Raw genomic sequence first — 49,812 nt, 5'->3', positions numbered from 1 at the left:
ACCGAGGCGCGCATTCTACGCTTTCCTCATTTGCTGTCAAGCGTTTATTTTGAAGTTTTTTGCGAGAAACTCGTTTAGCTTCAAACACTTGACTCAACAGGGTGGCTGGCTTTGCTTCGCTACCGCGTTGGAGTGGTGCGCATTATAGGGCGGCGTTTCAGGAGGTCAACCTTTAATTTCAATAATTTAGGTTTTTTTGAAAAAGACCGCGTCAGGGCCGCCAGGTGCTCGATCTCACAGGCGCCAGAAAACTCATGGCCGGCACCTTGCCCCACACCCTCATAATTGCGCACTATATTGCTCACCCCACCCCGCTCAAGGATCGCTGCACAGAAATGAACACCCAGCCCCGCAGCCTGGCCGCTACCCTCTTCCCGATCGGCCTGCTGCTCATCGCCATGGCATCGATACAGTCCGGTGCCTCCCTGGCCAAAAGCATGTTCCCCCTCATCGGCGCCCAAGGCACCACCACCCTGCGCCTGATCTTCGCCAGCATCATCATGCTGCTGATCCTGCGCCCGTGGCGTGTGCGCATGACCCGCAACACCCTGCGCAACGTCATCATCTACGGCATGGCGCTGGGCGGCATGAACTTCCTCTTCTATATGGCCCTGCAAACGGTACCGATCGGCATCGCCGTGGCACTGGAGTTCACCGGCCCGCTGGCCGTGGCGATCTTCTCCTCGCGCCGGCCGATCGACTTCCTGTGGATTGCGCTGGCCATCGTCGGCCTGCTGCTGTTGCTGCCGGCCGGCCATGGCGGGCAGGCCCTCGACCCGGTCGGCGCAGCCTATGCCCTGGGCGCGGGCGTGTGCTGGGCACTGTACATCCTGTTCGGGCAGCGGGCCGGGGCCGAGCATGGTATCCAGAGTGCCGCACTGGGCGTTGTGGTCGCCGCGCTGTTCGTTGCCCCCATCGGTATCGCCCACGCCGGCAGCGCATTGCTCACTCCCGCCGTGATCCCCATGGCCCTGGGCGTCGCGGTGCTGTCCACCGCCCTGCCCTACAGCCTGGAAATGGTTGCCCTCACGCGCATCCCGGCACGCACCTTCGGCACCCTCATGAGCATCGAACCAGCCTTCGGCGCACTGTCCGGCCTGCTGTTCCTGGGCGAGGTCCTGACGATTACCCAGTGGCTGGCCATCCTGGCGATCATTACCGCGTCGGTTGGCACCACCCTGTCCATGCGCAAGGAACCCAGCCCGGCCGTCGCGGCAGACTGATATGAGAAATATTTTCATTTGAGACAGGATTAATGATTGTAGCGACCCGTCTCGCTCATTAAGCTGTCACAGAATCATCATCTTTACGCTATCTACTGGACCGAACACGGACGCTGGGGAAATTTCAGGAAGAACCGAAGCGATAACGACAGGGCCTGGCAGCTGATCCGCCCTGCATTTAAGGACAGGAATGAAACGTATTTTGCTCATCCTGGCCATCTTGGCTATTGCTGGATGTGCCGCCACGGCCAAGACTGAGGTCAAAAGGGGCAAGAAGGGCCTGCATATCAATTGCTCCGGCCTGTCTTCCTCGTGGGACAACTGCTACAGCAAGGCCGCAAGCTCCTGCAGCACGCGCGGCTACCGGGTCATTGCACGCTCGGGCGATAGCGATGAAGAACCCGGTGATTACTTGTTCGGCATCAACCCGGCGGGTTACACCAGCCGCAGCATGATCGTCATCTGCAAGTAGAAAAAAAGGGCAGCTCGCAAGCTGCCCTTTTCATTTGCCGCCTTACAAGGGCACGGTACGCGCCTCCAGCCAGGCCAGCGCGTCCCCCTTGAGCAACGGCGCCAGGCGCTCGCGTACCCTGGCGTGATAGCCGTTCAACCAGTCCAGCTCTTCCCTGGCCAGCAGTTCGGGCACCAGGCAGCGGGTATCGATCGGGCACAGCGTCAGGGTCTCGAAGTTCAGGAAGTCGCCGAAGGCGCTCTTGCCGGCCTCGCGGTTAACCACCAGGTTCTCGATGCGCACACCCCACTGCCCTGGGCGGTACGTGCCCGGCTCGATCGAGCTGATCATGCCCACCTGCATCGCCGTCTGCGGCGTGGGCGCCGCTTGGTAGGCAATGACCTGCGGCCCCTCGTGCACATTCATGAAGTAACCCACCCCATGCCCGGTGCCGTGGCCGTAATCCACCTGGTCAGCCCAGATCGGTGCCCGGGCAATGGCATCGAGCAACGGCGACAGCACGCCACGCGGGAAGGTGGCCCGCGACAAGGCGATCATGCCTTTGAGCACGCGCGTGCAATCCTGCTTCTGTGCAAGGCTCGGGTTGCCCACCGGCACCATGCGGGTGATGTCGGTGGTGCCGCCAAGGTACTGCCCACCCGAATCGATCAGCAACAGACCATCGCCCTCGATGACCGCATGCGACTGCTCGGTGGCACGGTAATGCGGCATCGCGCCATTGCCATTGAAGGCGGCAATGGTCGAGAAGCTCAACGACACGAAGCCTGGGCGGCGGGCACGCGCGGCACTCAACTGCTCGTCGACCGTCAGTTCGGTAACCCGCTCCCGACCGAGGTTGGCCTCGAGCCAGGCGAAGAACTCGCACAAGGCCGCGCCGTCCTGCTCCATCACCTGGCGGATGTGCACCAGATCGTCATCACCTTTGCACGACTTGCTCAGGGTGCTGGGGTTGAGCCCCTCGACCAGTTCCACCCCGGCCGGCAGGTTATCCAGCAGGCCGCAGGTTACCCGGGCCGGGTCGACCAGCAATCGGCTGCCGGCCGGCATGGCGGCAAGGGCCTTGCCTGCTTCGGCGTAGTCGCGCGCCTCGATACCATCGGCCGCCAGCACCTGGCGTAGATGTTCGTCGAGCTTGTCCTGGCCGACGAACAGGATGGCCTGCTGCTGGCTGATCAAGGCAAAGGCGACGAACACCGGGTTATAGGACACATCGCTACCGCGCAGGTTGAACAGCCAGGCAATGTCATCCAGGGTAGCGATGAAATGCCAGTCGGCCCCCTTGGCCTGCACGCTCTGGCGCAACTGCGCCAGCTTCTCCGCACGGCTTACCGTGGCGTGCGGTGGCAAATGCTGGTAGACCGGGTTGCCTGGCAGCGCCGGGCGCCCTTCCCATACCTGGCCCAGCAGGTCCTTGTCAGTCACCAGTCGCGCCCCGCGCGCCTTCAGCCGTTCGCCAAGCTGGCGCGCCGAAGCCAGGGCCATGACCGCACCGTCTACCGCCACGCTGCCATTGGTCTCGACGTGATCGCCCAGCCATTCCAGCGCACCAGGCTTGCCCGGCAACAGCTTCATCAGCTCGATGCCGCTGCCAGCCAGCTCGTGTTCCGCCTGTTCCCAGTAGCGGCTATCGACCCACAGCCCGGCAAAGTCAGCCGTGACCACCAGCGTGCCGACCGAGCCGTGGAAACCCGACAGCCACTGGCGCCCTTGCCAGTAACCGGGCAGGTATTCGGAAAGATGGGGGTCGGCCGAGGGTACCAGCAAGGCATCGATGCCCTCTGCGGCCATGGCCTGGCGAACCTGCGCCAGGCGCTGCGGCACGCTTTGCCCAAAGGTGGTCTGAACGTTCATGCGCTCTCCTGCGGCTACATCACGGTTTATCCAGTGTGCCGATAATGGAACAGCCGCCGAAGCCCTGCAATCGTGGCGACCGACACACGGCATGCATTGCCCGTCACGCCCTGCGCATACCGGACATTTCCTACAGACGGGCCAGGACCACCGATCAAGTTCCGCTGAACTTCCTCAAAGCACCGGCTTCACACTCAGTACATTCATTGCACACAGGCAAATGACCATGCCCAATGCCTGCGCCCCTAAAAGCGGCGTGGTGCTGCTCGACACCCGCGCGCACACCCCCGACCACGAGCATGCCGTGCATCTGAAGCTTGCCGATGGCCTGGCCCTCCTGCTGGGCTGCCCGCACGTGCAACCCGGCCAGCCACCAAGCGCCACCGATGGCTACTACTACCTGCCCACCGAAACCCTGGTCGATCCCAAGCGCCATGCCGCCCTGGGCATCTGCAGCGAGCAGGACCTGTTCGGTGGCCTGGTCGCACACCCCTACATGGCGACCAAGGCGATCTCTCACCCGTTGCCGGCCGGGGCCAGTTTCCCGCCGGGCTGGACCGATGCCTTCGCCCGCCAAGCCAGCGACGCCCTGCTGCGCGGCTACACCGTGTTCAGCAAGGCTGATGCGCGCACCGCCGCACAGCTGTTGTTGGCGGACGGCCCGTTGCGAATCAAGCCGGTACTGGCCTGCGCAGGCCGTGGGCAACAGGTCATCACCACGGCCGATGAGCTGGAACCGCTGCTGGCCGGCATGGATGACCAGGACCTTGCGCTATGGGGGCTGGTGCTCGAGGAGGACCTGAGCGAAGTGCAAACCTTCAGCGTCGGGCAGGTACGCGTCGCCGGCCTGACCTGCAGCTATCACGGTACCCAGCAACTGACCCGCGACCATCAGGGCACAGAAGTGTATGGCGGCTCCGACCTGGTAGTGGTGCGCGGTGACTATCAGGCACTGCTGCAACTGCCGCTGGACGAGCCGCTGCGCCTGGCCATCAACCAGGCGATGGCGTACGAGCAGGCCGCCGAGCAGCACTTCCCCGGCTTCATCGCCTCACGGCGCAACTACGACATCGCACGCGGCGTCAACCCCCTGGGCCACCTGCGCAGCGGCGTACTCGAGCAATCCTGGCGCCTGGGCGGAGCCAGCAGTGCCGAGCTGCTGGCCTTGCAGGCGTTCGCTGACGACCCGGCATTGCAACGGGTGCGTGCCTCTACCCATGAAGTGTTCGGCACCCCCGAACTGCCCACTGACGCCACCCTCTTTTACCAAGGAAACGACAGTGAACTCGGACAACTCAGCAAATTCGCGCGGATTCGTGAACATGACCATTCAGAGTGAAACCGTTGAACTGCAGGTCGAGGATGACAGCATCGTCGGCACCCTGGTCAGCCCCGGCAGCAAGATGCCCGGCATCCTCTTCGTCCACGGGTGGGGTGGCAGCCAGCAACGCGACCTGGCCCGCGCCCGGCATATCACCGGGCTGGGCTGCGTGTGCATGACCTTCGACCTGCGCGGCCACGAAAAAACCGAAAGCCAACGGCTGACGGTCACCCGCGAACAGAACCTGACCGACCTGCTGGTGGCCTACGACCGGCTGGTAAGCCACCCGGCCGTCGACACCAGTGCCATCGCCATCATCGGCAGCAGCTACGGCGGCTACCTGGCCACCCTGCTGACCCGTGAGCGGCCGGTCAAATGGCTGGCCCTGCGGGTACCCGCGATGTACTGGGACGACGAATGGAACCTCCCCAAGCAAACCCTCGACCGGCAACGGTTGAACGCCTACCGTCAGCGCCCGCTCGGCCCGGCGGACAACCGCGCACTGGCAGCCTGTGCCGAGTTCGGTGGCGATGTACTGCTGGTGGAGTCCGAGCAGGACGACTATGTGCCGCACAGCACCTTGATGAGCTACCGCTCGGCATTCGTCAGCGCCCATTCGCTCACCCACCGCATCGTCGACGGTGCCGACCACGCGTTGTCCAGCGAAGAGAGCCAGAAAGCCTACAGTTCGATCCTGGCGGCATGGATCAGTGAAATGGTCGTTGGCGCCCGCCTGGACCGCTACCCGCACTACGCGCCCTGGTATGCCTGAGGCTCGCCCACCTGGCAATGCAGGCCGCCATCGGCGCCGCGCACCAGGCTACGCAGGGTCTGGTAGGCAGCAAAGTTGACCCCACGCGCCTGATGCTGGCCAAGCAGTTCGAGGAAAGGTTCCCCGACGAAATAAACGGCCGCCGCTGCCCACGCCTGGCGGGACTGCCATTGCAGGTACTGCAGCACCCGGCTGCCATCGTCGCTGGCCTGGATGCTGACACCCTGCAGCCCTTCGCAACGCGCGGCCAGCGCTTCGCTGCGCGCCACCAGCGCCTGGGCCAACGCCTGCTGGAACCTGCCGGGTACTTCGTATTCGATCATCTGGGTAAACCACAGGGCATGGGATGTTGCCGTCATGAACGGTCTCCTGGTGACGGACGCCTACAGCGCGATGCCGAGCAGGGTAAAACCTCAAGTTATGTCAAGGTCAAGCGGTTTTCCGCACCGGGAACGCACCCGCGCCCTAACCCGATACCGCGAAGCGCCGCCGGTAATCACTCGGGGTCAGGCCGGTGATGCGCTGAAACACCTTGCGAAACGCTCCCGGGTCCTGGTAACCGACGCCCCAGGCGATCTGCTCGACATTGCGCCGGGTGAACTCCAGCAAGCGGCACGCCCGCCCCACCCTCACCTGCTGGCAGTACTCGGTTGGCCGTAGCCCCGTGGCAGCACGAAAACGCCGCAGGAAGGTGCGTTCCTCCAGCCCCGCGCACGCAGCCATGCTGGCCAGGTCGGCATCCTGCCCACCGTTGCCCTGCAACCAGTGCTGCACTTTCAGCACCGCCTCATCGCCATGGTCCAGGCGTGGATTGAACACTGCACCAGGCAGCGGCGCCGCGACCGGATCGACCGCCAGGTAGCGGGCAGTTTCCCGCGCCACCGTCGCGCCCATGAAGCGCTCCAGCAAGCGCAAGCCCAGGTCGGTCCAGGCCATCAGCCCAGCCGAGGTGACGATGTCGCCATCGTCCAGCAACGGTTGCTGGGCCTCGACCCGCACCTTGGGAAAACGCTGGGCAAGCGAATGCACGTAGTTCCAGTGAGTGCAGGCCGGGCGCCCGTCGAGCAGGCCACTGGCGGCGATGAAGAACACCCCGATGCACACCGATGCCAGCACCGTGCCGTGCCCGTGCAACTGGCATAACGACGCACGATGGCGCTCAAGCAGCTCACCGTGAGGCGCCGACTCCAGGCTCGGCGGAATGATCAGCACCCGCAGATCGGCCGCGGCGGCAGGTGGGCTCTCAGGGGCAGGCTGCAACTGCCCCGCCTCGTCTGCCTGCCAGAAGCTGATACGCACCGATGGCAACTCGACGGCCCCCAGTTCGGCGACCACCCGATTGGCCACCAGGAACAGGTCGGCCAGCCCATGCACGGCAGCACGTTGCGCGCCGGGGTACAGCAGCAGGCCGATGTCCAGGCTGGCGGGGTTGTCAGTTTTTGCCTGCATAGTGTCGTTCGCGCCAATCCTCAGGTCAGTGCACACAGCCTATAACTAACGTCATCCAACGACTACTGCCACAGGAGGCAGCATGAGCAAGCAGGCGCTGATCATCATCGACATCCAGAACGACTACTTCCCGGGCGGCAAATGGACCCTCGATGGTGCCGACCAGGCAGCCGACAATGCTGCCCGCCTGTTGGCGGCGGCGCGTCAACGGGGCGACCTGGTGGTGCATGTGCGGCATGAGTTCGACAGCGCCGATGCGCCGTTCTTCGCGCCAGGCTCGCAGGGTGCGGCGATCCATGCCAAGGTCGAGCCTCAGGCCGGTGAACCGGTGGTGCTCAAGCACAAGGTCAACGCCTTCCTCGGTACCGACCTTGAGCACACGCTGGACCGGCATGGCGTCGAGGCCCTGACCATCGTCGGCAGCATGAGCCACATGTGCGTCGACGCCGCCACCCGGGCCGCGGCCGACCTGGGTTACGACGTGACCGTGGCGCACGACGCCTGTGCCACGCTGCCACTGGAGTTCGATGGCAAGCAGGTGCCGGCGGCGCAGGTGCATGATTCGGTGATGGCGGCGTTGGCGTTTGCCTATGCCAAGGTGGTCAGGACCGATGAGTTGCTGAATAGCTGATCAGGCTTGCTCAGCACCTGTGGGAGCGGGCGTGCCCGCGAATCAGGCGACGCGGAGGATGGCACCGGCTCCGCCGGTGTTCGCGGGCATGCCCGCTCCCACAGGTGGTGCAGCCCTGCGCGCTCTTAGATCACCACATTGCGCACAAACCGCACCGCAACCGCCCCATCGTTGCGATAGGCATACCGGCAATTGCTGGGAAACACATGGAACTGCCCGACCTGCAGGCGATGCTCGGCCCCTTCGATAATCAGCGTCAGTTGCCCTTGCGCCACATAGATCTGCTCGCTCCAGCCCTCGGCATCAGCCTCGCTGGAATAGCACTCGCCCGGTGCCAGGTTCCATTCCCACAGCTCCACCTCGCGCCGCGCCACACTGCTGCCCAGCAGCACCGCCCGGCTCTGCGGGTGCTCCCCGGCCCAGGCCAACTCTTCGATGCGCCCGGGATCACGCTGGTCAGGTGCCTGGATCAGGGTACTGAAAGCCACGCCCAAGGCTTCGGCAATCAGGTCGAGGGTAGTCAGGCTGACATTCTTTTCGCCCGCCTCGATCGCCACCAGCATGCGCCGACTGACACCGGAGCGTTCCGCCAGCGCCGTCTGGCTCATGCCCGCGGCATTGCGCAGGCTGCGTACATTGAGGCTGACATGTTGCAGCACCGATGCCCGGTGCGAGGAATCTTTGTGCACTATATTGCTCACTGGTCGGTATTGCGCAGTATACTGCCCACTTTGCGGCGATTGTGCGCCGCCCCCTCCGAGTGCGCAAGACCATGAGCCAGCCCAACAGCAAACCGACCCCTGCCATTGCCTTTCGCCTGAGCAAGGCCGAACTGGTGCTGGTGTTCATCACCATGCTGTGGGGCGGCACCTTCCTGCTGGTGCACAACGTGATGACCGTCAGCGGCCCGATGTTCTTCGTCGGCCTGCGCTTCGCTGCAGCCGCGCTGTTCGTCGGGGTGGTCTCGGCGCGGGCGCTGCCGGGGCTGACCTTCACCGAACTGAAGGCCGGCATGCTGATCGGGGTGTCGATCATGCTCGGCTACGGCCTGCAGACCATGGGCCTTCAAACCATCAGCAGCAGCCAGTCGGCGTTCATCACCGCGCTGTACGTGCCGTTCGTGCCGCTGCTGCAATGGCTGGTGCTGGGCCGGCGCCCCGGCCTGATGCCCAGCATCGGTATCGGCCTGGCGTTCATCGGCCTGATGCTGCTGGCCGGCCCGGAGGGTGGCAGCCTGCACTTCAGCGAAGGCGAGCTGGTAACCCTGGTCAGCGCCGTGGCCATTGCCGGCGAAATCATCCTGATCAGCCGCTACGCGGGCCAGGTCGATGTGCGCCGGGTCACCGTGGTGCAGCTGGCGACCGCCTCGCTGCTGGCGTTCCTGATGATCGTGCCGACCCAGGAGCGCATACCCGACTTTTCCTGGCTGCTGCTGGCCAGTGCCGTGGGGCTGGGCGCCATGAGCGCGGTGATCCAGGTGGCAATGAACTGGGCGCAGAAGTCGGTCTCGCCCACCCGCGCCACCCTCATCTATGCCGGCGAACCGGTATGGGCCGGGATCGTCGGGCGCATCGCCGGTGAGCGCCTGCCGGGCGTGGCACTGCTCGGCGGCCTGCTGATCGTGATCGCGGTGGTGGTCAGCGAACTCAAGGTGCGCCGCCCGCGCGAGGTGGCCGAAGCACGGGACGTGCAGGATGAAGGCGAACGCCAGGCTGGCCTGTAAAGCCGCCAACTGCGGCTATGCTTTGTAAGAATCTGTTATAAAAAAACAGCTTGTCACAGCCTGTTTGTAGGATTCTGCGACAGCTTGCGTGTTGGTGATCAACCCCTCGGCACGTATGATTCTTTGCAAACTTCTCCAGAATAGAACGCTATGTCATTGATAGTGCTATTGCTTCTGCCGTTCGTGGGCAGTTGCCTGGCAGCCGTGCTGCCGCACAACGCACGTAACGCGGAGTCCATTCTCGCCGGGCTCGTGGCCCTGGTCGGCACTGTCCAGGTAGCACTGCTGTACCCTCAGGTTGCCCACGGTGGCGTGATTCGCGAAGAATTCCTCTGGCTGCCCAGCCTGGGGTTGAACCTGGTGCTGCGCATGGACGGCTTCGCCTGGCTGTTCTCGCTGCTGGTGCTGGGCATCGGTACGCTGGTGTCGCTGTATGCCCGCTACTACATGTCGCCACAAGACCCGGTGCCGCGCTTCTTCGCCTTCTTCCTCGCCTTCATGGGCGCCATGCTCGGCCTGGTGATCTCCGGCAACCTGATCCAGCTGGTGTTCTTCTGGGAACTCACCAGCCTGTTCTCGTTCCTGCTGATCGGTTACTGGCACCACCGTGCCGACGCCCGCCGCGGCGCCTACATGGCGCTGATGGTCACGGGCGCGGGCGGCTTGTGCCTGCTGGTGGGTGCCCTGCTGCTCGGCCATGTGGTCGGCAGCTACGACCTGGACAAGGTCCTGGCTGCCGGCAACACCATCCGCCAGCATGCGCTGTACCCGGTGCTGCTGCCACTGATCCTCATCGGCGCCCTGAGCAAGAGCGCACAATTCCCCTTCCAGTTCTGGCTGCCCCATGCCATGGCAGCGCCCACCCCGGTATCGGCTTACCTGCACTCGGCGACCATGGTCAAGGCCGGGGTGTTCCTGCTGGCGCGCCTGTGGCCGGTGCTGTCGGGCAGCGAGGAGTGGTTCTGGATCGTCGGCGGTGCCGGCGCCCTCACCCTGCTGCTCGGCGCCTTCGCCGCCATGTTCCAGAACGACCTCAAGGGCCTGCTGGCGTACTCGACCATCAGCCACCTGGGCCTGATTACCCTGCTGCTGGGCCTGAACAGCCCGCTGGCCGCGGTCGCGGCGGTGTTCCACATTCTCAACCACGCCACCTTCAAGGCCTCGTTGTTCATGGCCGCTGGCATCATCGACCACGAAAGCGGTACCCGTGACATCCGCCGCCTCAGCGGGCTGATACGCCTGGTGCCATACACCGCCACCCTGGCCATGGTGGCCAGCGCCTCGATGGCCGGCGTGCCGTTGATGAACGGTTTCCTGTCCAAGGAAATGTTCTTCGCCGAAACGGTGTTCATCAGCTCCACTGCCTGGGTCGAGGCCACGCTGCCGGTGATCGCCACCCTGGCCGGCACCTTCAGCGTGGCCTATGCCCTGCGTTTCACCGTCGATGTGTTCTTCGGCCCCACGGCGCAGGACCTCCCGCACACCCCGCACGAGCCGCCACGCTGGATGCGTGCGCCGGTCGAACTGCTGGTGCTCACCTGCCTGGTGGTGGGCATTTTCCCTGCCCAGTCGGTCGGCCCGCTGCTGGCCGCCGCCGCCCTGCCGGTGGTGAGCGGCACCCTGCCGGAATACAGCCTGGCTATCTGGCATGGCTGGAACGCGCCACTGATCATGAGCCTGGTGGCCATGAGCGGCGGTATCGTGCTGTACCTGCTGCTGCGCAAGCAGCTGCGCCTGGGCCGCTTCCCCTACCCGCCGGTGATCGAGCGTTTCAACGGCAAGCGCCTGTTCGAACACGGCCAGGTGCAACTGATGCTGCTGGCGCGGCGCATCGAGCGCCTGCTCACCAGCCGCCGCCTGCAGTCGCAGCTGTTCATGCTGGTGCTCGCCGCCTTCCTCGCCGGCCTCACCCCCATGCTCTACAGCGGCCTGAGCTGGGGCGACCGGCCGAAGATTCCAGGCTCGGGCGTGTTCGTCGCGCTGTGGCTGATCGCGATTGCCTGTGCCATCGGCGCCGCCTACCAGGCCAAGTATCACCGTTTGGCGGCGTTGATCATGGTCAGCGTCTGCGGCCTGATGACCTGCATCACCTTCGTCTGGTTCTCCGCGCCCGACCTGGCCCTGACCCAGCTGGTGGTGGAAGTGGTCACCACCGTACTGATCCTGCTCGGCCTGCGCTGGCTGCCGCGGCGGATCGAAGGCGTATCGCCGCTGCCGGGCAGCCTGGAGCGTGCGCGCATGCGTCGCCTGCGCGACCTGCTGCTGGCGGTGCTGGTAGGTGGCGGCATGGCCGTGCTGTCCTACGCCATGCTCACCCGGCCGACGCCGAACGACATTTCCTCGTTCTACCTGAGCCGGGCCCTGCCCCAGGGCGGTGGCACCAACGTGGTCAATGTCATGCTGGTCGACTTCCGTGGTTTCGATACCCTCGGTGAAATCACCGTGCTGGTGGCCGTGGCGCTGACCGTGTTCGCCCTGCTGCGGCGCTTCCGCCCGCCGAAGGAAAGCATGCAACTGCCGGCGCAGCAGCGCCAGCTGGCACCCGACGTGGTCACCGACCTGATCAACCCTCGGCATGCCACCGACACCGCCCTGGGCTTCATGATGGTGCCTGCGGTGCTGGTGCGCCTGCTGCTGCCGATCGCCCTGCTGGTGTCGATGTATCTGTTCATGCGTGGCCACAACCAGCCCGGTGGCGGCTTTGTCGCCGGCCTGGTGATGTCGGTGGCGTTTATCCTGCAGTACATGGTGGCCGGCACCCAGTGGGTCGAGGCGCAGATGAGCCTGCGCCCGCTGCGCTGGATGGGCACCGGGCTGCTGTGCGCAACCCTGACCGGCGCGGGCGCCATGCTGCTGGGCTACCCGTTCCTCACCACCCATACCGCCCACCTGCACCTGCTGTTGCTCGGCGATGTGCACGTGGCCAGCGCGCTGTTCTTCGATGTCGGCGTGTTTACCGTGGTGGTCGGCTCGACCCTGCTGATCCTCACTGCCCTGGCGCACCAGTCGGTGCGCGCCTACCGCCCGGGCAACCCGGCGAAAACCAGCCAAGCAGGAGCCGCCTGATGGAAGAAGTGATTGCAGTTGCCATCGGCGTTCTGGCCGCCTCGGGGGTGTGGCTGATCCTGCGTCCGCGAACCTATCAGGTGATCATGGGCCTGTGCCTGCTGTCGTACGGGGTCAACCTGTTCATCTTCAGCATGGGCAGCCTGTTCATCGGCAAGGAACCGATCATCAAGGACGGCGTGCCCCAGGACCTGCTGCACTACACCGACCCGCTGCCGCAGGCCCTGGTGCTCACCGCCATCGTCATCAGCTTCGCCATGACCGCGCTGTTCCTGGTGGTGTTGCTGGCCTCGCGCGGCCTGACCGGTACCGACCACGTGGATGGCCGGGAGCGTGACGAATGAGTGGCATGAGCCAATTGATCATCGCGCCCATCCTGCTGCCCCTGGTGACCGCGGCAGTGATGTTGCTGCTGGGCGAGAAACACCGGCAGATAAAAGCCCGGCTGAACCTGCTGTCGACCTTCGCCGGCCTGGCCATCGCGGTTAGCCTGCTGCTGTGGGTGCGCACCCAGGGCCAGGCGGAATCGATCGGTGTCTACCTGCCAGGCAACTGGCCGGCGCCGTTCGGCATCGTGCTGGTGGTCGACCACCTTTCGGCCCTGCTGCTGACCCTCACCGGCATCATCGGCTTCAGTGCCCTGCTGTTTGCCCGCGCCCGCTGGGACGGTGCCGGGGCCAGCTTCCACGCACTGTTCCAGATCCAGCTGATGGGCCTGTACGGCGCCTTCCTCACCGCCGACCTGTTCAACCTGTTCGTGTTCTTCGAGGTGCTGCTGGCCGCTTCCTATGGCCTGCTGCTGCATGGCTCGGGCCGCGCCCGGGTGCGTGCCGGCCTGCACTACATTGCCATCAACCTGTTCGCCTCGTCGCTGTTCCTGATCGGCGCGGCGATGCTGTATGGCGTGACCGGCACCCTGAACATGGCCGACCTGGCCCTGAAGATTCCGCTGGTGCCGGAGGCCGACCGTGGCCTGCTGCACGCCGGCGCGGCGATCCTGGCCATGGCCTTCCTGGTCAAGGCCGGCATCTGGCCGCTGAACTTCTGGCTGGTGCCGGCCTATGCCTCCGCCAGCGCGCCGGTGGCTGCGCTGTTCGCCATCATGACCAAGGTCGGCCTGTATGCCGTGCTGCGCCTGTGGACACTGCTGTTCTCCGGGCAGGCCGGGGCCTCGGCGCACTTTGGTGGTGAATGGCTGGTGTACGGTGGCCTGGTCACCCTGGCGGTGGCGGCGGTTTCGATCCTGGCCGCGCAGCGCCTGGAGCGCATGGCCGCCCTCAGCATCCTGGTTTCGGCCGGCACCCTGCTCGGCGCCGTCGGTTTTGCGCAATCGGCGCTGACCGGCGCAGCATTGTTCTACCTGGTCAACTCGACCCTGGCACTGTGCGCACTGTTCCTGCTCGCCGAACTGGTCGAGCGTTCGCGCTCGGCCAACGAAGCACCGCTGGACGACGAAGAAGACGCCATGCCGCCACCGCTGGAATCACTGCACCCGCCCAAGGGCATCAACCTCGACGATGAGCAGAAGGTGGTGATCGGCCAGATCATCCCGTGGACCATGGCCTTCCTCGGCCTCAGCTTCATCGCCTGCGCCCTGCTGATCATCGGCATGCCGCCGCTGTCGGGCTTTGTCGGCAAGCTCAACTTGATCAGCGCGCTGTTCAACCCACTGGGGCTGGGCGTACCTGCCGAGCGGCCGCTGGGCACGGCGGGCTGGGGCCTGGTGGCGTTGCTGATCCTGTCTGGCATGGCCTCGCTGATCGCCTTCGGCCGCGTCGGCATCCAGCGTTTCTGGAAGCCTGAGGAACGCCCGTCGCCGGTGCTGCGCCGTTATGAATGCCTGCCCATCGTCATCCTGCTCGGCCTGTGCATCATCCTCAGCTTCAAGGCCGAACCGCTGCTGCGCTACACCCAGGACACCGCCGCCAGCCTGCAGGCCCCCGACGCCTATATCGAAGCCGTGATGGCCGCCCGGCCGATTCCTGGCCCCACCTCGCTCGACGTACAGGTGCAGCCATGAATCGACTGTTCCCCGCACCGCTGTTATCGGTTTCGCTGTTCGGCCTGTGGCTGTTGCTGAACCTGTCGGTCAGCCCCGGCAACCTGCTGCTGGCTGCCGCGCTTGGCGTGCTGGCGCCGCTGCTGATGGCACCGCTGCGCCCGCAGCATGCCCATGTGCGACGGCCGCTGGCCATCGCACGGCTGATTGGCCGGGTCGGCATCGATGTGATCATGTCCAACCTGCTGGTTGCCCGTGGCGTGCTGCGCGCCGGCAAGCAGCCGCCGCGCTCGGCGTTCGTGCACATCCCGCTGGCCCTGCGCGACCCGCATGGCCTGGCGGCGCTGTCGATGATTACCACGGTGGTGCCCGGCACGGTCTGGTCCGAGCTGGCGCTGGACCGCAGCGTGTTGCTGCTGCATGTGTTCGATCTGGACGATGAGGCGGCCTTCATCCAGCACTTCAAGGACACCTACGAACGCCCGCTGATGGAGATTTTCCAATGACAGGCCTGCTCGCCAACGCTGTCCTCGCCAGCCTGTTCATCTTCGCCCTGGCCATGGCCCTGGCGCTTATCCGGCTGTTCCGCGGCCCGTCCGCCCAGGACCGGGTGCTGGCGCTGGACTACCTGTACATCCTGGCCATGCTGACCATGCTGGTACTGGGAATCCGTTATGCCAGTGACACCTACTTCGAAGGTGCCCTGCTGATTGCGCTGTTCGGTTTCGTTGGCTCGTTTGCCCTGGCCAAGTTCCTGCTGCGCGGTGAGGTGATCGAATGACTGAAACCCTGCAACTCCCCTTCTGGCTGGAGCTGGTCACTGCCGCGCTGCTGCTGACCGGCAGCCTGTTCGCCCTGATCGGTGCCGTGGGCCTGTTGCGGCTGAAGGACTACTTCCAGCGCATGCACCCGCCGGCTCTGGCCTCGACCATTGGTGCCTGGTGCGTGGCACTGGCCTCGATCATCTACTTTTCCTGGCTCAAGGAAGCCCCGGTACTGCACGCTTGGCTGATTCCGATCCTGCTGTCGATCACCGTACCGGTGACCACACTGTTGCTGGCCCGGGCGGCGCTGTTCCGCAAGCGCATGGCGAAAGAGCCGGTCCCTGAAGAAGTCAGCAGCGGCCGCGATCGAGGCAACTGAAAGGTTGCCGCCTCACCCTTGGGCCAGGCGCTGCAGCTCGCGCCGGACCATGGCCGCATAAGGCGGCGGGCCGAGGCGATACAATTCCCCTGCCACCCAGTTCAACCAGGCGCCCTGCAACTCTTCGCGCCTGGCTAGCAAACGCTCGGCCTCGGCCACGGCATCCGCCTGATGCTGCCGATGGAACTCGGCACGCGTGGCGGGCGCGTCGTCACTGTGGGTCATTCACTGGCCTTGAAGGTGGTCAGCTCACCTTTGCGCCATTTGGCAACCTTGCCGGTCACCGCCTTGAGCAACTTGCCCAGGCCTTCCTGTACCTGTTGCTGAGCGGCGAACACCAGCATCACACCGTGGCCTTCACGGAACACGATGCCCTCGCCTTCGGGCACCGAGACGAAGGCATAGTCGCCCACGCCATACACGTTCAGCTTGATTTCGCGAAAGCGCATTTCCAGTTTGCCGCCTTCGCGGCTGGGCAGTACGGCGGCGCGAAAGTGGTCGCCCACCTTCAGTTCCAACCGCTGCTTGTCATCGACGACCAATGCGCTTTCGGTGTCGATTTCGGCCATGTACAGGCCTTCGGGACTCTGTTCGGTGACATAGACAAAGCGGCCCTGGAACAGCTGGGCCAATTTACCGCGCAAGTCGCCCAGGGCGAACAACGCATGGGTATCAAGAGTGCTGACTGCCAATGAAGTAATCCTCAACCGGTTACAACCCGCCCTCACCCAAGCTCGGTGAGGCACGGCCATTTCTTATCGATAGGCGAAAAGAGTAATGAAGCGATATGCGAAATGTCTGTGCACGCTGGCGATGCAGCGTGCAGGAATCTTTACTCTGGCTTGCCAGATCTGGCCTCAAATACAGGCTTTCGGCATATTCCCGATTCGGGAAGCGTAATATCTGACAGCAAAACCGCCAGAAAAGATGCGGCAGGCGATGCCAGAGCGCACGTGAGAACGGGCCCTGCAATCCATCAGCGCATTACTGGGGGAAGAATATGCACGAAAACACCGAAATTCGTCGAGAGGCAAAGTACATTTCTTACAGAGGAACGCCCTGAACGACACCCTGTTCGCTCGTCGGCAGCACTCACTGCACTCAAGCCGCCAGGCCCTTCTTCAACTGCTGCTGCCAGGCCGCCTGGCACTCCAGCGCTTCTTCACGGGTGGCGAATGGGGTACCACGGCGTTCGCCATTGACCAGCACCACCCAGCAGATGCGTTTACCCAGCGCACGCAGTATGGCGGGCACACCCGAACCAATCATCACGGCTACATCGACCCGGCTATTCATCATTCCCTCCGGAATTTAATTAGCACCCTAACGATGAAGCCATGATACGCCTGCGTACGGCGCGGAAACAGCGCATCCCGGTACAGCAGTGTTACGTGCGGGGCAACAAAACCGCGGCCGGCAAGAAACGCAAAAAGCCCCAGGGATCGCTCCGTGGGGCTTGGCACACCGCGCGGAGTTACACCTGGCGCTGGTGGCGGTCGAGCTGCTCGTGGCGCTCCTGGGCTTCGATGCAGTACTTGGTGGTCGGGCTGATCAGCAGACGCTTCAGGCCGATTGGTTCACCGCTGTCATCGCACCAGCCGAAGCTTTCGTCGGCAATACGGTCCAGGGCCATTTCCAGCTGCGGCAGCAGGCGCTGGTCGCGGTCGATGGCGTTCACCAGCCAGCTACGCTCTTCTTCGACCGAAGCCACGTCGGCAGGATCCGACGGGGTGTCCAGGCCTTCGATGGTGGCACGGCTCAGCTCGATGCGTTCATGGGTTTCGACTTTCATCGCCTGCAGCAGGCCAGCGAAGAAAGCCAGCTGGTCAGCGTTCATGTAGTCATCGGCCGACATGGCCAGCAACTGTTCCTTGGTCATCGATTTCTCTATGAAAAAATGTGCATTTGGGCGATTCAGGTGCCGCCGACGCCTTGACATCGGCAGCGGAATTCTTCAAGCGCCAACCGGCACTCTTTTACAGGGGGCGGCAGTCTAAGGCGCCGCGTCGCGTGGAGCAACTGCAATTGGGTGCGAATTTGCTTCCATTGCTCGGAATCCGCTGGTCGGTGCATGGATGGCTGGCCCTGGGAGAGGGGCCTGTGGGGCATGGGGGGATTGAGTAGGAGTCACCAATTGCTCGCCACAACATGTTCAGCGCCTGTGAGATCGAGCGCCGCCCGCGCGGCGCTTCGCAGCGCAAGGCTGCTCCTACATTTATTTCGGGCCAATTATTCCTGAGGCGAACGCGCGCGCCCCCTTGGTGTCCACCTCGATATCGTGTCGGACAAACAAGGCGGTCGCGCGCATTGGTACAGGCGTTACTGGCCCGAAACAGATGTAGGAGCAGCCTTGCGCTGCGAAGCGCCGCGTGGGCGGCGCTCGATCTCACAGGCGCCGGACCTCTCAAGGCATGCACCCAGAGGCCCAGCGCAAATCCACAACCAGAATCAACGATCCTTGAACTGCGCCTCGCGCTTGGCAATGAACGCAGCCATTCCCTCTTTCTGGTCTTCGGTAGCAAACGCCGCATGGAACACCCGCCGCTCGAAGCGCACACCCTCGCTTAGGGTGACTTCGAACGCACGGTTGACGCTCTCCTTGACCATCATGCTCACCGGAATCGACTTGCTGGCAATGGTCGCAGCCACCTTCAGCGCCTCTTCCACCAGTTCCGCCTGCGGCACGATACGCGCCACCAGGCCAGCACGCTCAGCTTCCTCAGCCCCCATCAGACGACCAGTCAGGCACAGTTCCATGGCCTTGGCCTTGCCCACCGCACGGGTCAGGCGCTGGGTGCCGCCCATGCCCGGCAGCACGCCAAGGTTGATTTCCGGCTGGCCGAACCTGGCATTGTCCGCCGCCAGGATGAAGTCACACATCATCGCCAGCTCGCAGCCGCCGCCCAGGGCAAAACCGGACACCGCGGCAATGATCGGCTTGCGCCGGTTGGCAATGCGGTCGGAATCGCTGAACAGGTCGTCAACGTAGATTTGCGGGTATTGCAGCTCGGCCATTTCCTTGATGTCGGCACCAGCGGCAAAGGCCTTGGCGGAACCGGTCAGCACCACGCAGCCGATGTTCGGATCGCGCTCGAGCTGGTCCAGGGCCTGGTTGATCTCGCCGACGATCTGCGCGTTCAGCGCGTTCAGCGCCTGCGGGCGGTTGAGGGTAATCAGGCCGACCTTGCCGTGGATGTCCAACAGGATGGTTTCGAATGCCATGCAGTCTGCTCCTTCAAAGATTGCGCGCAATGACCATGCGCTGAATGTCGCTGGTGCCTTCGTAGATCTGGCAAACCCGAACGTCGCGGTAGATCCGCTCCAGCGGGAAGTCACTCAGATAGCCATAACCGCCCAGGGTCTGCAAGGCATCCGAACAGACCTTTTCGGCCATTTCCGAGGCAAACAGCTTGGCCATCGACGCTTCCACCAGCGCCGGGCGCCCGGCATCGCGCAGCGCGGCGGCGTGCAGCACCATCTGCCGGGCCACGGCAATCTTCGTCGCCATGTCGGCCAGGCGGAAGGCCACCGCCTGGTGCTCGATCAGCGCCTTGCCGAAGCTCTGCCGCTCGTTGGCGTAGTCGCGCGCCACTTCGAACGCCGCGCGGGCCATGCCCACCGCCTGCGAGGCGATGCCGATGCGGCCGCCTTCGAGGTTGGCCAGGGCGATTTTGTAGCCCTCACCTTCGGCGCCCAGGCGGTTGGCTACCGGCACACGCACATTATCGAAAACGATCTGGCAGGTATCGGAGGCGTGCTGGCCGAGCTTGTCCTCGACCCGCGCCACATGGTAGCCCGGCGAATCGGTGGGCACGATGAAGGCACTGATGCCGCGCTTGCCGGCGTCCGGGTCGGTCACGGCAAACACGATCACCACCCCGGCGTTCTGCCCGGAGGTGATGAACTGCTTGCTGCCATTGAGCACGTAGTGATCGCCGTCCAGACGTGCACGGGTCTTTAGGCTGCTGGCGTCGGAGCCTGCCTGCGGTTCGGTCAGGGCGAAGGCGCCGAGCATCGCACCGCTGGCCAACGGGGTGAGGAACTGCTCCTTCTGCTGCTCGCTGCCAAAACGCAGGATCGGCACACAGCCCACCGAGTTGTGCACGCTCATGATGGTCGAGCAGGCGCCGTCACCGGCGGCGATTTCCTCCAGGGCCATGGCATAGGCCACGTAGCCGGTGTCGCTGCCGCCCCACTGCTCCGGCACCAGCATGCCGAACAGGCCCAGCTCGGCCATCTCCTCGATGGCCTCCTTGGGGAAGCGGTGTTCCTTGTCCCATTGCTCGGCAAACGGTTTCAGGCGCTCCTGGGCAAAGGCGCGTACCGCGTCGGCGATCTGTTGTTGCTCGTCAGTTACCAGCATGGTTCACCTCAGTACAGGCATTCGACAGCCATGGCCGTGGCCTCGCCACCGCCGATGCAGATGGCCGCCACACCACGGCGCAGGTTGTTCTGGCGCAGGGCCGACAGCAGGGTCACCAGGATGCGCGCGCCGGAAGCGCCGATCGGGTGGCCGAGGGCACAGGCGCCGCCATGGATATTGACCTTGTCGTGCGGCAGGTCGAGGTGCTTCATCGCCGCCAGGGTGACCACGGCGAAGGCCTCGTTGATCTCGAACAGGTCGACCTCGGCCAGGTTCCAGCCGGTGCGTTTCATCAGCTTGTCGATGGCACCGATCGGCGCGGTCGGGAACAGTGCCGGGGTGTCGGCAAAGGCGGCGTGGCCGTGGATCACCGCCAGCGGCTTGAGGCCGCGCTTGTCGGCTTCGGAGCGGCGCATCAACACCAGCGCCGCAGCGCCGTCGGAAATCGAGCTGGAGTTGGCGGCGGTCACCGTGCCGCCTTCGCGGAAGGCCGGCTTGAGCTGCGGGATCTTGTCCAGGCGGGCCTTGGGCGGTTGTTCGTCGTCCTTGATGACGCGCTTCTCCTTGCCCTCGGTGACCTCGACCGGCACGATCTCGGCAGCAAAGCGACCGCTCTTGATAGCGTCCTGGGCGCGGGTCAGCGAGGCGATGGCGAACTGGTCCTGGGCTTCGCGGCTGAAGGCATTGGCCTGGGCGCAGTCTTCGGCAAAGGTGCCCATCAGACGGCCCTTGTCGTAGGCGTCTTCCAGGCCGTCCATGAACATGTGGTCGATGATCCTGCCGTGGCCCATGCGGTAGCCGCCCCGGGCTTTGTCCAGCAGGTACGGTGCGTTGGTCATGCTTTCCATGCCACCGGCCACCACCACATCGGCGGTGCCGGCCAGCAGCAGGTCATGGGCCATGATCGCCGCCTGCATGCCCGAACCGCACATCTTGTTCAGGGTGGTGCAGGTGGTGTGCTTGTCCAGCCCGGCGCCCAGCGCGGCCTGGCGCGCCGGTGCCTGGCCCTGGCCAGCCGGCAGCACGCAGCCGAACAGCACCTGCTCGACACTGGCAGCATCGATGCCGGCGCGCTCCACGGCACCACGGATGGCGGCGCTGCCCAGCTGCGGCGCGGTCAGGCTCTTGAGGTCGCCCTGCAGGCCGCCCATGGGCGTGCGCACGGCGCTGACGATAACGATCGGGTCATTGGCGAGGGTCATGTTCGCTCTCCTTACTTGGCAGCCATGCGCAGTGCACCGTCGAGGCGGATCACCTCGCCGTTGAGCATGCTGTTCTCGATGATGTGGCGGGCCAGCGCGGCGTACTCCTGCGGGCGCCCCAGGCGCGGTGGGAATGGCACGCCGGCGGCCAGCGAGGCGCGTACTTCCTCGGTCATGCCGGCCATCATCGGCGTTTCGAAGATGCCCGGGGCGATGGTCATCACACGGATGCCGAAGCGCGCCAGTTCGCGGGCAGTCGGCAGGGTCAGGCTGGCGATGGCGCCCTTGGAAGCTGCGTAGGCAGCCTGGCCGATCTGGCCGTCATAGGCAGCGATGGAGGCGGTGTTGATGATCACCCCGCGCTCCCCCCCCTCATCGGCAGCCCCTTCGGCCATGGCCGCGGCGGCCAGGCGCAGCAGGTTGAAGCTGCCGATCAGGTTGACGTTGATGACCTTGGCAAAGCTGGCAAGGCCATGCGGGCCCTGCTTGCCCAGCACTTTCTCGGCACCGACGATGCCGGCGCAGTTGACCAGCCCGTGCAGGCTGCCAAAGGCGCTGACGGCCGCATCGACCGCCGCCTGGGCGGCCTGCTCGTCGCTGATGTCGGCCACCGCGAAACGGGCGTTTTCGCCCAGTTCGCGGGCCTTGGCTTCGACGGCCTGGGCATTGAGGTCGACCAGCATGACCTTGGCGCCGGCCTCGACCAGCATCTGCGCGGTGGCAGCACCCAGCCCGGAGGCAGCGCCGCTGACGATGAAGTGTTTGTTGGCTATTTGCATGATCGGTTCCTTTCAGGCGCTGGCAGGGGTGGCCTGTTGCGCTTGTTGTTTGGCGACTTCCTGGTTGCGCAGGATGAAGCGTTGCAGCTTGCCGCTCGGGGTCTTGGGCAGCTCGCTGACGAATTCGATTTCCCTTGGGTAGGCATGGGCGTACAGGCGCTGACGCACGTGCTGGCGCAAAGCTTCTTCAAGCTCGGCGCTGCCCTGGTAACCGCTGGCCAATACCACGAAGGCCTTGATCAGCTCGGTGCGCTCCGGGTCCGGTTTGCCGATCACCGCCGCTTCGATCACCGCCGGGTGCTCGATCAGTGCGCTTTCCACGTCGAACGGGCCGACCCGGTAGCCGGAGGTGGTGATCACATCGTCGCTGCGGCCGACGAAGCTGATGCTGCCGTCCTGGTTCAGCTCGACGGTGTCGCCGCTGAGGTAGTACTTGCCGACGAAGGCTTTGGTCGGCAGGCCGTGGTAGCCCGCGAACCAGCACAGCGGCGACTGCTCGCGGTCGACCGCGAGGATGCCCGGCTGGCCGGCGGGCAGTTCGTTGCCCTGCTCGTCCAGCACCACAATGCGGTGGCCGGGGATGGCAAAGCCGGCCGAGCCGAGGTGTACCGGGTGCTGCAGGCCATGGTGGTTGCACAGCACCATGCCCAGCTCGGTCTGCCCGTAGTGGTCGTGGATGGTCACGCCCAGTTCGTCGGCGAACCAGCGGATCACTTCCGGGTTGAGCGGTTCGCCGGCACTGCTGACCACCCGCAGGCGGCCCTTGATCGGTGCCGAGAAGTCATCCCCGGCGGCAATCAGCAGGCGGTACGCGGTGGGCGAGCCGGCCAGGTTGGTGATGCCCAGCTTGTCGATCACCCGTGCGCAACTTTCAACACTGAACGGGCCATCGTAGAAGGTGGTGGCATGGCCCAGTGACAGCGGGCCGGTGACCGCGTAATACAGGCCATAGGCCCAGCCCGGGTCGGCCAGGTTCCAGAAGTTGTCCTCGGGGCGCAGGTCGATGGCATCGCGCATGTAGCCCTGGAACGCGACGATGGCACGCAGCGGCACTTCCAGCGGTTTGGCCGGGCCGGTGGTGCCGGAGGTGAACATCAGCAGGAACGGGTCGTTGCCCGAGCGCATGACCGGCTCGCATTCGTCTGCGGCATTGTCCAGGCACTGCTGGAAGTCCAGCTCGCCACTGCGGGCATTGACGGTGATGATGGTCGGGCAGGCGTGCACATCGTCCAGCTTGGCGCGGTTGTGGCTGTCGGTGACGACCACGCGGGCGTGGGACTGCTCCAGGCGATGTTCGATGGCCTTGGGGCCGAACGCGGTGAACAGTGGCTGGTACACCGCCCCGAGGCGCCAGGTGGCGAGGATGGTGACCAGCAGTTCGGGGGTGCGCGGCATCAGCCCGGCGACCCGATCACCCGCACCCACGCCTTGCGCTTGGAGCACATTGGCGAAACGGGCAGCCAGTGTTTGCAACTGATCGAAGCTCAACCGCGCACTCTTGCCCTCGCGGTCTTCCCAGACCAGTGCGGTCTTGCCCTCACCGGCATGGCGGTCGCAACATTCGACACAGGCATTGAGGGCTTCGAGGTTGCCATGCAGCGCCGCAGCAGCAGCCTGGCCATGGTCGAACGCACGAGCGGCCTCGGTGTAATCGCGCATCGTCGGACTCCTGGTTTCTTGTTTTTGGAGTTGAACCATCGGTCCGACGATGTTCGCGCCGCGCTGGCGTCGCGGCAATGGCCTAAGTTGTCAAACTGGATGACCGGTTTGGCCGGTGGCCATCAGCCCGGTGCGCGCTCCAGGCTGATCACGTAGTGCTCGGTCAGTTGCAGTTGCAACTCCAGCCGATCGGCCTGCAGCTGCGCATCCAGAGCCTGTTCCTGGTTCAGATACTGTGCTTCACCCAGTTCATCGCGCCTTACCGCCAGTGCCGCCCGCTGCTCCGCAGCGAGTTGCTCAAGGTCATTGAACGGCCGGGCGAAGCGCTGTTGCAAAAAGCGCTGCCAGAATGCGCGCGTGCACAGGTTTGCGACTACATCAACGAGAACGTTCGCCCTTTCCACGGCCGCCTCTGCCGCCTGCAGCCGATGCTCGCTCAACCCTACGGCGGCGGCCCTGAGGCGCATTCTGGCAGGCTGGAACGGCAAACTGAGCCTGGTGCGCAAGCGCACCCTGTAGCGCATTGCCAACGTCGCCAGTACTGCCGGTTCGGCGAAGCCTTCAAGATTTTGCCGCTCGGCCTCGACATACTCGTCAAGGCGGTCCAGACGGTGCAAGGCGCGCCCCAACGCCAGCGACTTCGGACCATGGATCTGAACACCATCGCCTGCCGCGTCGCGCTCGGCATGCAGACGCAGCAGTCGGCTGAACAGTTCGATGGCACCGTTGTCATCCATTACCACATCGTCGGCCGCCAGTTGCACCTGGCGAGCGAATTCGGCGTCTGTCTCCATCATCGACAGGCACTTCCAGCACATGCGCAACAGATAGGCCCTGGGCCAGCTGAAGTCCGCCAGGCCTTGCAGAAGCTCCAGCAGATCGAACAGGCGGGCATTTTCGTCCCGGGTGCTCAGCCGGTCCCAAAGCTCGCCACGCCCTTGGCTGGCGGAGTCGGAACCGACCCACCAGGCGCGGCCGATCTCTTCCTCTGGGTCCTCCAGCAGCGGCTCCAAGGCATAGAGCTTGCCGTAATCGGCCATGCTCAGGCGGTTGCCATCGACCAGGATGCGCTGGCGAAACTCCAGCGGCATGGCCAGCACGCCGTCAGGCACACCCCGCAGGAAATTGTCACGCAGGTCGGCTCGTTGCAGGAAGCCACACAGCTCGAGCCCTCTGGGCCACTCGCTGAGCCCGCAGCGGCGCAAATTCAGCTCGATCAGATGAGGCAGGTGATGGAAGCGCATTTCGTACACCCCCAGCGGGCTGTTGTAGCTCAGGTCGAGGTGGCTGAGCAGCGGCAACCCGTTCAGTGCTTCGATGGCATGGGCATCCAGGCGAATGCGGTTATGCCCCAGGCGCAACCGGCGCAGGTTGGTCAGGTAGCCAAGCCCGCGCGGGCAGCGCAACAGCTGGTTGTGGCTCAGGTCCAGCTCCTGCAGGTAGGTGAATGCCCGCAGAAACTCCTCGTTCACCACCCCGATGGACGTCTCGCTCAGTACCAGGGTGGTGACGTGATAGAAATCGATAGGCGCGGGCATGACCGGCAACGAATCCGTTGGCAGATCATTCAGCACCAGGCGCAGCCCCTGGCGCCTGCCGTCACGGTCGACCACCACATCGTCACCAAGCGCCTGCCAGGCACGCCGTAATCGGTCGGCGAACAGCTGGCGTCGCGCCCGCAAAGTGTCACTCAGCGCAGCCGACACCCAACCATTGAGCGCGCGGTCCAACTGCTCAAAATCGTCCTGCAGCGCCAGGAGCGCATCGGCGACCGACACATTCTGCAGCAGCCAGCGGTCAACTTGCGTTTCCAGCGAATCGCCCAGCCCCGGGAAGAACTGCCTCAGGCCGGCCCGCAGCTGCTCCCTGGGTGTGGTGGGCGGTGATGCGCGCCCACTGAGCAGGTAGCCGACACGGCCATCGGCGAGGCGCTGCCCGGGGTTGAACCAGCGCTCTGTCGGTGCCCAGCCCAGCATGCGGGCGATTTCCTCATGGGTGCCCAGGTGCGCCATGAGCTTCTCGCGCAGGCGCTCGGCATTGGCGTTCTCGGCCAGGCCCAGACGGCCCAGCAGGCTGCGCGATTCGAGCGCGGCCAGCACGGCCTGGAAGATGCACGAGGAAGCAGGCGGCTGCATCGCGAGTTTTCGGCCCTGCCCGTCATACAAGGCAAAGACCCCTTGCTCACGCACCAGCACCCGCTGCTCGGCCGCATCGCCAACCGAACCGATGCGTTTCAACGCCACGGCATCCGCAGCAGCATTGCTCAACGCCAGGCTGAACGCATCAATGGCCTCGACATTCAGCAATGCCAGCACCAACATGCCCGTTTCGTCGCTATATGCACTCGGCAGATAAAACCCTGCCAGCGCCCTGCTCACCTTCGCCTGCGAGCACAACGACCTGGCCTGGGTGGCCAGGCTTTGCGGCAACTTTCCACCACTGACGAACAGCTGGCGAGCCTCGTGACTTGCTCGGTCAGCCAGATCGCGCGCATAGGGCTCAGGCAGCCCCAGCGCCATCAGAGGCTTGAGCAAAGGCTCCGCCGATTCGGGCAGGCGTGTCAGCCGTGCGAACAGCAGGTCGCTCGACCTTGGCCGGTCCGCCAGCACTGCGGCACGCCCTTTTACGCCGCCCGGTCGGGACTCGCACCAGGCCAGCAGCTGCAAGTCCTGATCGGAGACAGTGTCGCGTTCCAGGTTGCGGAAGAACGTGTCGATCCGGGCATCGGCATCGAATGCCCTGAGGGTTTCCCGCAAGGTGGCAGGCGTTCGCCGGTTTTCCACCAGCAGGCCGCGCAGTTCGTCCTCATCGATGCCGGCCATGCGCAAGATCCGCTGCGCCTGCTGGTTATCGAAAGGTTGATCGCGCGGCCAAAGGGTATCGAGCATTTTCGCAGGGTCGCGCCAACACTGCGGCTCATCATGCATCAGGCGCCAGCTGCGTTCGCCATTGTGCAGCACGACCGGGCCGTACGCCTCTTCGCGACCGGGGTGGCGCAGACGCCAGGGGCCATCGGGGTCAGGCCGATGAACTTCGTAGAAGACCCCGTCGGCCTTCATCCAGCGGCGCTCGCCATCGGCATAGGCCCCGTCCGCACCCAAGGTGATCGTTTCAGGGGTCGAGGCAAAGGCTGCCAGATCTCGGGACCACAAACGCCCCGCCCCATTGGCGAGCCTTACCGGCTCCAGCGCCGCGACAAACGCGCTGCGCACGAAGGTGACGCCCACCACAGTCGCGGCGGTGCCCGCCAGTATCTCGGCAACCCCCAGCATGTGCTCCAGCGCCTCGTGCTGATGGCCTCGCAACCAGTCCTGCGTGCCCTCGAAAACCTCCGAGAGGGTCTGGGCCACCAGTTGCCCGAGCAGCAAGCCGCCCACCACCGGAATGAACAGCCCAGCGAGGTTGAGCACATCGAGACCGGCGGCCTTCCACGCCTCATGCCGCTCACGCGATGCGGCTTCATCGGCATCGGCAGTTGCCACCAGCAACAGGCGGCCATCCTGCTTCACCCGGTTGGTCTGCTGTGCAGTCAGCGCCTGGAAAATGTCATGCTGTGGCACGCTGCCATCGAGTTCCAGGTCCGGCTGATCATCCTTCAGGCGGGCCTGCAGCTTGTGCATGAACCCGGCACGCTGATCCAGGCCGATCAACTGGCTGAACGCCTGGCGATAGGGTTCATGGCGCAGCTCGGCCACCAGCGCGCTGTTGATCGAGGCATGGCTGTCGAAGTGTCGCAACGCCTGTACCGGGTCGCTGGGCAGGTAGAGCACGCCGCCCTGCGTTTGCCCATGCGTGTCGCGAAGTTGAATCCACACACCATCCGCCACTGGGCAACCGAGGGCTTCGAGCAGGCCCGGGTGGCCCGTGAGGCTGGCGGATCGCCGATCCGCGGGTTTATCCACCAGGGCTTGCAATGCCTCCTTGACCGGCTCGGTGATCTCGCCTTTCAGCGCGGCAACCTCCACGGCCAGACGCAGCCCGGAGCGCTTGTCTTCACACAAGATGCGCTGTGCCGCGGCATCGAATGTGCGGTCCAGCTCCTGCTGGTACAGGCGCCCGGCATCGAGCTTGCGGCACGCCTCGACCAGTTCATCGGTGCCTCGCGAAAGTACCCGTTCCTGCCCCGGCGCGACCAACCCGGTTCCCAGGTAGAAATCGTTGCTGGCGGCAAAGTTGCGCATCAGGCGGAGCAAGCCGTTTTCACGCCGTTGCCCGTAAGTGGGAAATTGCGGCTCTGCGCCGGGCGTGGACGAGAAACGATGGGAAACCTCCAGCCACTCCAACTGCCAGAACGCTACGTCGCCCGGCAGCGGCTCGCGCAACAAACTGGCGAATTGCCGTTCGGCGAACTGCTGCGGTGACGGCAGCGCCAGGGTGATCCCGCGCAACCGGGCCTGGGTGGCATGATGGGCTTCCAGGCTTTCGCGCAAGGTGCGTATCTGGCTTTGCGTGGCCTGTTTGAGCCAGGCAGGCAACCGGTCACCGATGAAACCGTCGTGCAAGTGGCTGGAAGACGCAGAGGCGGGCTGTGGTGCGTGTGGTTCGCGGGTCATGGCAGGTCCCTGGATGGCTGTCGAAAGCCACGCATGGTGTGCAACCTGCCAGCGCTTGCGCAGAGGGAACCCCTGCGGTAGAAGCAGGGCGGCACACTGCGTGCCGCCCTTGAAGCGCCGTCACTTTGCCTCTGGCACCATGAACGCTTCGTGCGTAAGGCGCTGGGCAAGTCTGGCCAGGGCCTGCTCGCGTTCATCGCGCAGGGCGTCGCCCAGTTTCCGGTACTCGTCACTGGTCAAGGCCTCCCTTTGCTCGTACAGAGTTTCCATCCGCAGGGAGAATTGCGCTTCCAGGGTTTCGAAGTCGTCCGGATGCTCTGCTCGCAGTACCGGCAACCAGAAATCACGCTCGCTGATGAACACGATCCGTTGCTCACCCGCCTCCACCTCCAGCACTTCCTTGAAGGCCTCCTCCAGTTGCAGCGGCGACACGTTGGCCAGCCTGCCAAACTGCATATGACGAGGTTGGCCCAACAGGTCCAGGCGCTGGGCCAAGCCGCTGAGGTAGGCAAGATTGACCTCCACCTCCTCTTCATCATGATTTCCCCGGCTCCAGCGTCCATCCTGGTAGCGGGCGTCCATTTCGCGCCGGGCGATTTTCTCTACCCAGTGCACGCGAAACAGCCGCTTGGCCAACTGCAGGCGTGCCGAGCGGGTCGAGATCGGGTCACCGCCGCGGGTGGCCTGCTCGACATGCATGCGCACCTCGAGGCGGCTGAACACGATGGCAACGCTGTCCACACAGGTGATGGGCTCCGCTGCCAGGTCAAACAGCGCCATGCGCGTGGCGGTATCGGCATGGGCGACATCCAGCATTGCCCATACCCTGAATCCGAGTTCGGCCGGCGCCTTGCTGAATTCGGCCGTGCTCGTCAGTTGTCTAAGCAGCTCGAAGAAAGCCAGGCTGCCGGGCTCGGCATTCAGCGCATCCCATTTTCCTTGCTGCTCCTGCCGCGCTGCTGGGTCCAAGGTCTGCAACCATTGTTCCCGGGCCGGGGCGTTCCGTTGCGGGCGGGGCGTGTCCAGCAGGCGTTCGACGGAATAAAGGCGATCAAGATCCTGCACTGACAGCGCATTGCCCTCCAGGTGCATGGCACGGCGCAACTGCAACGGGGCCTGAAACAAGGCTGCCGGCAACTCGGCTATCTGGTTGTTGCGAAGGTCGGCGAAGACCAACAGGCCACACCACTCCAGGCCCCGGGGCAGCGCCGTCATCTGCACCCGGTTCAAACGCAGGATCCGCAGGCTGGGCAACCGCTCGAACTGTAGCCTGATGTCGCCGAGCGGGTTGTCACTCAGGTCCAGCGAACGCAAGAGCGCCAGGCCGGTCAGCACATTGGCCTGCGGCTCCGAGACACGAATACGGTTGCGCGGCATCAGCAACTGGCGCAAGGCGGTCAACCGCTCCAGCCCCGCAGGTAGCGCGCGCAGGGCATTGTCACTCATGTCCAGGCACAGCAGATCGGGGAAGCAGGCGAGGAACCCCGACGGGATGGCATCCAGACCGAGCGCCGACAGGGTCAATTCCGAAACGTGCGAGAAGTCCGTCCCGACCGGCAACACGGGCAGGCTGCCCACCGGTACGCCGACGATGCTCAGGCTGAGCATTGCATCGTTGCCGATAGCCCCGGCGGCGCGGTCGCTGCGCATCTGCCAGGCACGCCGCAACGAATCTGCGACGCGTCGGCGTGCACGGCTGGCGCTGCCCGCTACCTCTTCAACCCAGGCCAGCAAGCTGTCATCCAGGCGGCGGTATTCCTGCTCGACGCGCAGCAGGTTCTCGAACAGGCCCCCGCGCATGTCCAACAGGCTCTGGACATAGCGATCGACGCCGGCATCCCCGATACCGGGATACAACGCGCGCACCCGCTGCCGCACCACGCGCTCCGGCGAGCCGATGCACGACTGGCAGCCGCCTAATGGATAGCCCGCTCGGCCATCGGCCAAACGCTGCATGGGCGATGCCATGGGCCTTGCCTCCCGCCAACCGAGCAGGCGCAGCAGGGCCTGCCGGTCACCGGGTAGCCAGGCCTGCATCTGCTCGCGGATTCTGGTCGGCGCATCGGCGCCACTCCAACCCTGTCGCACCCGGTATTCCACGGGCAGGCAAGCGGCCAGCACCTCGAACAGCCCCTCGGGGGCGGCGACCTCGCGCTCATCCGGCAAGCCTCTGTCGTTGTAGAGCTGGAAGTGCCCCTCCCGCCTGACCAGCACCACGGCCTGCTCAAGGTCGGTCTCGGCGAACAGCCGCTCCATCGCTGCCCCGGCATACGGGTCACGGCGCAATACCAGGTTGAACCCGGCAGCGCCGGGGCCATGCCGACGCAGCAGGGCAAAGACCAGCGCCACCACTTCCGGCCGATAACTGCCCTGCAGGTACAACGCTTCGCGCATGCGGGTCAGGCGCGCCAGCTGCAGGGCCACCCGCGCCTGTTCAGCCAACGCCAGCGGCAGGCGAGACTCTGCCTGCATGCGCAAGCGCACAGCCTCGGTGGCCTGCTCGAGCACATCGAGGGCATAGGCGTCTGGCAGCGTCGGGAAGTCGCGCTGGATCAAGCCCAGCAGCGGGTCGTCGGCCAGATAAAGCCTGGAGAAATGCTCGAGCATCGCCTCACGCAACTCGCTTGCCGCGTCACGGATCGACAGCACCTGTTCTTCGACGGTTTCACCCTGCAGTTGCAAACGTTCGATGCACCATTGCCACAGCTCGGAAGCGGTATCAGCCTCCCCCGCTTCCAGCCGGCTGAAAAAGGCCTGCGCGCGTGCGTCCACGGCAAAGCGCTGCAAGGTATCGCGCAGCTGCACCGGCAACCCGCGCCGTTCCACCAGCAGGCCACGCAAGTAGGCCTCGTCGACATCCGCGACCTTCAGCACCTGTTCCACCCGCACGGCGTCCATCGCGGTCGCCGCCGGCCAAAGCCGCCCGAGCAACAGTGCGGCGCCCTGCCATTCCAGTGGCCGCTCGTAAGCCAGCCGCCAGCCACGCGCAGAGCAACGTTCCAGCACCGGCCCGAACGCCGTGTCACCTTCGGCATGCAGCAAGCGCCAAGCGCCATTGGCGGTTTGCCTTACCCGATACAAGGCACCATTCGACCGCCACCAATGGCGCTCACCCTCGGCGAGCAAACCGTTGTCGAGCTCCGTCAGCTGAACGGGTGGAGTAGTGTCCTGGTAAGGCGCCAGCTCATTGCGCCACAGCCGTTGCCGGCCATCTTCGGTGATGACCGGCTCCAGGGTTTCGACGAATGCGCTGCGGGCCAGGTGGGCACCGACAACCACCGCACCGGTGGTTGCCACGCTGAAGGCCACCTGAAGCATATGCATCAAGGCCTCATGCTGATGGCCCAACTGCCAGTCGCGCACGCCCTCGAAAGTTTCGGTCAACAGTTGCCTGGCCAGGTCCGCCACCAGCAAAGCCCCGATGACCGGCACGAACAAGCCCGCCAGGTTGAGCAAGACCAGGCCAGCGCCTTTGAGCTCGTCCAGGCGCTGCTCCGCAGCCGCGTCATCGGCCTGGGCGGTGGGCACCGCAAGGAAACGTGCATCGGCTTTGATTCGCTGCATGTGCCAGGCGGCCATCGACGCAAAACCGTCCCCCGCTTCCAACACCCTGCGGGGTTCCAGGTCAGGTTGTGCATCCTGCAAGCGGGTGGCCAGGGCCTGCTCGCAAGTGGCGCGATCATTCAAGGCAATGCGCCGCACAAATGCCTGTCGATAGGCCTGGTTGCCCATCGCCGTGGCCAGGACGCGGTTCGCCTCATCCCAATTGGTGAACGCGCGCAGGGGTTGCGCCTGATCGTCAGGGGTATACAGGATCACTCTTTTCAAGCGCCCAGGCACCCCGAAGGGAAACGTGGACTGGTGGCGGGGCTGCTCGATCAACTCAACGGCCAGCGCGCCATCCACCCGGCAGCCAAGGACCTGCAGTGCACCGATCTCCAGCTGCACCGGCCCCTTGATCACGGCGGGTTCAACCTTGCACGCGATACGCAGCACCAGCAGGTCTTCCGGATCCAGCTGCTGCTTGATGGCCGCGATCTCGACCGCCACGGCCAGTTCCAGGCGCCGGTCGGTGGTCAGGGCTTTTTCAAAGTCAGGGGTCAATACCTGCGCCAGGTGCCGCTGGTAAGCGCTGCCGACATCCACCTGGCGGCACAGGCTGACAATCCGGTCGATGTCTTCGCTCACCACCTGCTCGTCCTGATGGGCTCCCGGAAGGGTCAAGGCGGTGCCGAGGAAGAAGGACTCGTTGGCCTTGAAGTTCTGCAACAGCTTTTGCAAGGCCGGCATGCGCACGAAGTACGGTTGATAATCAGGGATCAAGCCGGTTCTCACATCCAGCCGTGCGCGTGTTTCGCGCCACACCAGTTTGTCCAGATCGACCTGCAGCTTCAGCTGGCTGTCCTGGCGCAAGGCAGGCTCCAACAGTTGCTTGGCAAAACGGTCCAGAGGCTGCAGGCGGTCGGCGAACCCTGCCATCTGCCGCTGGCTCGCCAGATAGGCGTTGAAACGCAATTGCAGCCTCGCAAGCTGCTTGGGCTTGGCCGCCTTCAACCAGGCGGGCAAGCTTTGCGCGATGAAATCTTCGGCGGGGTGAAGCAACTTGGGGTGCAAGGCAGGTTGAGACATCGTCGATTTCCTGGTCAGTGATCGACTTGTCACGATGCTTGTCAGCGGCGCCAGCCGGCAGCGGGAAGGCGTGGTTCCCTAGCTGCCACTGCCGCGCTTGAGGATCAGCGCACGGTAATGCCCAGGGTTGCAGCCGAACCACTTGCGAAATGCCTTGTAGAACGAACTGCTGTCGGCAAAGCCCAGGCGCTCGGCGATTTCGCCCATGGCCGCGTCTTCCTGGCTCAGCCAGGCAATTGCAAGCTCACGACGCACGCTGTCCTTCAACCCTTGGTAGTTCTGCCCCTCTTCGGCCAACCGCCGGCGCAGGGTAGAAGGCGACAGGCACAACTGGCGCGCCAGGCTGTCGCCATCGGGCCACTGCCCCGGGTCCAGGCGCAGCAGGTCGGTGCGAATGCGCCGCCCGAGGCTGGCCGGGTCACGGTACTTGACCAGGATGTTGCCCGGCGCCTCGGCCAGAAAGCGCTGCAGTTCTTCTTCGCTGCGCCGCAGCGGCAGCTCGAGGCATTCGGCAGCGATGATCATGCGCGTGCGCGGGCGCTCGAACTGCAGGTTTTCCGAAAACATCACCCGGTAGTCATCGCAGAACGGCGGTTCGGCACAGCGCAGATCGATGGCCAGGATCGGGATACGCCGCCCGGCCAACCAGCAGGTCACACCGTGCACGATCATCCAGAAGGTGAAATAGGTGAAAGCGCGGCGCGGTGTGTCACGCGGTTCGTTGATGACGATTTCGGCCAGGCCTTGCTGGCGCACCAGGCTTGGCTGCAGGTCTTCAAGCATCAGTGACAGGAACGCCAGCGCGGTTTCCAGGCCGGCGCCCAGGGTTGGCTGGCCCATGCTGGCACGGCACATGAACGCCAGGCTGCCGCTGCGCAGACCGCGCGGGTCCATGGCGAAGAACTCATCGTTGCAGCGCCGCGCCAGCAGACGCCAGAGCCGGGCATAGGACTCGGCGCTGACCCGTGCCGCTGGCAGGTGCAGTTGTTCGACGGCGATACCCGCCCGGGCCAGCAAGCCGGTATCGGGCTCGCCGGCGGGGCAAGTCTGCAACAGCGCTTCGCGCACCAGCTGCATGGAAATGGTGTCTTTCTCGCTCATCGACGGTCCTGTCGGCTCAATGCCGGCCATCTTAGGCCGCCCCGTTGAAAACAGCCATCACAGCCCCGCCGCCAGGCCGAGGAACGCCTGGATCAGGCGCAGCTCACGGCGGCGCTCCAGGCAGCCGATCAGGTGCTGGTTGACCAGGCCGTCACCGGCCAGCGGGCGTGCCACTACCCGCGGGTCATTGGCGACTTCGGTGGACGACACCACGCCAATGCCCAGCTCCGAGGCCACCGCTTCGGTCACCGCCTCGCGGCTGTCCAGCTCCAGCAGCACCCGAGGTTGCACGGCGGCCTTGCTGCAGGCCTTGTCGAAGGTGCGCCGGGTGGTGGAGCTGGGTTCGCGCAACACCATGATCTGCTGGTGCAGCTCAGCCAGCGGCAAATCACCCTCGCCGCTGGCCCAGGCATGCCCCGCCGGCAGCAAGGCGCACAACCGCGACTCGCACAGGTTTTGCAAATGCAGGCCTTTGCGCGGCTCGATCTCGGTCAGCACGGCCACGTCGGCATGTTCGCTGAGCAATGCCGCCAGGGTTTCCTGGGCATTGCCCAGGCGCAGGTTGACGGTAATGCCCGGGTAGCGCTCGCGCAGCAGCGCCAGCATCGGCATGACCCGGTGCGGGCCATCGGCCGCCACCTCCAGGCGCCCGGTCAGCAATTGCCGGTTGGCCTCGAGCATGGCCTGCGCCTCTTCGGCCAGGCCGAACATGCCGCGGGTGATGGCCGCCAGGCGGGTGCCCTCTTCGGTCAACTCCACCCGCCGCGCAGTACGCCGCAGCAAGGTGATCTGGTAGTGCTCCTCCAGCGCCTTCACGTGCCCGGTCACCGCCGGCTGGCTGATGAACAGGCGGGCGGCGGCACGGGTAAAGCTGCCCTCACGGGCCACGGCATCGAAGGCACGCAACTGGAACAGGTTCATATTTATCAGCCTGACTTATAGCTCGGATAACAACAAACAATTTGATTGATGACAGCGCCAATTGCAACCTAGGCCCCGTAGTTTCAGCCCACCGCTTGTGAGGAATAACGGAATGAGCAACGCCCCGATTCTGCTGACCCCCGGTCCCCTGACCACATCAATCCGCACCCGCCAAGCCATGCTGGTGGACTGGGGCTCCTGGGACCGCGACTTCAACCAACTGACTGCCAGTGTCTGCGAGCAACTGCTGGCCATCATCGACGGCAGCGCCAGCCACCACTGCGTACCCCTGCAAGGCAGCGGCACCTTCGCCGTGGAAGCGGCCATCGGCACCCTGGTGCCGCGTGACGGCAAGGTCCTGGTGCTGATCAATGGCGCCTATGGCCAGCGCCTGGCGAAGATCTGCAAAGTGCTGGGCCGTGCCTACAGCACCTTCGAAACCGCCGAAGACCAGCCGACCACCGCCGCCGACGTCGACCGCCTGCTGGCCGCCGACCCGGCCATCACCCACGTCGCGCTGATCCACTGCGAAACCAGTACCGGCATCCTCAACCCGCTGCCCGAGATCGCCCAGGTGATCAAAGGCCACGGCAAGCGCCTGATCATCGACGCCATGAGCTCGTTCGGCGCACTGCCGATCGATGCCCGCGCCATCCCCTTCGAGGCGCTGATCGCCGCCTCCGGCAAATGCCTGGAAGGGGTACCTGGCATGGGCTTCGTGTTCGCCGAGAAAACCGCCCTGGCCGCTGCCGAAGGCAACGCCCACTCGCTGGCCATGGACCTGCACGACCAGCACACCTACATGGCCAAGACCGGCCAGTGGCGCTTCACCCCGCCGACCCACGTGGTCGCTGCCCTGCACGAAGCGCTGCAGCAATACAACGAGGAAGGTGGCCTGCCAGCGCGCCACCAGCGCTACGCCGACAACTGCAAGACCTTGCTCGACGGCATGGCCGCCATCGGCCTGCGCAGCTTCCTGCCTGCCGAGATCCAGGCGCCGATCATCGTCACCTTCCACGCACCGAACGATCCCCGCTACCAGTTCAAGGACTTCTACGAGCGGGTCAAGGCCAAGGGTTTCATCCTCTACCCGGGCAAGCTGACCCAGGTGGAAACCTTCCGTGTCGGCTGCATCGGCGTGGTCGGAGCGGACGGCATGCAGGCCGCCGTGAATGCCGTGGCCGAGGTGCTGCGGGAAATGGAAGTGCTGGACATCTGACCCTTTGCCCACCAATTTCAGGAACAAGCGCACATGAACTACAGCAACCCTACCCAGCTGCAAGCCGCCATCCTCGACTGGGCCGGCACCGTGGTCGACTTCGGCTCCTTCGCCCCGACCCAGATCTTTGTCGAAGCCTTTGCCGAATTCGATGTGCAGGTGTCCATCGAAGAAGCCCGCGGCCCGATGGGCATGGGCAAGTGGGACCACATCCGTACCCTGTGCGATGTGCCGGAAATTGCCGAGCGCTACCGCAAGGTGTTCGGCCGTACCCCGACCGACGATGATGTCACCGCCATCTACAACCGCTTCATGCCGCTGCAGATCGAGAAGATCGCCGTGCACTCGGCGCTGATCCCCGGCGCCCTGGACACTCTCACCGGGCTGCGCCAGGACGGCCTGAAGATCGGCTCTTGCTCGGGCTACCCGAAGGTGGTGATGGACAAGGTGGTGGAGCTGGCCGCGCAGAACGGCTACGTGGCCGACCATGTGGTGGCTACCGACGAAACCCCGAACGGCCGCCCATGGCCGGCCCAGGCCCTGGCCAACGTGATCGCGCTGGGTATCGACGATGTGGCGGCGTGCGTGAAGGTCGACGATACCGTGCCGGGCATTCTCGAAGGCCGCCGTGCCGGCATGTGGACCGTGGCCCTGGTGTGCTCGGGCAATGCCCTGGGGCTGACCTGGGAAGGCTACCGCGCGCTGAGCGCCGAGAAGCTGGAAAGCGAGCGCCAGCGCATCCACGCCCTGTTCGCCGGTTCCCGCCCGCACTACCTGATCGACACCATCAACGAACTGCCCGAAGTGATCGCCGACATCAACCGGCGCCTGGCCAAGGGTGAGATGCCGCAGGCATCCTGAACGTTTGCGTGATACCTGAACGTTTGCGCGATACCTGAACGTTTGCGCGATACCTGAACGTTTGCGCGATAGATGTAGGAGCGGCCTTGTGTCGCGATCGGGCTGCGCAGCAGCCCCAGGGTTTCTGCGTCAATGCGAAATTTGCTGGGGCTGCTGCGCAGCCCGATCGCGACACAAGGCCGCTCCTACAAGGATCGCCGTATCGGCAGGCCTTTCTCGAACAAGTGCTACTCCGGCAACTGCACCCGGGGTTTGGTTGCCGCGAAGATCGCCCAACTCGACACGAACAGCGCCGCGATCAATGGCCCGATCACGAAGCCATTGAGCCCGAACACCGCCAGCCCGCCCAGCGTCGACACCAGAATCAGGTAGTCCGGCATGCGCGTGTCCTTGCCCACCAGGATCGGCCGCAACAAGTTGTCCACCAGGCCGATCACCAGCACGCCGAACGCGGTCAGGATCACCCCCGACAAAATCGCACCGGTCAGCAGGAAGTACGCCGCTACCGGCGCCCACACGATCCCCGCCCCTACCGCCGGCAACAGCGACAGAAACGCCATCAATACCGCCCACACCAGCGCACTCGGGATATCCAGCACCCAGAAGATGAAACCGCCCAGCGCCCCCTGGGTAATGGCCACCAGCACGTTGCCTTTTACCGTCGCCCGCACTACACGGTTGAACTTCAGCTGCAAACGGCGCTTCTGGTGTTCGGGCAGCGGCACTGCCAGACGCACCTGGCGGGCGACCTCCGCGCCTTCGCGCAGGAAGAAGAACAACAGGTACATCATGATGCCGAAGCTGATCACGAACTCGAACGTGCCCTGCCCAAAGTTGAACGCCTGGCTGGCCAGCACCTGGCTGCCCTGGGTGGCCCACTTGCTGATCTTGTCGCGTAGCCCGTCGAGGTTGCCCATGCCCATGCTGTCCAGGCCCTGCTGGGCAAACGCCGGAAGCATGTCCTTGCCGCGCTCGACATAACCGGCAATATCCAGCTCCCCGTGCTCGATGCGCTGGTACAGGGCGGCTCCCTCCTGCACCAGCAGCGCGCTGGTGATGATCACCGGCAGGATCGCCACCAGCAGGCACACCAGCAAGGTGGCCGCCGCAGCCAGATTGCGCCTTCGGCCGAAACGCAGCAGCAGGTGGCGCTGCAGCGGGGCGAACAGGATGCCGAGTATCACCGCCCAGAAGATCGCACCGTAGTACGGCAGCAGGATCCAGATGAAGGCAATGGTCACCAGCGCCAGCAGTACTGCCAGGGCTTTGTTCTGCAGGGCGGTCTGGTTCATCGCGGGTCCTCGCATGGCTTATGCGTTATTAGTGCGCCGCACCTTGGCAAAAGTGCCGCCATTCCCTTGATGCAAATCAATACGGGCCGTATCTGCCAGCCCTAGCATCCGCGCCTTTTGCTCCGGTGCGCACATGACCACTATCGCCAAGCCCGAACTGCTGGCCCCCGCCGGCACCCTCAAGACCATGCGCTACGCCTTCGCCTATGGCGCCGACGCGGTCTACGCCGGCCAGCCACGCTACAGCTTGCGGGTGCGCAACAACGAGTTCGACCATGCCAACCTGGCCCTGGGCATCCAGGAGGCGCATGCCCTGGGCAAGCGCTTCTACGTGGTGGTCAATATTGCCCCGCACAATGCCAAGCTCAAGACCTTCCTCAAGGACCTGGCGCCGGTGATCGAGATGGCACCGGACGCGCTGATCATGTCCGACCCAGGCCTGATCATGCTGGTACGCCAGCACTTCCCGCAGATGCCGGTGCACCTGTCGGTGCAGGCCAACACGGTCAACTGGGCCAGCGTGCAGTTCTGGCAGCAACTGGGCCTGAGCCGGGTGATCCTGTCGCGCGAGCTGTCGCTCGAAGAGATCGAGGAAATCCGCCAGCAGGTGCCGGAAATGGAGCTGGAGGTGTTCGTCCACGGTGCCCTGTGCATGGCCTACTCCGGCCGTTGCCTGCTGTCGGGCTACCTCAACAAGCGCGATGCCAACCAGGGCAGCTGCACCAACGCTTGCCGCTGGAAGTACGACGCCACCCCGGCCACCGAAAACGCCACTGGCGACATCGTGCGCGAAGTGCAGCCGACGCTGGGCCTGGGTGCACCGACCGAGCAGGTATTCCTGCTGCAGGAAAGCAACCGCCCCGGCACCGAAATGCCGGCGTTCGAAGACGAGCACGGCACCTACATCATGAATGCCAAGGACCTGCGCGCCATCCAGCATGTCGGGCGCCTGGCCGCCATGGGCGTGCACTCGCTGAAGATCGAAGGCCGCACCAAGTCGCACTTCTACTGCGCCCGCGCCGTGCAGTCGTACCGCCAGGCGATCGACGACGCGGTGGCCGGGCGGCCATTCGACCGCTCCCTGATGGACAACCTCGAATCCCTGGCCCAGCGCGGTTACACCGAAGGCTTCCTGCGCCGCCACGTGCACGACGAGTACCAGAACTACCAGCGCGGCAACTCGGTGTCCGAGCGCCAGCAGTTCGTTGGCGAGCTGACCGGGGTGCGCGTCGACGGCCTGGCCGAGGTCAAGGTGAAGAACCGCTTCGCCGTGGGCGACCATCTGGAGCTGATGACCCCTCGCGGCAACTACCACTTCGATCTCGAGCACATGAGCAATGGCCAGCAGCAGCCGCTGCAGGTCGCCCCTGGCGATGGCCACACCATCTACCTTCCTGTTCCCGAGCAGGTGCCATTGGCATACGGCCTGCTGATGCGTGACCTGCCAGCTTGAGCGAGGTGGCTAGAGTTCAATCCTGGTAATGGCGCCAAGGCGCCGATCGCCCAATTCCTTACGAATCTGCTGACGAAAAGCGGCGAAACGTTCCAGGTCAAAACGGTAAACAGTGCCGGTGTTCCACACGACGATGTCACGCTGGGCCTCGCTCCAGAATCCGAAGTCGCGCATCTCCACCGTGCCATTGAAGCGAAACGAGTAGACCGCCAGATGGATCTGGCCCTCCTCGTCCTTCTGGCAGGGTGTTATCAGAAACGATGAGGCGACGTCGTTCTGCCAACCAGACTGCAGGAACTTGCTGGCGTGAGCACTGATGCGCAGTTCCTGCATGGACGCGCGCGCCAGTTGGGCCAACAGCATCGGTGTGCTGCCTGTGCCGATGGGCTCGAGCCTGGTATCGAAATCGTCATGGTCCCTGATGACCTGGGGCGGCAACTCCAGGGCGGCCGTCCTTACGCAGCCATGTTTCTCCAGGCGATTGCGGAAGCGGTCGAACCAGCTTTTCCATAGCTCGTCCCGGTCGAGGAAGCGGCTTGCGAACTCATCGGCATGGTCCAGCAACGTTTGCACGTCCTGGCGTTCCTCTTCGGACAGGTTTGGTCCGATGCCGATCAGATTGGTCTTGGAGTACAACAGGCAGTCCAGTGGTAGGGTCATGATCCAGCAGGCTCTCAGATAGGTGTGCCGCACGTTAGCCAGCGTGATGACAGGCCGGCATCCGGAACTACTACCTGGCATGTAGACTGGCTGCCTGACAACGCTGGCGAACGGCAACAGGCCGCGCTGCGCCTGAAGGCCGCTTACGCTATGCTGCTGGCCAACCGCTGGATATCGGACCGCCCCTGGGGCCGTAACGACACCGGGCGCGAGCAAGGCACTGGCTCGGTCGCTGGTATCCGCCCACGTTTTTGAAGGAGTGCTTCATGAAGCTGCGTAAACACCTGCTGCCCCTGGGCCTGCTGGCCATCACCGGCCTGGCCCAGGCTGCCGAGACCATCGACGTCTACCGCGACCCCAACTGTGGCTGCTGCAAGGCCTGGATCAGCCACCTGCGCGACAACGGCTTCACCGTCAACGACCATGTCGAGCCGAACATGAGCGAGGTGAAGCAACGCCTGGGCGTGGCGCCACGCCTGGCGTCGTGCCATACCGGGGTGATCGACGGCAAGTTCGTCGAAGGCCACGTGCCGGCCGAGCAGGTGCGCCTGCTGACCAAGCGCAACGACCTCAAGGGCCTGGCCGTGCCGGGCATGCCCATGGGCTCGCCCGGCATGGAAATGGGTGACCACAAGGATGCCTACCAGGTCATCGGCGTGACCCATGACGGCAAGGACACCGTGGTCGCCAACTACTGATGCTCAGCCTGTGGGCGCTGTTCCTCAGCGCCTTCGGCGCCGCCACCCTGCTACCGCTGCAATCGGAGGCCGTGCTGGTCGGCCTTTTGCTGCGCCAGCCCGAGGCCTGGGCCACCCTGCTGCTGGTGGCGACCCTGGGCAATGTGCTGGGCTCGGTGGTCAACTGGGTGCTGGGCCGGGCCATCGAGCACCTGCGTGACAAGCGCTGGTTCCCGTTCAGCCCTGCCCAGCTGGAACGCGCGCAACAGCGCTACCAGCGCTGGGGGCAATGGTCGCTGCTGCTCAGCTGGATGCCGGTGATCGGCGACCCGCTGACGCTGATCGCCGGCATCATGCGTGAGCCGTTCTGGCGCTTCCTGCTGCTGGTGACCCTGGCCAAGGCCGGCCGCTATGGGGTGCTGGCGATGATTACCCTGGGCTGGTTTCACGCCTGGTAACACCTTTCACGTTCCGCGTGGTCCACTGGCTGCTACAGTCGCCCCTTCCTACATGGCCCTACACGGAGTGCCCCCATGCTGCGCGCAACCGCCCTGGCCCTGGCCTGCCTCGCCGGCAGTTCGGCCATCGCCGCCGAATCGCCCACCTATGGCCCCCAGCTGGAGGGCTTCAGCTACCCGCATCCGCTCAAGCATTTCGACTTCAAGTCCCAGGGCCAGGCCCTGCAGATGGGCTACATGGACGTGCCCGCCCAGGGCCAGGCCAACGGCCACAGCGTGGTGCTGATGCACGGCAAGAACTTCTGCGCCGCCACCTGGGAAACCACCATCGATGCCCTGAGCAAGGCTGGCTACCGGGTCATCGCCCCCGACCAGGTCGGCTTCTGCAGCTCCAGCAAGCCGGCGCATTACCAGTACAGTTTCCAGCAGCTGGCGAGCAACACCCATGCCCTGCTCGAACAGCTGGGCGTGAAGCAAAGCATCGTGCTCGGCCACTCCACCGGCGGCATGCTCGCCACCCGCTATGCGCTGATGTACCCGCAGCAGGTGGAGCGCCTGGCGATGGTCAACCCCATCGGGCTGGAAGACTGGAAAGCCCTGGGCGTGCCCTACCGCACGGTGGACCAGTGGTATGCGCGCGAGCTCAAGCTGGATGCCGAAGGCGTGCGCGAGTATGAGCGCAAGACCTACTACGCCGGGCGCTGGAAGCCGGAGTACGAGCGCTGGGTGCAGATGCTGGTGGGCCTGAACAAGGGGCCGGGGCATGAAGCGGTGGCGTGGAACTCGGCGCTGATCTACGACATGATCTTCACCCAGCCGGTGTACCACGAGTTCAAGGACCTGCAGATGCCCACCCTGCTGCTGATCGGTGACCAGGACACCACAGCCATCGGCAGTGATATCGCGCCGCCGGAGGTGAAAGCGAAGTTGGGCAAGTATGCAGTGCTGGGGCCGCAGGTGACCAAGCTGATTCCCAAGGGTGAGCTGATTACCTTTGAAGGCATGGGGCATGCGCCGCAGATCGAGGAGCCGGTGCGGTTCAACCGTACGCTGGTGCAGTGGCTGGGCAAGTGAGCCAATAGTCGAGGGGCCGCTTTGCGGCCCTTCGCGGGCTCGCCCGCTCCCACAGGTAGTGCACAGCTGCCAAAACCTGTGCAGCACCTGTGGGAGCGGGCGAGCCCGCGAAGGGCTGCAAAGCAGCCCCCTACACTTTCCAGACCTGCTCCTCGGTCCAGCCCAGCTCGGCAAAGTCCGCCGCACGTAACCCCGCCTCTTCCTCGCAGAAAAACTCATCCAGCTGTGGCGGCCTCACTGCCGTGTCACTGAGCATCGCATGCACCTGCCCACGGTGATGCACCTGGTGCTCGAACAGGTGCGCCAGCAGCCGCAGCCGTTGCTCGCGCTGTACCCGCTCAGGGCGCACGATGCTCACATAGCGCCCCAGCTCACCATCGCGCAGGCCCCGGCAATAGGCGATCAGCCGGTGATCGGCCTGGGCCTGTTCGGCATGCAGGTCGGTGCAGGTGGCAAACGGCTGTTCGGGGTCGAAGAAGCGCTCGCCGTCGGCGTCGGGCTGCTCGCCACGCTGCTCGCACTCGAGCATGTGCAGGTAGAACCAGTCCACCGTCAGCAGGTGGTTGAGGGTGGCCTTGATCGACGGGAAAAAGCTGCAGCGCGGGGCGACGAATTCGTCCTGGGTCAGTTGCAGGCAGGCCTTGTACAGACGGTGGTTGGCCCAGCCATTGTTGTAGGCCTGGGTCAGCAGATGATGCGACAGCGGCTCCATGGTTCGGCTCCTTTTCAGGCGAAGCGTTGCAGTTGCATCTCCCGTAGCCGGCTCAGGGTCCGTTGGTACGGGAACGCCAGATACCCTTGAGTGTAGAGGGCATCCAGCGGCACCTGTGCCTCCAGGTACAACGCCACCCGGCGGTCGTAGCATTCGTCGACCAGGGCAATGAAGCGGCGCACTGCGTCGTCCTTGGGCGACAGCGCCGGCAGCTCGCGGTCGCCCGCCACCACCCGCGCCGCAGCATCCTCGGTGCCCCGGGCAATGCGCCCGGCCCGCTGTTCACCCCCCAGCGCCGGAATGCCCGACACCAGGATGGCCGGGAACCGGTCGCACAGGGCCATGAACTCCATGGCCGCCAGCGGCTGTTCGCACAGGTCGGTGAAGCGGCACCAGATGGCCTGCGCGCTGCGCCGCACCACCTGCACCTGCCGGGAGCCGATCGCCAAGGGCTGATCGTGGCCTGCGTCGCCGGGGCTGAGCTGGCGGAACACCTCGCCCAGCTGGCTGGCCTGCCCCGCTTGCGCCACCCAGTAACGCTGGCGCTCGGCGCCGGGGTGCAGGCGGTGGTCCTGCTCGCCGGCTACCGGCAGTACCTGCATGTGCCGCTGGATGGCGGCGATGGCCGGCAGGAAGCGCTCGCGGTTGAAGCCGTCGCGGTAGAGCTGCTCGGGTGGCTGGTTGGAGGTGGCGACAATCACCACGCCATGGTCGAACAGCACCTTGAACAGGCGGCCGAGGATGATCGCGTCACCGATGTCGTTGACGAACAGCTCGTCGAAGCACAGCACGCGTATCTGCCCTGCCAGCTCCCCGGCCAGCGCCAGCAGCGGGTCGGCGGTGCCGTTGAGCTGGAACAGGCGCTGGTGGACCCAGGCCATGAAGTGATGGAAGTGCTGGCGCCGGCTGGATACCCGCAGGCAGTGGTGGAACTGGTCCATCAGCCAGGTCTTGCCGCGGCCGACCGGGCCCCAGAGGTAGATACCCTGGGTGGGGCGGCCCTGTTCGACGGCCTGGAAACAGGCCTGCAAGGCCTCGACGGCGCGGGCCTGGGCGGGGTCGGCGACATAGCCCTGGGTGGTCAGGGCCTGCTGGTAAAGGGAATGGGGATCGATAGCCATGCGGCATTCTACACATACCTTGTGGGAGCGGCCTTGTGTCGCGAAAGGGCCGCGCAGCGGCCCCAGCAATATTCGTCGTGACGCGAAAATCCTGGGGCCGCTCTGCGGCCCTTTCGCGACACAAGGCCGCTCCCACAAGTACTGTACTGCGTCAGGTGCCGTCGCCCAGGCCTACCTTGAGCAACGCGCCGTCCTTGTCATCGGTCAGCACATACAGGTAGCCATCCGGCCCCACCCGCACATCGCGGATACGCGCCTTCAGCTCACCCAGCAAACGCTCTTCATGCACCACCTTGTCGCCATCCAGTTGCAGGCGGACCAGCTCCTGGGTAGCCAGCGCGCCAATGAACAGGTTGTGATCCCAGGCCTTGAACCTAGAGCTGTCGTAGAAGGCCATGCCGCTGATACCCGGCGACTTCTCCCATACATGGTGCGGGTCGACCATGCCCTGCACATGCTTGCCCTTGGCCTCAGGAATCGGCAGCAGCGAGTAGTTGATACCGTGGGTCGCAATCGGCCAGCCATAGTTCTTGCCGGGCTCGGGAATGTTGATCTCGTCGCCGCCGCGCGGGCCGTGCTCGTGGGTCCACAGCTTGCCGGTCCAGGGGTTGAGTGCGGCGCCTTGCTGGTTGCGGTGGCCGAACGACCAGATCTCCGGCCGTACGTTGTCCTTGCCGACGAAGGGGTTGTCCCTGGGTACTTCGCCGTCCGGCAAGATACGCACGATCTTGCCTTGCAGCTTGTCCAGGTCCAGGGCGGTCGGGCGCTGGTTGTTCTCGCCGAGGGCGATGAACAGGTAGCCGTCGCGGTCGAACACCAGGCGCGAGCCGAAGTGGTTGCCCTCCGACAGCTTGGGCTGCTGGCGGAAGATGACGTTGAAGTTTTCCAGCCGGGCGCGGTCGTGGGACAACTGGCCACGGCCGACCGCCGTACCGGCCTTGCCGTCACTGCCCTCTTCGGCGTAGGACAGGTAGACGGTACGGTCCTTGGCAAACTCTGGCGACAGCACCACATCCAGCAGGCCGCCCTGGCCCTCGGCCCAGACCTTGGGCACACCGCTGATCGGCGGGCCGACCTTGCCTTCGGCATTGACCACCCGCAAGTTGCCGGCGCGCTCGGTAACCAGCATGTCCTTGCCGCCCGGCAGGAACGCCAGGGCCCAAGGGTTGCGCAGACCATCGGCCAGGGTGCTGACGGTCAAGGTGCCTTCTTCACTGCGAAACTGCTGTTCGGCCGCCGCCTGCGCCAGCAGGGGCAGGAGTGCGGCGGCGGTCAGGGTGACAAGCCAGGGTGCTCGAAGCATGCAGGATTCCTTTCGTAGGGCGCTCATGGCGCGCGCGGGTTGCCGCGCGGTGGTCGGGTGGGCTCCAGGTTCGGGGTTTGTTGCTGGCGGCGCAGGTTGTCGCCATTGCCGATGCCGCGGTTGTCCAGGGTGGGCGTGCGCTGGTACGGGTCGGTGGACGGGCCGCGCACGGGAGGCGTGGCCGGCATGCTGCCCTGGCGGCTGTTGGGGTTGGCGCGCTGGATCGGGCTGTTGTAGGGGTTGTTGTTGCCGGCGGCGAGTTGCAAGGGCGGCTCGGTGGCCGCTTGCGCGGGCAGGCACAGCACCAGGCCGAGGGCCAGGATGGGCAAGGTCGGGGTCATGCTTCACCTCCTGTACGAAAATGCCGCGCCTGGTGGGTTTGATAGCCTAAGGCGCGAAGGGTTCGCGGCAAAAGTGTGAATGCGGGTGGAGATGATTCCTGATGTTTCAGTATGGGCCCTGGGGGCTGCTACGCAGCCCTTTCGCGACACAAGGCCGCTCCCACAAAGACCCTACGGACGCCGAATTACTGGCCCTTGTCCACCTTGTGCCGCGCCGCATACAGGCACAGCATTTCCATCGCCAGGGTCGCCCCGGCCAGCGCGGTGATGTCGGCATGGTCATAGGCTGGCGCCACCTCCACCAGGTCCATGCCCACCAGGTTGATACCGCGCAGCCCGCCGATGATCTCCAGCGCCTGCACCGTGCTCAGCCCGCCGCACACCGGCGTGCCGGTACCGGGCGCATAGGCCGGGTCGAGGCAGTCGATATCGAAGGTCAGGTACACTGGCCGCTCGCCCACCCGCTGGCGAATCGCCGCGATCACCGCCTCGGTGCCCTGCCGGTGCACCTGGCGGGCGTCGAGGATGGCAAAGCCCTGGCTGTCATCATTGGTGGTGCGCAGGCCGATCTGCACCGAGCTGGCCGGGTCCACCAGGCCTTCGCGGGCGGCATGCCAGAACATGGTGCCGTGGTCGATGCGTTTGCCCTCCTCGTCCGGCCAGGTGTCGCTGTGCGCATCGAAGTGGATCAGCGCCAGCGGGCCATGGCGGCGGGCATGGGCCTTGAGCAGCGGGTAGCTGATGAAGTGGTCGCCACCCAGGGTGAGCATGGCGCAGCCTGCTTCCAGAATATGCGTGGCATGGGCCTCGATGCTGTCCGGTACCGACTGTGGGGTGCCGCTGTCGAAGGCGCAATCGCCATAGTCGATCACCGCCAGGTGGTCGAACGGGTCGAACGCCCACGGCCAGTGCCGGGCCCAGGCCTGCTGCACCGAAGCGGCGCGGATCGCCCGCGGGCCGAAGCGCGCACCGGGGCGGTTGCTGGTGGCAGTATCGAACGGCACACCACTGACCACCACATCGACGCCACGCAGGTCGCGGCTGTAGCGGCGGCGAGAGAAACTGGTAATGCCGGCGTAGGTACTTTCCGCAGCGGTGCCATACAGGCTGTCGCGGGTCATGGCCTGGTCGTTGTTTGCGGCTTGCTCCACGGTCGGGCTCCTTTGTCGTTATTGGTTACTGGCGGCTGCGGAACGCGGTCCACAGGCGGTTGCGCTGGCGCAGGTCGGCCAGGGCCATGCTGCGGTCGGCATACAGGCGCTGGCGCACCGCGGCCGACGGGTAGATGTCCGGGTCGTTGCGCACCGCTTCGTCCACCAGCGGCGTAGCCGCCTGGTTGGCGTTGGCGAAGAACAGCGTGTTGGTCAGCGCGGCCACCGACTCGGGCTTGAGCATGAAGGCGATGAACGCCCGCGCGGCCTCGGGGTGCGGGGCGTCCTTGGGAATGACCAGGTTGTCCTGCCATACCAGCGTGCCTTCGCGGGGGATGCGGTAGATCAGCTCGAACGGCTTGCCGGCGCGGCGCGCCTGGTCGGCGGCCATCGCCGCATCGCCGTTGTAGGTCAGCGCCAGGCACACGCTGCCATTGGCCAGGTCGCTGATCTGCCGGCCATTGGCGACGTAGCTGATCGACGGCTGCAACTGGCTCAGCAGGCTCTGCGCGGCGGCCAGGTCGTCCTTGTCCTGGCTGTAAGGGTCCTTGCCCAGGTAGTTCAGGGCCACGCCGATCACCTCCTGGGGCGAGTCGGGCATGGCGATGCCGCAGTCCTTCAGCCGGCTGGCGTACTCGGGCTTGAACAGCAGGTCGAGGCTGTCCAGCGGCACATCCCCCAGGCGTTGGCGCACCGCTTCCACATTCACCCCCAGGCCCAGGGTGCCCCAGGTGTAGGGCACGGCATGGCGGTTGCCAGGGTCGGCCTCGGCGAGCTTGGCCAGAAGGTCCTTGTCGAGGTTGGCATAGCCAGGCATGGCCTGGGGGTCGAGCGGCTGCAGGGCGTTGGCCTTGAGCGCCCGGGCCAGCACGGCCGACGACGGCACCACCACGTCATAGCCGCTGCCACCGGTCAGCAGCTTGGTTTCCAGCACTTCGGTGGTGTCGAAGGTGTCGTAGCGCACCTTGTAGCCGGTTTCCTGCTCGAAGCGCTGGAGGGTTTGCGGGGCGACATAGTCGGCCCAGCTGTAGAGGTTGACGACTTTTTCTTCAGCCTGCAGCGGCAAGGCCAGGACCAGGGACAGCAGGCACAACGATCGACGCATGGCGGACACCTCGGCAAATGGGTGGATGCCGCGAGCATGCCAGCCGGGTTACATTGCAGGAATGGCAAGTTTGCAAAGCTGACATTCACCAGAGGCAATGTAATGCTCGGACAAGTGCACGACCCCGACCTGCACCTGCTGCGGCTGTTCGTCACTGTAGTCGAGGCCGGTGGCTTCAGCGCCGCGCAAGGCGTGCTGGGCCTGAGCCAGCCCACCATCAGCCAGCGCATGGCGCAGCTGGAAGCGCGGCTGGGCTACCGCCTGTGCAGTCGCGGCAAGGGTGGTTTTCACCTGACGGAAAAAGGCGCGTTGTTGCTGGACGCCGCCCGTGGGTTATTGCTGAACATCGAACAGTTTCGCCAGCAGGCCAATGGCGTTGCCGAGCGGCTGCTGGGGACCGTGCGCATAGGCATGGCGGAGAACCAGGACAGGGCGGTGAGCCTGAAGCTGGCGGCGGCCATTGCGGCGTTTCGCAGGCGCGAGGAAGCGGTGCAGCTGGAGCTGATCAGTGCGCCACCGGCAGAGCTGGAGCGCTTGTTGCTGGAGCAGCGGCTGGATTACGCCATCAGCTACTTTTCCGGCAACCAGGCAGCCTTCGATTACCAGCCGCTGTTCGAGGAGCGGCAACGGCTGTATTGCGGCAAGGGCCATGAGCTGTTCGGTGAGGCTGGCGTTGGGCGGGAGCGGTTGCTGGCGATGGACCAGGTGCGCCATCCGTACCGGTTTCTCAAGGGCGGCGAGCCGTTCCAGAGCGAGCGCAGCATGGCGGTGGCGGAGCAGATCGAGAGCGTGCTGACGTTCATTCTGTCGGGGCGGCATATTGGCTATCTGCCGTGCCATTGCGCGCAAGCCTGGGAGGCTGAGGGGTTGTTGTGGGCGCTGGACCCGGGGTTGGACTTCGTGGTGCCGTTTACCCTGGCCAGGCACCGGGCGCAGGTGGTTGGCGAGGCACAGCAGGCGTTTGCGCAGGATTTGCTGGCGGCGTTTGTCTGACCGGGCCTCTTCGCGGGTAAACCCGCTCCCACAGGGACCGCGACTTCCTCAGGCATGTGCGGTCTCTGTGGGAGCGGCCTTGTGTCGCGAAAGGGCCGCAAAGCGGCCCCGGCAATATGTGCTGCGAAGCTGAAGTCCTGGGGGCGCTTCGCACCCCTTTCGCGACACAAGGCCGCTCCTACAGAACCGCGCAGCGTCAGTAAGCCATGCCCCAGGTCAGCACCGGGCGGCGAGGCGCAGCAGGCGTTTGCGCAGGATTTGCTGGCGGCGTTTGTCTGACCGGGCCTCTTCGCGGGCAAACCCGCTCCCACAGGGACCGCGACTTCCTCAGGCATGTGCGGTCTCTGTAGGAGCGGCCTTGTGTCGCGAAAGGGCCGCAAAGCGGCCCCGCCAATATGAGCTGCAGAGCTGAAATCCTGGGGGCGCTTCGCACCCCTTTCGCGACACAAGGCCGCTCCCACAGAACCGCGCAGCGTCAGTAAGCCATGCTCCAGGTCAGCACCGGGCGGCGAGGCGCAGCAGGCGTTTGCGCAGG

44 protein-coding genes are annotated in these 49,812 nt (G+C 64.9%); 19 read left to right on the top strand and 25 right to left on the bottom strand.

Annotated elements, in window-relative coordinates; translation table 11 throughout:
• Positions 1-335 precede the first annotated feature (335 nt).
• Both rhtA and ABIB24_RS25640 read left to right on the top strand, forming a co-directional pair.
• Positions 336-1,223: a threonine/homoserine exporter RhtA gene (rhtA, locus tag ABIB24_RS25645; RefSeq protein ID WP_085619470.1), complete on the top strand. Its 888-nt coding sequence runs from the start codon at positions 336-338 to the stop codon at positions 1,221-1,223.
• A gap of 190 nt (positions 1,224-1,413) precedes the next feature.
• On the top strand, positions 1,414-1,695 hold the full coding sequence (locus tag ABIB24_RS25640) for a hypothetical protein (RefSeq protein ID WP_025338390.1): 282 nt from the start codon (positions 1,414-1,416) through the stop codon (positions 1,693-1,695).
• A gap of 42 nt (positions 1,696-1,737) precedes the next feature.
• Here ABIB24_RS25640 and ABIB24_RS25635 read toward each other — a convergent pair whose 3' ends face one another.
• Positions 1,738-3,546, bottom strand: a complete 1,809-nt coding sequence (locus ABIB24_RS25635; RefSeq protein WP_137163443.1) for an aminopeptidase P family protein — start codon at positions 3,544-3,546, stop codon at positions 1,738-1,740.
• Positions 3,547-3,766: 220 nt separating this feature from the next.
• On the opposite strand from ABIB24_RS25635, the gene ABIB24_RS25630 reads away from it, so the two are divergent.
• Together ABIB24_RS25630 and ABIB24_RS25625 are read left to right on the top strand one after the other, a co-directional pair.
• Complete coding sequence (locus ABIB24_RS25630) at positions 3,767-4,885, top strand: DUF3182 family protein (RefSeq protein WP_354317549.1); 1,119 nt, start codon at positions 3,767-3,769, stop codon at positions 4,883-4,885.
• A complete protein-coding gene (locus ABIB24_RS25625) occupies positions 4,869-5,639 on the top strand; it encodes an alpha/beta hydrolase family protein (protein WP_025338387.1) in 771 nt (256 codons plus the stop codon). Before ABIB24_RS25630 ends, ABIB24_RS25625 begins: the two co-directional genes overlap by 17 nt.
• Here the strand turns inward: ABIB24_RS25625 and ABIB24_RS25620 are convergent.
• Positions 5,618-5,998, bottom strand: coding sequence for an antibiotic biosynthesis monooxygenase (locus ABIB24_RS25620; RefSeq protein WP_025338386.1), 381 nt, complete (start codon positions 5,996-5,998; stop codon positions 5,618-5,620). The genes ABIB24_RS25625 and ABIB24_RS25620 overlap by 22 nt on opposite strands.
• A gap of 106 nt (positions 5,999-6,104) precedes the next feature.
• The gene (locus ABIB24_RS25615; protein WP_137163440.1) at positions 6,105-7,088 is read right to left on the bottom strand and encodes a GlxA family transcriptional regulator; all 984 of its coding nucleotides are present in this window, start codon (positions 7,086-7,088) and stop codon (positions 6,105-6,107) included.
• Positions 7,089-7,170: 82 nt separating this feature from the next.
• Between ABIB24_RS25615 and ABIB24_RS25610 the strand changes: the two genes are divergently transcribed.
• Complete coding sequence (locus ABIB24_RS25610; protein WP_137163439.1) at positions 7,171-7,719, top strand: cysteine hydrolase family protein; 549 nt, start codon at positions 7,171-7,173, stop codon at positions 7,717-7,719.
• A gap of 125 nt (positions 7,720-7,844) precedes the next feature.
• On the opposite strand, the gene ABIB24_RS25605 is transcribed toward ABIB24_RS25610, so the two are convergent.
• The gene (locus ABIB24_RS25605) at positions 7,845-8,408 is read right to left on the bottom strand and encodes a helix-turn-helix domain-containing protein (protein WP_274079634.1); all 564 of its coding nucleotides are present in this window, start codon (positions 8,406-8,408) and stop codon (positions 7,845-7,847) included.
• Positions 8,409-8,491: 83 nt separating this feature from the next.
• On the opposite strand from ABIB24_RS25605, the gene ABIB24_RS25600 reads away from it, so the two are divergent.
• The 7 genes from ABIB24_RS25600 (at position 8,492) to ABIB24_RS25570 (ending at position 15,650) form a co-directional block, all read left to right on the top strand.
• A complete protein-coding gene (locus ABIB24_RS25600; protein ID WP_137163438.1) occupies positions 8,492-9,442 on the top strand; it encodes a DMT family transporter in 951 nt (316 codons plus the stop codon).
• Positions 9,443-9,592: 150 nt separating this feature from the next.
• Complete coding sequence (locus ABIB24_RS25595) at positions 9,593-12,508, top strand: monovalent cation/H+ antiporter subunit A (RefSeq protein WP_137163437.1); 2,916 nt, start codon at positions 9,593-9,595, stop codon at positions 12,506-12,508.
• Positions 12,508-12,852, top strand: a complete 345-nt coding sequence (locus tag ABIB24_RS25590) for a Na+/H+ antiporter subunit C (RefSeq protein ID WP_013971840.1) — start codon at positions 12,508-12,510, stop codon at positions 12,850-12,852. The genes ABIB24_RS25595 and ABIB24_RS25590 overlap by 1 nt, the downstream gene beginning before the upstream one ends.
• The gene (locus ABIB24_RS25585; RefSeq protein WP_137163436.1) at positions 12,849-14,528 is read left to right on the top strand and encodes a monovalent cation/H+ antiporter subunit D; all 1,680 of its coding nucleotides are present in this window, start codon (positions 12,849-12,851) and stop codon (positions 14,526-14,528) included. The genes ABIB24_RS25590 and ABIB24_RS25585 overlap by 4 nt, the downstream gene beginning before the upstream one ends.
• Positions 14,525-15,013, top strand: a complete 489-nt coding sequence (locus tag ABIB24_RS25580) for a Na+/H+ antiporter subunit E (protein ID WP_025338379.1) — start codon at positions 14,525-14,527, stop codon at positions 15,011-15,013. The genes ABIB24_RS25585 and ABIB24_RS25580 overlap by 4 nt, the downstream gene beginning before the upstream one ends.
• Entirely contained in the window at positions 15,010-15,288 is a 279-nt protein-coding gene (locus tag ABIB24_RS25575; RefSeq protein ID WP_003259015.1) for a K+/H+ antiporter subunit F, read from the top strand. The genes ABIB24_RS25580 and ABIB24_RS25575 overlap by 4 nt, the downstream gene beginning before the upstream one ends.
• Positions 15,285-15,650, top strand: a complete 366-nt coding sequence (locus ABIB24_RS25570; RefSeq protein ID WP_003259017.1) for a Na+/H+ antiporter subunit G — start codon at positions 15,285-15,287, stop codon at positions 15,648-15,650. The genes ABIB24_RS25575 and ABIB24_RS25570 overlap by 4 nt, the downstream gene beginning before the upstream one ends.
• 12 nt (positions 15,651-15,662) lie before the next feature.
• Here the strand turns inward: ABIB24_RS25570 and ABIB24_RS25565 are convergent, their stop codons facing one another.
• The 13 genes from ABIB24_RS25565 to ABIB24_RS25505 form a co-directional block, all read right to left on the bottom strand.
• Positions 15,663-15,875, bottom strand: coding sequence for a hypothetical protein (locus ABIB24_RS25565; RefSeq protein WP_003259019.1), 213 nt, complete (start codon positions 15,873-15,875; stop codon positions 15,663-15,665).
• Positions 15,872-16,342, bottom strand: coding sequence for a hypothetical protein (locus ABIB24_RS25560; RefSeq protein WP_003259020.1), 471 nt, complete (start codon positions 16,340-16,342; stop codon positions 15,872-15,874). The genes ABIB24_RS25565 and ABIB24_RS25560 overlap by 4 nt, the downstream gene beginning before the upstream one ends.
• A gap of 409 nt (positions 16,343-16,751) precedes the next feature.
• On the bottom strand, positions 16,752-16,946 hold the full coding sequence (locus tag ABIB24_RS25555) for a hypothetical protein (RefSeq protein WP_137163435.1): 195 nt from the start codon (positions 16,944-16,946) through the stop codon (positions 16,752-16,754).
• Positions 16,947-17,124: 178 nt separating this feature from the next.
• A complete protein-coding gene (locus tag ABIB24_RS25550; RefSeq protein WP_003259022.1) occupies positions 17,125-17,529 on the bottom strand; it encodes a TraR/DksA family transcriptional regulator in 405 nt (134 codons plus the stop codon).
• A gap of 569 nt (positions 17,530-18,098) precedes the next feature.
• Positions 18,099-18,872 (bottom strand): enoyl-CoA hydratase, encoded by a 774-nt coding sequence (locus ABIB24_RS25545; protein WP_013971834.1) that lies wholly within the window; start codon positions 18,870-18,872, stop codon positions 18,099-18,101.
• 13 nt (positions 18,873-18,885) lie between these two features.
• Positions 18,886-20,013 carry an acyl-CoA dehydrogenase gene (locus tag ABIB24_RS25540; protein WP_274079638.1) on the bottom strand — a complete coding sequence of 376 codons (1,128 nt, stop codon included), beginning with the start codon at positions 20,011-20,013 and terminating at the stop codon, positions 18,886-18,888.
• A gap of 8 nt (positions 20,014-20,021) precedes the next feature.
• The gene (locus tag ABIB24_RS25535; protein WP_024086601.1) at positions 20,022-21,215 is read right to left on the bottom strand and encodes an acetyl-CoA C-acyltransferase; all 1,194 of its coding nucleotides are present in this window, start codon (positions 21,213-21,215) and stop codon (positions 20,022-20,024) included.
• A gap of 11 nt (positions 21,216-21,226) precedes the next feature.
• Entirely contained in the window at positions 21,227-21,994 is a 768-nt protein-coding gene (locus tag ABIB24_RS25530; protein WP_013971831.1) for an SDR family NAD(P)-dependent oxidoreductase, read from the bottom strand.
• Positions 21,995-22,006: 12 nt separating this feature from the next.
• Positions 22,007-23,653 carry an acyl-CoA synthetase gene (locus ABIB24_RS25525; RefSeq protein ID WP_137163433.1) on the bottom strand — a complete coding sequence of 549 codons (1,647 nt, stop codon included), beginning with the start codon at positions 23,651-23,653 and terminating at the stop codon, positions 22,007-22,009.
• A 122-nt stretch (positions 23,654-23,775) separates the two neighbouring features.
• Positions 23,776-28,206, bottom strand: coding sequence for a dermonecrotic toxin domain-containing protein (locus tag ABIB24_RS25520; protein ID WP_354317539.1), 4,431 nt, complete (start codon positions 28,204-28,206; stop codon positions 23,776-23,778).
• 120 nt (positions 28,207-28,326) lie between these two features.
• On the bottom strand, positions 28,327-32,835 hold the full coding sequence (locus tag ABIB24_RS25515; protein ID WP_354317537.1) for an NEL-type E3 ubiquitin ligase domain-containing protein: 4,509 nt from the start codon (positions 32,833-32,835) through the stop codon (positions 28,327-28,329).
• 78 nt (positions 32,836-32,913) lie between these two features.
• Positions 32,914-33,936 (bottom strand): AraC family transcriptional regulator, encoded by a 1,023-nt coding sequence (locus tag ABIB24_RS25510; RefSeq protein WP_085593218.1) that lies wholly within the window; start codon positions 33,934-33,936, stop codon positions 32,914-32,916.
• A gap of 57 nt (positions 33,937-33,993) precedes the next feature.
• Positions 33,994-34,857: a LysR substrate-binding domain-containing protein gene (locus tag ABIB24_RS25505; RefSeq protein WP_137163430.1), complete on the bottom strand. Its 864-nt coding sequence runs from the start codon at positions 34,855-34,857 to the stop codon at positions 33,994-33,996.
• Positions 34,858-34,969: 112 nt separating this feature from the next.
• On the opposite strand from ABIB24_RS25505, the gene ABIB24_RS25500 reads away from it, so the two are divergent.
• The gene (locus tag ABIB24_RS25500; protein ID WP_013971825.1) at positions 34,970-36,076 is read left to right on the top strand and encodes a 2-aminoethylphosphonate--pyruvate transaminase; all 1,107 of its coding nucleotides are present in this window, start codon (positions 34,970-34,972) and stop codon (positions 36,074-36,076) included.
• Between the two features lie 33 nt (positions 36,077-36,109).
• Positions 36,110-36,937, top strand: a complete 828-nt coding sequence (gene phnX, locus ABIB24_RS25495) for a phosphonoacetaldehyde hydrolase (protein ID WP_025338370.1) — start codon at positions 36,110-36,112, stop codon at positions 36,935-36,937.
• Positions 36,938-37,164: 227 nt separating this feature from the next.
• On the opposite strand, the gene ABIB24_RS25490 is transcribed toward phnX, so the two are convergent.
• Positions 37,165-38,229, bottom strand: coding sequence for an AI-2E family transporter (locus ABIB24_RS25490; protein WP_013971823.1), 1,065 nt, complete (start codon positions 38,227-38,229; stop codon positions 37,165-37,167).
• Between the two features lie 133 nt (positions 38,230-38,362).
• On the opposite strand from ABIB24_RS25490, the gene trhP reads away from it, so the two are divergent.
• A complete protein-coding gene (trhP, locus tag ABIB24_RS25485) occupies positions 38,363-39,682 on the top strand; it encodes a prephenate-dependent tRNA uridine(34) hydroxylase TrhP (RefSeq protein ID WP_274079642.1) in 1,320 nt (439 codons plus the stop codon).
• A gap of 9 nt (positions 39,683-39,691) precedes the next feature.
• Here the strand turns inward: trhP and ABIB24_RS25480 are convergent, their stop codons facing one another.
• Positions 39,692-40,342, bottom strand: a complete 651-nt coding sequence (locus ABIB24_RS25480) for a hypothetical protein (RefSeq protein ID WP_274079643.1) — start codon at positions 40,340-40,342, stop codon at positions 39,692-39,694.
• Between the two features lie 266 nt (positions 40,343-40,608).
• Here ABIB24_RS25480 and ABIB24_RS25475 point away from each other — a divergent pair, with 266 nt between their 5' ends.
• The 3 genes from ABIB24_RS25475 (at position 40,609) to ABIB24_RS25465 (ending at position 42,551) form a co-directional block, all read left to right on the top strand.
• Positions 40,609-41,040, top strand: coding sequence for a DUF411 domain-containing protein (locus ABIB24_RS25475; RefSeq protein ID WP_137163426.1), 432 nt, complete (start codon positions 40,609-40,611; stop codon positions 41,038-41,040).
• On the top strand, positions 41,040-41,477 hold the full coding sequence (locus tag ABIB24_RS25470; RefSeq protein ID WP_013971818.1) for a YqaA family protein: 438 nt from the start codon (positions 41,040-41,042) through the stop codon (positions 41,475-41,477). The genes ABIB24_RS25475 and ABIB24_RS25470 overlap by 1 nt, the downstream gene beginning before the upstream one ends.
• Positions 41,478-41,552: 75 nt before the next feature.
• Positions 41,553-42,551: an alpha/beta fold hydrolase gene (locus ABIB24_RS25465; RefSeq protein ID WP_137163425.1), complete on the top strand. Its 999-nt coding sequence runs from the start codon at positions 41,553-41,555 to the stop codon at positions 42,549-42,551.
• Between the two features lie 130 nt (positions 42,552-42,681).
• Here the strand turns inward: ABIB24_RS25465 and ABIB24_RS25460 are convergent, their stop codons facing one another.
• The 6 genes from ABIB24_RS25460 to ABIB24_RS25435 form a co-directional block, all read right to left on the bottom strand.
• Positions 42,682-43,263: a DinB family protein gene (locus tag ABIB24_RS25460; protein ID WP_013971816.1), complete on the bottom strand. Its 582-nt coding sequence runs from the start codon at positions 43,261-43,263 to the stop codon at positions 42,682-42,684.
• 14 nt (positions 43,264-43,277) lie between these two features.
• The gene (gene zapE, locus ABIB24_RS25455; protein WP_274079645.1) at positions 43,278-44,384 is read right to left on the bottom strand and encodes a cell division protein ZapE; all 1,107 of its coding nucleotides are present in this window, start codon (positions 44,382-44,384) and stop codon (positions 43,278-43,280) included.
• A 151-nt stretch (positions 44,385-44,535) separates the two neighbouring features.
• Positions 44,536-45,687, bottom strand: a complete 1,152-nt coding sequence (locus tag ABIB24_RS25450; protein WP_354317531.1) for a PQQ-dependent sugar dehydrogenase — start codon at positions 45,685-45,687, stop codon at positions 44,536-44,538.
• 23 nt (positions 45,688-45,710) lie between these two features.
• The gene (locus ABIB24_RS25445; protein ID WP_286918695.1) at positions 45,711-46,028 is read right to left on the bottom strand and encodes a hypothetical protein; all 318 of its coding nucleotides are present in this window, start codon (positions 46,026-46,028) and stop codon (positions 45,711-45,713) included.
• Between the two features lie 185 nt (positions 46,029-46,213).
• A complete protein-coding gene (speB, locus tag ABIB24_RS25440; protein WP_085593236.1) occupies positions 46,214-47,179 on the bottom strand; it encodes an agmatinase in 966 nt (321 codons plus the stop codon).
• Positions 47,180-47,204: 25 nt separating this feature from the next.
• Positions 47,205-48,284, bottom strand: a complete 1,080-nt coding sequence (locus tag ABIB24_RS25435; protein WP_085693009.1) for an extracellular solute-binding protein — start codon at positions 48,282-48,284, stop codon at positions 47,205-47,207.
• A 102-nt stretch (positions 48,285-48,386) separates the two neighbouring features.
• Between ABIB24_RS25435 and ABIB24_RS25430 the strand changes: the two genes are divergently transcribed.
• Entirely contained in the window at positions 48,387-49,277 is an 891-nt protein-coding gene (locus tag ABIB24_RS25430; protein ID WP_354317528.1) for a LysR family transcriptional regulator, read from the top strand.
• The last annotated feature ends 535 nt before the right edge of the window (positions 49,278-49,812 follow it).

Origin of the sequence: Pseudomonas sp. UYEF17 (genome assembly GCF_040546125.1) — a bacterium.
Classification (GTDB): domain Bacteria; phylum Pseudomonadota; class Gammaproteobacteria; order Pseudomonadales; family Pseudomonadaceae; genus Aquipseudomonas; species Aquipseudomonas putida_Z.
Note: the sequence above shows the minus strand (reverse complement) of the source record. Positions and strands in the feature narration are given on the sequence as shown.

What these genes read in the sequence shown, in the direction of transcription:
- rhtA (WP_085619470.1), top strand. Translation starts at nt 336, where the DNA reads ATGAACACCCAGCCCCGCAGCCTGGCCGCTACCCTCTTCCCGATCGGC.
- ABIB24_RS25640 (WP_025338390.1), top strand. Translation starts at nt 1,414, where the DNA reads ATGAAACGTATTTTGCTCATCCTGGCCATCTTGGCTATTGCTGGATGT.
- ABIB24_RS25635 (WP_137163443.1), bottom strand. Translation starts at nt 3,546, where the DNA reads ATGAACGTTCAGACCACCTTTGGGCAAAGCGTGCCGCAGCGCCTGGCG.
- ABIB24_RS25630 (WP_354317549.1), top strand. Translation starts at nt 3,767, where the DNA reads ATGACCATGCCCAATGCCTGCGCCCCTAAAAGCGGCGTGGTGCTGCTC.
- ABIB24_RS25625 (WP_025338387.1), top strand. Translation starts at nt 4,869, where the DNA reads ATGACCATTCAGAGTGAAACCGTTGAACTGCAGGTCGAGGATGACAGC.
- ABIB24_RS25620 (WP_025338386.1), bottom strand. Translation starts at nt 5,998, where the DNA reads ATGACGGCAACATCCCATGCCCTGTGGTTTACCCAGATGATCGAATAC.
- ABIB24_RS25615 (WP_137163440.1), bottom strand. Translation starts at nt 7,088, where the DNA reads ATGCAGGCAAAAACTGACAACCCCGCCAGCCTGGACATCGGCCTGCTG.
- ABIB24_RS25610 (WP_137163439.1), top strand. Translation starts at nt 7,171, where the DNA reads ATGAGCAAGCAGGCGCTGATCATCATCGACATCCAGAACGACTACTTC.
- ABIB24_RS25600 (WP_137163438.1), top strand. Translation starts at nt 8,492, where the DNA reads ATGAGCCAGCCCAACAGCAAACCGACCCCTGCCATTGCCTTTCGCCTG.
- ABIB24_RS25595 (WP_137163437.1), top strand. Translation starts at nt 9,593, where the DNA reads ATGTCATTGATAGTGCTATTGCTTCTGCCGTTCGTGGGCAGTTGCCTG.
- ABIB24_RS25590 (WP_013971840.1), top strand. Translation starts at nt 12,508, where the DNA reads ATGGAAGAAGTGATTGCAGTTGCCATCGGCGTTCTGGCCGCCTCGGGG.
- ABIB24_RS25585 (WP_137163436.1), top strand. Translation starts at nt 12,849, where the DNA reads ATGAGTGGCATGAGCCAATTGATCATCGCGCCCATCCTGCTGCCCCTG.
- ABIB24_RS25580 (WP_025338379.1), top strand. Translation starts at nt 14,525, where the DNA reads ATGAATCGACTGTTCCCCGCACCGCTGTTATCGGTTTCGCTGTTCGGC.
- ABIB24_RS25575 (WP_003259015.1), top strand. Translation starts at nt 15,010, where the DNA reads ATGACAGGCCTGCTCGCCAACGCTGTCCTCGCCAGCCTGTTCATCTTC.
- ABIB24_RS25570 (WP_003259017.1), top strand. Translation starts at nt 15,285, where the DNA reads ATGACTGAAACCCTGCAACTCCCCTTCTGGCTGGAGCTGGTCACTGCC.
- ABIB24_RS25565 (WP_003259019.1), bottom strand. Translation starts at nt 15,875, where the DNA reads ATGACCCACAGTGACGACGCGCCCGCCACGCGTGCCGAGTTCCATCGG.
- ABIB24_RS25555 (WP_137163435.1), bottom strand. Translation starts at nt 16,946, where the DNA reads ATGAATAGCCGGGTCGATGTAGCCGTGATGATTGGTTCGGGTGTGCCC.
- ABIB24_RS25550 (WP_003259022.1), bottom strand. Translation starts at nt 17,529, where the DNA reads ATGACCAAGGAACAGTTGCTGGCCATGTCGGCCGATGACTACATGAAC.
- ABIB24_RS25545 (WP_013971834.1), bottom strand. Translation starts at nt 18,872, where the DNA reads ATGGCATTCGAAACCATCCTGTTGGACATCCACGGCAAGGTCGGCCTG.
- ABIB24_RS25540 (WP_274079638.1), bottom strand. Translation starts at nt 20,013, where the DNA reads ATGCTGGTAACTGACGAGCAACAACAGATCGCCGACGCGGTACGCGCC.
- ABIB24_RS25535 (WP_024086601.1), bottom strand. Translation starts at nt 21,215, where the DNA reads ATGACCCTCGCCAATGACCCGATCGTTATCGTCAGCGCCGTGCGCACG.
- ABIB24_RS25530 (WP_013971831.1), bottom strand. Translation starts at nt 21,994, where the DNA reads ATGCAAATAGCCAACAAACACTTCATCGTCAGCGGCGCTGCCTCCGGG.
- ABIB24_RS25525 (WP_137163433.1), bottom strand. Translation starts at nt 23,653, where the DNA reads ATGCGCGATTACACCGAGGCCGCTCGTGCGTTCGACCATGGCCAGGCT.
- ABIB24_RS25520 (WP_354317539.1), bottom strand. Translation starts at nt 28,206, where the DNA reads ATGACCCGCGAACCACACGCACCACAGCCCGCCTCTGCGTCTTCCAGC.
- ABIB24_RS25515 (WP_354317537.1), bottom strand. Translation starts at nt 32,835, where the DNA reads ATGTCTCAACCTGCCTTGCACCCCAAGTTGCTTCACCCCGCCGAAGAT.
- ABIB24_RS25510 (WP_085593218.1), bottom strand. Translation starts at nt 33,936, where the DNA reads ATGAGCGAGAAAGACACCATTTCCATGCAGCTGGTGCGCGAAGCGCTG.
- ABIB24_RS25505 (WP_137163430.1), bottom strand. Translation starts at nt 34,857, where the DNA reads ATGAACCTGTTCCAGTTGCGTGCCTTCGATGCCGTGGCCCGTGAGGGC.
- ABIB24_RS25500 (WP_013971825.1), top strand. Translation starts at nt 34,970, where the DNA reads ATGAGCAACGCCCCGATTCTGCTGACCCCCGGTCCCCTGACCACATCA.
- phnX (WP_025338370.1), top strand. Translation starts at nt 36,110, where the DNA reads ATGAACTACAGCAACCCTACCCAGCTGCAAGCCGCCATCCTCGACTGG.
- ABIB24_RS25490 (WP_013971823.1), bottom strand. Translation starts at nt 38,229, where the DNA reads ATGAACCAGACCGCCCTGCAGAACAAAGCCCTGGCAGTACTGCTGGCG.
- trhP (WP_274079642.1), top strand. Translation starts at nt 38,363, where the DNA reads ATGACCACTATCGCCAAGCCCGAACTGCTGGCCCCCGCCGGCACCCTC.
- ABIB24_RS25480 (WP_274079643.1), bottom strand. Translation starts at nt 40,342, where the DNA reads ATGACCCTACCACTGGACTGCCTGTTGTACTCCAAGACCAATCTGATC.
- ABIB24_RS25475 (WP_137163426.1), top strand. Translation starts at nt 40,609, where the DNA reads ATGAAGCTGCGTAAACACCTGCTGCCCCTGGGCCTGCTGGCCATCACC.
- ABIB24_RS25470 (WP_013971818.1), top strand. Translation starts at nt 41,040, where the DNA reads ATGCTCAGCCTGTGGGCGCTGTTCCTCAGCGCCTTCGGCGCCGCCACC.
- ABIB24_RS25465 (WP_137163425.1), top strand. Translation starts at nt 41,553, where the DNA reads ATGCTGCGCGCAACCGCCCTGGCCCTGGCCTGCCTCGCCGGCAGTTCG.
- ABIB24_RS25460 (WP_013971816.1), bottom strand. Translation starts at nt 43,263, where the DNA reads ATGGAGCCGCTGTCGCATCATCTGCTGACCCAGGCCTACAACAATGGC.
- zapE (WP_274079645.1), bottom strand. Translation starts at nt 44,384, where the DNA reads ATGGCTATCGATCCCCATTCCCTTTACCAGCAGGCCCTGACCACCCAG.
- ABIB24_RS25450 (WP_354317531.1), bottom strand. Translation starts at nt 45,687, where the DNA reads ATGCTTCGAGCACCCTGGCTTGTCACCCTGACCGCCGCCGCACTCCTG.
- ABIB24_RS25445 (WP_286918695.1), bottom strand. Translation starts at nt 46,028, where the DNA reads ATGACCCCGACCTTGCCCATCCTGGCCCTCGGCCTGGTGCTGTGCCTG.
- ABIB24_RS25435 (WP_085693009.1), bottom strand. Translation starts at nt 48,284, where the DNA reads ATGCGTCGATCGTTGTGCCTGCTGTCCCTGGTCCTGGCCTTGCCGCTG.
- ABIB24_RS25430 (WP_354317528.1), top strand. Translation starts at nt 48,387, where the DNA reads ATGCTCGGACAAGTGCACGACCCCGACCTGCACCTGCTGCGGCTGTTC.